Genomic DNA, 57671 nt, shown 5'->3' with positions numbered 1-57671 from the left:
GCATCATCCTGCGCATCGGCACCTGGGAGCTGCTGTACAACGACGACGTCCCGGACGGAGTCGCCGTCAGTGAGGCCGTGGCACTTGCCAAGACCCTCTCGACGGATGAGTCCCCGCAGTTCATCAACGGCCTCCTGGGCCGGTTGCAGCAGCTGAAGCCATCGCTGCTCGCATAGCAACCCAGCAACTACGGAAGGCCCCGCATCAGCGGGGCCTTCCGTTCGTTAACCCGCACAAACCGGGCATCCTCCCGGCCCGCGCCTATCCGCCGGCCACCGCGGCGCGCAGTTCAAGGATGTGCTGCAACTGCCGCCTTTCCTCAGCCTGGTGGAGCGGCACATCGCGTCCGCTCAGGATCCGCTGTCGGGTGTTGGCAAGCTGGGTGGCTGTCTTCAGGAACTGCTTCATCTGTTGTTTCCTGCCCGAGTCCGCAGCCCATGCCAGGGCCGTGCGGCGGCCGCCGCGGGTGGCCAGGAGCTGGACCTCCGCCGGCGTGAACCACCCCGCGGCCGAGTATTCCAGCAGCCGCTGGCGGGTCAGGCGCTTTTCGGCGACCCGCAGGAAGATGATGCCGCCCACGGCCAGAATGAAGATCGGCACCTGCACCACGATGTAGTCCAGCAGGAAGCCCTGGCCCATGCTGTTCCAGCGGTTGTGCAGGAACATGGCCGGCAGCAGGCCGACGAAGAAGGCCGCGATCGAGGCGCCCGTGTGCCAGCGCCTGGCCGCGAAGCCCATGATCAGTCCGGTGGTTCCGGTGAAGAGTGCATGCGCGAAGGGGGACATGACGCCGCGGAGGAAGAAGACCTGGGCGAAGTCGCTGGCCGGTGATGCGGATTCCGCGATGGCCCTGCCGAAGTACAGGATGTTTTCCGTGAAGGCGAAGCCGCCGGCGATGGTGAAGGCGAACACCACCCCATCCACTGGCCCGTCGAATTGCCGGCGGGCTGCAAGGAGCAGGATGAGCAGGCCGAGTGATTTGGCGAACTCCTCGACGACCGGCGCCTGCACCGTGGCCATATAGGTTTGCAGGTCAGGTTCGTCAGTGAACTGGAAGGCGATCACGAAGAACGGCTGGATGAGCAGGGTCACGGCAACGGCTACGGCCGCGCCCCAGGTGAAGGCGAAAAACAGCAGCCTCCTGGGTTCCGGCTCCCACCTGTCAATGATGTGCACCGCCGCCAGGACCACTGACAACGGGATGAGGGAAGCCAGGAAACCGATCACGAAACCGGCGGCGCCGGTGTTGGACAGCAGGAACGGCACCACCAGGAACAGGCTAAGGAACGCGAGCACACCGCCGGCGATGGTCAGCCCCACCAGCCCGTTGCGGGCCCTGGCCGAGTGCAGCACCTGTCCCTGGGCCTGCGGTGGGAACACGCCGGCCAGCGGCTGGCCCTGGTGCCCCGGCGCCGCACGGTAGTGCGCGGGATGCACATGGCCCATCCAGGTGGGGTTGGTTTGCTGCGGCAGGGGAGCGGACGGCCCCTGGTACGGGTCCTCCGGCAGGCCGGGCGAAGGTTGCTGCGGATACATCGGCATACCCGAAAGCCTAAGCTGGAGCCCGTGCACCACAAAGGAACCGGACGCCGGCCGGCCGGCGTGTGACCAGCACCGCGTTGGCCGGACACCTGCACCTGCGGGACCCTGTGGTAATTTTGAACCGCAAATGTTCCTTTTTTAATTCCGTCCTGTGAGGCGGGGAAAGGGGAGACGAGCGTTGACTTCTGTCACCAGCGCACCGGTTCCAGCCAGGGTTGTCCTCAGCCAGGCGGATATTGACCGGGCCCTCACTCGTATCGCCCATGAGATCCTCGAAGCCAACAAGGGATCCCGGGACCTTGTCCTGCTGGGCATTCCCCGCCGAGGCTATCCGCTGGCTGTCCGGCTCGCGGAAAAAATTGCCGCCGCGGACAACACTGTTGATGCCGCCGCCATTGTTGGCCAGCTCGACGTCACCATGTTCCGCGACGACCTTTCCCACCAGGGGACGCGTCCGCCCTACCCCACCCGGCTGCCCCGTACCGGCATCGACAACAAAGTGGTGGTGCTGATCGACGACGTCCTGTACTCCGGCCGCACCATCCGGGCCGCACTCGACGCCCTCGTGGACCTCGGCCGGCCCCGCATCGTCCGGCTTGCCGTCCTGATTGACCGGGGACACCGCGAGCTGCCCATCCGCGCCGACCACGTCGGCAAGAACCTGCCCACCTCATCCGCCGAAAAGGTCCGGGTCCGGCTCGAGGAGACGGACACCCCCGACGGCGGCACCCCGGTCAACGAAGTCGTGATCGAAGGCGGCGCATGAAACACCTCCTGTCCACCGGCGACCTCAGCCGTTCGAACGCCATCCGTATCCTGGACACCGCGGAGGAAATGTCCGCGGTGGGGGAGCGGGAAGTCAAGAAACTGCCCGCGCTGCGGGGCCGCACCGTGGTGAACCTCTTCTTCGAGGACTCCACCCGCACCCGCATCTCTTTCGAAGCCGCCGCCAAGCGCCTGTCAGCCGACGTGATCAACTTCGCCGCCAAGGGCTCGTCGGTATCCAAGGGCGAGTCCCTGAAGGACACGGCCCAGACTCTGTCCGCCATGGGTGCAGACGCCGTCGTCATCCGCCACTGGGCGTCCGGCGCACCGCACCGCCTGGCAGCAACGGACTGGATTGACGCAGGTGTCATCAACGCCGGCGACGGGACGCACGAACACCCCACCCAGGCCCTCCTCGACGCCTTCACCATGCGCCGGCATTGGGCCCGGCTGTCCGGCACGGGGTCGGAAGGAACCGACCTCAAAGGCCTGCGGGTGGCCATCGTGGGGGATGTCCTGCATTCCCGCGTGGCGAGGTCCAACGTCTGGCTGCTCCGTACCCTCGGCGCGGAAGTCACCCTGGTGGCACCGCCCACCCTGCTGCCGGTCGGCGTCGACAAATGGCCGTGCAGCGTCAGCTACGACCTGGACCAGACCCTGGCGAACGGTGTGGACGCCATCATGATGCTGCGGGTCCAGGGCGAACGCATGAACGCCTCGTTCTTCCCCAGCACCCGCGAATATTCCCGCCGCTGGGGTTTCGACGACAACCGGCTCCGGGCCCTGGACGACCTCGGCATGACGGACACGATCATCATGCACCCGGGGCCCATGAACCGGGGCCTGGAAATCAGTGCGGCCGCCGCAGACTCACCCCGTTCCACCGTCCTGGCCCAGGTCCGCAACGGTGTGTCGGTTCGGATGGCCGCCCTGTACCTGCTGCTCTCCGGGGACACCCGCGAACCAGCCGCCCACCGGGCACCGGCCTACGCCGCCGCCCCATCCACCAAGGAGAGCAACTGATGGCAGGCAACACCGGAACGTACCTCATCAAAGGCGCCGCCATCCTCGGCGGCGACCGGGCGGACCTGCTGATCCGCGATGGGATCATCGCCGAGATCGGCCAGGGACTGTCCACCGACGGCGCCACCGTCATTGACGCCGCCGGCCTGGTGGCCCTGCCCGGCATGGTGGACGTCCACACCCACCTGCGCGAACCCGGCCGCGAGGACGCCGAGACGGTGGAAACGGGCACCCGGGCAGCCGCCTTGGGCGGCTACACGGCAGTGCACGCCATGGCCAACAGCACTCCCGTGGCAGACACCGCAGGCGTCGTGGAACAGGTCTACACCCTGGGCCGCGCCGCCGGCTGGGTGGACGTGCGCCCCGTCGGTGCCGTCACCGTCGGCCTGGCTGGGGAGCGGCTCGCGGAACTCGGCGCCATGGCCGATTCCCGCGCCCGGGTGCGGATGTTCTCCGACGACGGCATCTGCGTCCACGACCCCGTGCTGATGCGCCGCGCGCTGGAATACGTCAAAGCGTTCGACGGCGTGGTGGCCCAGCATGCGCAGGAGCCCCGCCTTACCGCCGGGGCACAGATGAACGAAGGCGACGTCTCCGCCGTCCTCGGACTCACGGGATGGCCGGCGGTGGCGGAGGAAAGCATCATCGCCCGCGACGTCCTCCTGGCCCAGCACGTCGGCTCCCGCCTGCACGTGTGCCACGTGTCCACGGCCGGTTCGGTGGAAATCATCCGCTGGGCCAAGGAACGCGGCATCGACGTCACGGCCGAAGTCACGCCGCACCACCTGCTGCTGACCGACGACCTCGTGCGCAGCTACGACCCCGTCTTCAAGGTCAACCCGCCCCTGCGCACCGACGCCGATGTCCAGGCATTGCGCGCAGGCCTGGCAGACGGCACGATCGACGTTGTGGGTACCGACCACGCACCCCACCCCAGCGAGCACAAGGAATGCGAGTGGGCGCAGGCTGCCATGGGCATGACCGGGCTGGAAACGGCCCTGTCCGTGGTCCAGCACGCCATGATCGAGACCGGCCTGATGACCTGGGCTGACTTCGCCAGGGTCACCTCCACCGCAGCCGCGAAGATCGGCCGCCTGGCTGACCAGGGCCGCCCCATCGAGGCAGGAGAACCCGCCAACCTGATCCTGGTGGACCCGGAGGCGCGGTGGACGGTTGATCCCTTCACCATGGCCACGATGGGCCGCAACTCGCCGTTCAAGGGCCGCGAACTGCCCGGCAAGGTGGTGGCCACCTTCTTCAAGGGACACCCCACCGTCCTGGACGGCGCCCTCAACAGCCCGCACCCGGATGCCGCCGCAACACCGGCAGGCGTTGCCTGATGGACAAGATCCTTCCCGGACTTGCCATGCTGGCGGTGGCCGGCGTTGTGTTTGTCCTCATCGCCGTGGGGTGGCGCAACCGCCTGAGGCGCCAGTCCGACGTCGAACAGCTTCCCCAGGTGCCCGCCGCTCCCGGCGAGCCGACAGCCGCCGCCGAGGGGCAGTACGTGGCCACCACGACGGCCGGTGACTGGCTGGACCGGATCGCGGTGCACGGTCTGGGCATCCGCACCAACTCGACCCTCGCGGTCTACCCCCACGGCGTACTCTATGAACGCTCCGGCGCTCCTGCCCTGTACATCCCGGCGGCGTCCCTCACCGGCGTCCGGCAGGACAGCGGCATGGCAGGGAAGTTCGTGGAAAAGGACGGCCTGCTGGTGATCGCGTGGACGCACGGCAAGCATGAACTGGACACCGGCTTCCGGACCCGCCGCGCCGCGGACAAGGACGTGCTGTACCAGGCCCTTCAGGAATTGATTTCGTCAGCCCCAGCGGCTGGTGCCACCAGTGGAAAGTAAGACAGTGAAAGCGAATACATTGACAGCAACCACCTCCGCTCCTGTGTCAGCCCCGGCTGCGCTGGTTCTCGAAGACGGGCGCATTTTCCGCGGCACCAGCTACGGCGCCACCGGCACCGCCCTGGGCGAGGCCGTCTTCGCCACCGGCATGACCGGCTACCAGGAAACCATCACCGACCCGTCCTACGCCCGGCAGCTGGTGGTCCAGACCGCCCCGCACATCGGCAACACCGGCGTGAACAATGACGACGCTGAGTCCCGGCGCATCTGGGTGGCCGGCTACATCGTCCGCGACGCTGCCCGCCGGCCGTCCAACTGGCGCTCGGAGCGGTCACTGGACGAAGAACTGGTGGCCCAGGGCATCGTGGGCATCCAGGGTGTGGATACCCGTGCCATCACCCGGCACCTGCGCGAACATAAGACCATGCGCGCCGGGATCTTTTCCGGTGAAGCCGCCCAGGCCACGGACAAGGAACTGGTGGACGCCGTCCTGGCCAGCGCCCCCATGGAAGGCTCCCGCCTGGCCGAAGAAGTCAGCGTGGATGAAGCCTATGTGGTGGAACCCAAGGACCACGGCTGGGAGGGCGAGCCGCGCTTCAGCATCGCGGCGATCGACCTCGGCATCAAGGCCATGACCCCGGTCCGCTTCGCCGAACGCGGCGTCCGCGTCCACGTGCTCCCGGCAACCGCCACCCTGGCGGACGTCAAGGCCGTCAACCCGGACGGTTTCTTCATGTCCAACGGCCCCGGCGACCCCGCCACGGCTGATGCGCAGGTCAAGCTCCTCCGGTCGGTCCTGGACGAAAAGCTGCCCTACTTCGGGATCTGCTTCGGAAACCAGATCCTGGGCCGGGCACTGGGCTTCGGCACCTACAAGCTGCGCTACGGCCACCGCGGGATCAACCAGCCGGTCATGGACCGCCGCACCGGCAAAGTGGAAATCACGTCCCAGAACCACGGCTTCGCCGTCGACGCCCCCCTCGACGGACCCACCCAGGCGCCGGAGGGACGCTACGGCCGCGTCGAAGTCAGCCACATCAGCCTGAACGACGACGTCGTGGAAGGCCTGGCCTGCCTGGACATTCCGGCCTTCTCCGTCCAGTACCACCCGGAGGCTGCCGCCGGACCCCACGATGCCGCGTACCTGTTCGACCGGTTCATCGACCTCATGGCCGGCACACGGGACGGCAGGGACGCCAACCTGTCCAAGGAACCGGTTGACTCCGCCCACTCCGCCGGCGCTGACCACAAAAACGACAACAAGACTGAGGACAAGAAGTAATGCCGAAACGTACAGATCTCAAGAGCGTCCTCGTCATTGGTTCCGGCCCGATCGTCATCGGCCAGGCCGCCGAGTTCGACTACTCCGGCACCCAGGCACTGCGGGTCCTCAAGGAGGAAGGCCTTCGCGTCATCCTCGTGAACTCCAACCCGGCCACCATCATGACCGACCCCGAGTTCGCGGACGCCACCTACGTCGAGCCCATCACCCCCGAGGTCGTGGAAAAGATCATCGCCAAGGAACGCCCCGACGCCGTCCTGCCCACCCTGGGCGGCCAGACCGCGCTGAACACCGCCATCGCGCTGGACAAGAACGGCGTGCTCGAGAAGTACAACGTCGAGCTGATCGGTGCCAACATTGCCGCGATCGAGCTCGGCGAGGACCGGGAGAAGTTCAAGGGCGTCGTGGAGCGCTGTGGCGCAGAGTCGGCCCGCAGCCACATCATCCACACCATGGACGAGGCACTCAACGCCGCCGGCGACCTCGGGTACCCGATGGTGGTCCGGCCCTCCTTCACCATGGGCGGCCTTGGCTCCGGCCTGGCCTACAACGAGGACGACCTGCGCCGCATCGTCGGCCAGGGCCTGCAGTACAGCCCCACCAGCGAGGTGCTGCTCGAAGAGAGCATCCTCGGCTGGAAGGAATACGAGCTTGAGATGATGCGGGACAAGAACGACAACGTCGTTGTGGTCTGCTCCATCGAAAACTTCGATCCCGTGGGCGTGCACACCGGTGACTCCATCACCGTGGCACCGGCGCTGACCCTGACGGACCGCGAGTACCAGAAGCTGCGGGACGTCGCCATCGCCGTCATCCGTGAAGTCGGCGTCGACACCGGCGGCTGTAACATCCAGTTCGCCATCGACCCCAAGACCGGCCGCGTGGTGGTCATCGAGATGAACCCCCGCGTTTCCCGTTCCTCCGCGCTGGCGTCCAAGGCCACCGGTTTCGCCATCGCCAAGATCGCCACCAAGCTCTCGCTCGGCTACACCCTGGATGAGATCCCCAACGACATCACCCAGAAGACCCCTGCGTCCTTTGAACCCACGCTGGACTACGTGGTGGTCAAGGTCCCGCGGTTCGCGTTCGAGAAGTTCCCGGCGGCGGACAACACCCTCACCACCACCATGAAGTCGGTGGGCGAGGCGATGGCCATGGGCCGGAACTTCACCGAGGCACTTCAGAAGGCCCTGCGATCCCTGGAGCAGAAGGGGTCGCAGCTGGACTTCAGCAGCGTCCCCGAATGGGAAGTCGCCGACCTGATCGAGAAGGCCAAGCGCCCCACCACCGAACGCCTCCACCAGGTCCAGCGCGCCCTCCTGGGCGGTGCCACCGTGGAACAGCTCTTCGAAGCCACCAAGATCGATCCCTGGTTCCTGGACCAGCTCCAGCTGCTCAACGAGATCTCGCACGAGATCCGGCAGGCCGGGGCCCTGACCGCCGACATGCTCAAGCGCGCCAAGCGCCACGGCTTCTCGGACGAGCAGATCGGCTCCCTCACGCACAACTCCGAAGCAGTGGTCCGCGGCGTCCGCCAGGCCCTGGGCATCCGCCCGGTGTACAAGACCGTTGACACCTGCGCCGCCGAGTTCGCCGCCTACACGCCGTACCACTACTCGGCCTACGACGAGGAGGACGAGGTTGCGCTGCACTCCAAGCCGTCCATCCTCATCCTCGGCTCGGGCCCGAACCGCATCGGCCAGGGCATTGAGTTCGACTATTCCTGCGTGCACGCCTCCATGGCCCTGCGCAAGGCCGGCTACGAGACCGTCATGGTCAACTGCAACCCGGAAACCGTCTCCACCGACTATGACGTCTCCACCCGCCTGTACTTCGAGCCGCTGACGCTCGAGGACGTGCTGGAGGTCATCGCGGCCGAGGAACGCACCGGCGGCGTCATGGGCGTCTTCGTCCAGCTCGGCGGCCAGACTCCGCTGAAGCTGGCCCAGCAGCTGGCCGACGCCGGCGTGCCCATCCTGGGCACCTCCCCGGAAGCCATCGACCTCGCCGAGCACCGCGGCGCGTTCTCCCGCGTCCTGGACAAGGCCGGGCTGGTGTCGCCGAAGAACGGCACTGCCGTCTCCTTCGAGGACGCCAAGAAGATCGCCGACGAGATCGGCTACCCCGTCCTGGTCCGCCCGTCCTACGTCCTGGGCGGCCGCGGCATGGAGATCGTGTACGACGAGCCCAACCTTTCCCGCTACATCGCCAACGCCACCGAGATCACCCCGGACCACCCGGTACTGATCGACCGGTTCCTGGAGGACGCCGTCGAAATCGACGTCGACGCCCTCTACGACGGCACCGACATGTACCTGGGCGGCATCATGGAGCACATCGAGGAAGCCGGCATCCACTCCGGCGACTCCGCCTGCGTCCTGCCGCCCATCACGCTGGGCAGCAACGTCATCGAACGCGTCCGCACCGCCACCCGCGCCATCGCCGAGGGCGTGGGCGTGCGCGGCCTGATCAACATCCAGTTCGCGCTGGCCTCGGACGTCCTGTACGTCCTGGAAGCCAACCCCCGCGCGTCCCGCACCGTGCCGTTCGTCTCCAAAGCCACCGGAGTCCAGATGGCCAAGGCCGCCGCCCTCATCGGCACCGGCGTGACCATCGGGCAACTCCGCAGCGCCTACAAGATGCTGCCGGAAACCGGCGACGGCTCCACCCTGCCGCTGGATGCCCCCGTGGCCGTCAAGGAAGCGGTGCTGCCGTTCAGCCGGTTCCGCACCCTCGAGGGCAAGGTGGTGGACTCCCTGCTCGGACCCGAGATGCGTTCCACCGGCGAGGTCATGGGCATCGACAAGCACTTCGACACCGCCTTCGCCAAGAGCCAGGCAGGCGCCAACAACGCCCTCCCCACCGAGGGCAAGGTGTTCGTCTCCGTGGCCAACCGGGACAAGCGTTCGGTGATCATGGGCGTCAAGCGGCTGTCGGACCTGGGCTTCGAGATCGTGTCCACCGGCGGCACCGCGGACGTCCTGCGCCGCAACGGCATCCAGGCCACCCCGGTCCGGAAGGTCGCCGAAGGCAGCAGCGCCGAGGGTGAAGGCACCATCGCCGACCTCATCGTCGCCGGCGAAATTGACATGGTCTTCAACACGCCGTCCGGCGGCGAGGCGCGCAGCGACGGCTACGAACTGCGCGCAGCGGCAACCTCCATCGGCATCCCCTGCATCACGACGGTGGCCGAGTTCAACGCCGCCGTGCAGGCCATCGAAGCCATGCGCACCTACGAATGGTCCGTCACCAGCCTGCAGGAACACGCCGCAGCCCTCGCCGAATCGCAGAAAGCGGCCCTGCAGCATGCCTGAGCAGGAACCCGGCAACCAACCGGCGGCACGCGCCGGCCGGGAGTCCTTCGGCTCCCGGCTCGGCGCGGCCATGGCCGCCCGCGGTCCCCTCTGCGTCGGCATCGACCCGCACCCCGCACTGCTGGGGAGCTGGGGACTTGACGACGACGCCGCCGGGCTCCGGCGCTTTTCGCTGACCGTCCTGGAGGCCGTGGCGCCGCTCGCTGCCGCGGTCAAGCCCCAGGTGGCACTTTACGAACGCCACGGATCGGCCGGGATGGCTGTCCTGGAGGAGGTCCTGGCCACGGCACGGGACGAGTCGGTGCTCAGCATCGCCGACGCCAAGCGCGGCGACATCGGTTCCACCATGGCCGCCTACGCCGACGCCTGGCTGCGGGACGACTCCCCGCTCGCAGCGGACTCCGTCACGCTCAGCCCCTACCTCGGGTTTGAGTCGCTGCGCCCGGCGCTTGACCTCGCAGCGGAAACAGGCCGCGGCGTGTTCGTGCTGGCCCTGACCTCCAACCCGGAGGGCGCCTCCGTACAGCATGTCGGCGGGAAGGATTCCGTGGCCCGCAGGATCACCCTTGCGGCCGCCGCGGAGAACTCGCGGTACGCCGGAGCCCTGGGTTCGGTAGGCCTGGTGGTTGGTGCCACCGTGGGCGGTGCCCTGGCGGACCTCGACCTGGACCTTTCGGCCGTCCGCGGCCCCATCCTGGCCCCGGGCCTCGGAGCCCAGGGCGCCACGCCTGCGGACCTCCGGGCCACGTTCGGTGCGGCATATCCGCTGGTCCTTGGCACGTCCAGCCGCGACATCCTCTCGGCGGGCCCGGCAACCGGCGGACTCCGGGACGCCGCCCTGCGGACCCTGGACGGACTGCGCGGACAATAGCGGCAATTGTGCCAATGCATTGATTCGGGCTGCACCAGAGGGTAGTTTCAGGACAGGTCCAAGGGCGGCCGCCCTTGGATGAATTCCGCCGACTTCGGGGGTGTCCGTGATGGTCCTGCGACCCTTATCCGCATCCGAAAGGGCCGACGCCCTGGGCAAGGCGGCAGCAGCCAGGGCCACGCGGGCCGCCGCCAAGGAAAGCCTTCGGAACGGCGACAGATCCGCGGCGGACATCATCAGCTCCGCGCTTGAGGACGACGCCCTGGCCCGCATGAAGGTTTCGGAACTGCTCGAAGCCCTTCCCGGCATCGGGAAAGTACGGGCTGCGGCCATCATGCAGCAACTGGGCATCGCCGCGTCCCGCCGGGTCCGCGGCCTCGGCGTTCACCAGCGCCGGGCGCTGGTAAATTTTATAGACGAGCATTGAGGCAAGCTGATCCTGCCTTCCCCCCGACCGCTGCAAAAGGAATACGTGAGCAAGAAACCTGGACTGACAGTCCTCGCAGGTCCGACGGCTGTTGGCAAAGGCACCGTGTCCACCTACATCCGGGACAACTACCCCGAGGTTTGGCTGTCCGTTTCAGCCACCACCCGGGCGCCCCGGCCCGGAGAGGTGGACGGTGTCCACTACTTCTTCAAAACCAAGGAGGAGTTCGAACAGCTCATCGCCGATGGTGAACTCCTGGAATGGGCCGTCGTCCACGGTCAGAACACTTACGGAACCCTGAAGAGCACCGTGAACCAGGCCATTTCGGAGGGCCGCTCCGTGCTGCTGGAAATCGACCTGCAGGGTGCGCGCCAGGTCAAGGCCGCCGTTCCGGACGCCCAGTTCGTCTTCCTGGCCCCGCCCACCTGGGACGAAATGGTCCGGCGCCTGGTGGGCCGCGGCACCGAAACGCCCGAGGAACAGCAGCGGCGCCTGGAAACCGCTAAACTGGAACTTGCTGCTGAACCGGAGTTCGACCACACCGTCATCAATGACGACGTCCGCCGGGCAGCGGACGAGCTTGTTTCACTCATGGGGCTGACACCGCATCCACACCTGCCGGAACCGTCAGCCCGCTAGGAATTTGGAGAATTCGTGTCCACGAACCTTGAAGGCATCATCAACCCGCCGATCGACGACCTGCTGAAGGTTGCTGATTCCAAGTACGGCCTGGTGATCTTCGGTGCCAAGCGCGCTCGTCAGATCAACGCTTACTACGCCCAGCTGCACGAGGGCCTGTTCGAATACGTCGGACCCCTCGTTGACACCAAGCTGAACGAGAAGTCGCTGTCCATCGCCCTGCGCGAGATCAACGAAGGCAAGCTGGTTTCCACGCCGATCGAAGCCGCAGAGTAATCCTGCCGCTGGAACTGACTTGCTGTTGACGGAGGTCACGTGCGCATAGTCCTCGGAGTCGGGGGAGGGATTGCCGCCTACAAGGTGGCATCACTCCTCCGGCTTTTTACTGAAGCCGGCCATGACGTCACGGTGATCCCCACCGAGGCGTCCACCCGCTTTATCGGCACCGCCACGTGGGAGGCGCTGTCCGGCAATCCCGTCAGCAACAGCGTTTTCGACGACGTGCACCTGGTCAACCACGTCCGCCTGGGCCACGAGGCAGACCTGGTGGTGGTTGCACCCGCCACGGCCGACCTCCTGGCCAAAGCCGCCACCGGGCAGGCGGGGGACCTGCTCACCAACACCCTGCTGATGGCGCATGGCCCGGTACTGTTCGCTCCTGCGATGCACACCGAGATGTGGCAGCATGCCGCCACGCGGGCCAACGTGGAAACCCTCCGCAGCCGGGGCGCCGCAGTCCTGGAACCAGCATCGGGGCGGCTGACGGGCGCGGACTCCGGTCCGGGCAGGCTTCCCGAACCCCAGGTGATCTTCGACGCAGCCATGGCCCTGGTCCACGGGCAGTCCGACTACCAGCTGCCGCTGGCCGGGCGTACGGTGACCATCAGCGCAGGCGGAACGCGCGAACCACTGGACCCGGTCCGCTTCCTCGGCAACCGGTCCTCCGGCAAGCAGGGCGTGGCGCTGGCCGTCGCTGCCCGGAATGCAGGCGCCACGGTGCGCTTGCTGGCCGCCCACATGGATGTTCCGCCGCCGGCCGGCGTCGAGGTTGTCCGTGTGGAAACTGCCCTCCAGCTCCGGGAAGCGGCGCTGGACGCGGCCGCCCGGTCCGACGTCGTCATCATGTCGGCTGCCGTGGCCGATTTCCGCCCGGCAGAGGTTTCGGACACCAAGATCAAGAAGCGGGATGACGCCGCGGATCCGGTCATCACCCTGGTTCGAAACCCCGATATCCTGCACGAACTCGTTGAGCAGCGCAACGCAGGGGCTGCCCCCGCCGGGCAGCTCATTGTGGGCTTCGCAGCTGAGACGGGCGACAGCCAGGGCGACGTCCGCTCCTACGCCGAAGCGAAGCTGCAGCGGAAAGGCTGCGACCTGCTGGTGGTGAACCACGTGGGGACGGACAAGGTCTTCGGACAGGATGCCAATTCGGTGGTCATCCTCTCGCGCTCCGGCTCCGAACCACAGGAGGCCGCGGGAACCAAGACCGAGGTTTCGGAAGCCATCATCAGCCGCATCAGCTTTGAACTGAACCACGTTTCCTTCAACTGAGACTGGGCCAGCCAGCTGACCGTTCCGCCCCCGCCTGGCGTGTTTCCGGCCACCTTTGCTTAGCACGGGGACATCTCCGGACGGGGGACCAACACCAACCAGTAAGGTAGTTGAGTGACTTTACCGCTGCACCTTCCCCAGACCCATGGGGCCACGCCCTCCGCACTCCGGCTTTTCACGTCCGAGTCGGTCACCGAAGGCCATCCGGACAAGATCTGCGACCAGATCAGTGACGCCATCCTGGACGCACTGCTTGCCGCGGACCCCGAATCCCGCGTGGCGGTGGAGACCATGGCCACCACCGGCCTGGTGCACGTGGCCGGCGAAGTCACCACCGACGCCTACGTCGAAATCCCGCAGATCGTCCGCGAGACCATCCTGGGCATCGGATACGACTCCTCAGCCAACGGCTTCGACGGCGCCCGTTGCGGTGTGTCCGTGTCGATCGGCCAGCAGTCAAACGACATCGCTGGCGGCGTCTTCAATTCCCTCGAGGCGCGCGAAGGCCGCCAGGAGGATGACTACGACCTCCAGGGCGCGGGCGACCAGGGGCTCATGTTCGGTTACGCCAGCGATGAAACGCCGTCGTTCATGCCGACCCCCATCTGGCTGGCCCACCGGCTCTCCGAACGGCTCACGGAAGTACGCAAGACCGGCCAGCTGCCCTACCTGCGGCCCGACGGCAAGACCCAGGTGACTGTCGGCTACGACAAGGACGTCCCCGTCTCGGTCGAGACCGTGGTGATTTCCAGCCAGCACGCAGAAGGAGCGAGCCTGGATCAACTGCGCGCCGACCTCGCCAAGGTCGTGATTGAGCCTGTCCTGGCGGGGGCCAACCTGGATATCTCGCGCGCCGCGCACATCCTCAACCCCGCCGGCGAGTTCGTTATTGGCGGACCCGTCGGTGACGCCGGCCTCACCGGCCGCAAGATCATCGTCGACACCTACGGCGGGATGGCCCGCCACGGCGGTGGCGCATTCTCCGGCAAGGATCCGTCCAAGGTGGACCGCTCGGCCGCCTACGCCATGCGGTGGGTCGCCAAGAACGTGGTGGCTGCAGGCCTGGCAAAGCGTGCCGAGATCCAGATCGCCTATGCCATCGGCCAGGCCCGGCCGGTGGGGACCTATGTCGAGACGTTCGGCACCGAGACCGTCGATCCCGCCCGGATCAGCCAGGCGATCGCGGAAATCTTCGACCTCCGGCCCCGCGCCATCATCGACGCCCTGGACCTGAAGCGGCCCATCTATGCCAAGACCGCCGCCCACGGGCACTTCGGCCGTGACGAGCCGGACTTCACCTGGGAGCGCCTGGACCGGGTGGACGAGCTGAAGGCCTTCTTCAACGCCTGACCCGTTACGTACAAAGCACGGGGCACCAATGTCAGTGCCCCGTGCTTTGCTGTTCCTGTCCACCCGGCAGCCGAACGGAGGAAACCGCCATGGCCGCTGACAGTTCCGCCCAGCCGTCACTGCTGCAGGGTTTTCCTGCGCGGTCAGTGTCCGGCGGCGTTGCGTTGGCGGAGCACTTTCCGGTGGCCCGCGTCCTCATTGAATCCCCGCTGCCGCACCTGGACCGCCCGTTCGACTATGCGGTCCCGGCTGAGCTCGACGCTGCCGCGCAGCCGGGCGTCAGGGTAAAGGTCAAATTCAACGGCCAGGACCTCAATGGATTCCTCCTGGAGCGGGTGGCAGAGTCCGACGCCGGACACACCCTGGTGCCGCTGGCCAAGGTCGTGTCCAACGTTCCTGTCCTTACCTCCGCCGTCCGCGACCTTGCCTCCGCCGTCGCCGTCCGGTACGCCGGCACCGTCAGCGATGTCCTCCGCCTTGCGGTGCCGCCCCGCGTGGCCAGGCTGGAAAAGGACTATCCCGCCTCACTGGACAGCGCACCCGGGAGCCAAAGGGACGGCGTACAGGACGAACCCGGGGCGGAGGGTGGACCGGACGCTTCGGTTGCTCCCGTGCCGGCAGCCTCCGCTTATCCCGCCTGGGCCACATACCGCACCGGCGGGGCGTTCCTCCGGCACCTGGCGGCGGGCGGAGCCCCACGGGCCGTCGTCAACCCACTGCAGGGATACGGTCCCGGCGGATGGCCGCAGCTGCTTGCCCAGGCTGCGGCCGCCGCCTACGCCGCCGGCCGCGGCGCCCTGCTGGTGGTACCGGATTACCGGGACCTGGACCGCCTCCAGGACGCACTGAAAACCCTCGTACCGGAGGACGCCATCGCCCGGCTCACCGCCGACGACGGGCCCACACCCCGGTACCGGAATTTCCTGCGCCTGCTGGCCGGCAAAGCCAAAATTGCCATCGGTACGCGCTCGGCCGCCTTCGCTCCGGTGCAGGACCTGGGCCTGGTCGTCTGCTGGGACGACGGCGACGACCTCCACATCGAGCAACGGGCGCCTTATGCGCACGCGCGCGAGGTCCTGCTCCTGCGGGCCGGGCAGGAAGGCACGGCCTGCCTCCTCGCGGGGCACGCCCGCAGCACCGAAGTCCAGCGGCTGGTCGAGGCCGGCTGGGCTGTCCCCATCGACGCCGAGCGCGCCGTCCTCCGCCGGACCGTCCCCCGGGTGGTCAACACTGCCGACAGCTTCGAGCAGGAACGCGATCCGCTGGCCACCATCGCCCGGCTGCCACATGCCGCCTGGCAGGCCGCCAAGGAAGGGCTGGAGCGCGGCCCTGTCCTGGTCCAGGTGGCGCGGGCCGGCTACGCGCCCTCGCTGGTGTGCGAAACGTGCCGTGAACCCGCCCGCTGCGGGCATTGCCAGGGCCCCCTCGCACTGGCAGGGACGTCCGCGCTGCCCCAGTGCCGCTGGTGTTCCACCCCTGCCCCGGACTGGAAGTGCTCCTCCTGCGGAGGCCGGCGGCTTCGAAAAGGGGCTACCGGGGTCCTGCGGACAGCTGAGGAATTGGGCCGGGCGTTTCCGGGCACAACAGTCATCACCTCATCGGGGGACCAGGTCAAAGCCACCGTGGGAGCGGCCAAAGCCCTGGTGGTGGCAACTGTGGGTGCCGAACCTGTGGCGGCCGGCGGATACGCGGCCGCCCTGCTGTTGGACGGGGACTCCCTGCTGCGCCGGGAGACCCTGCGCGCAGGCGAGGACACCGTGCGCCGCTGGTTCAATGCCGCATCCCTTGTCCGTCCCGCCACGGACAGCGGGCTGGTGGTGGTGACAGCGACTGATACCGCTGCCACCGGGGCGCTGCTCCGCTGGGATCCGGCCGGCTACGCCCGGCGTGAGCTGCAGCTCCGGACGGAACTCCAGCTTCCCCCGGCAGTGCGGATTGCGTCCGTCACCGGGCCCCGCACCGCCGTCGAGCACTTCACCGGGGCAGTCGAGGCTGATCTCGCCGGGTCAGGCATCACTTTGCGAACGGCGGGCCCGGCACCGCTGCTGCTCAGCACAGCCCCGTCCGGCCGGCGCCCGGCGGAGGACGTCCGGACGCTGCTGTTCTTTCCGTACGGCCAGGCCGCCGCCGTCGTCCGGGTCCTCCGGGCCACGCGCGCCGCCGTTGCCGCCAAGCGGACCACGGACCCGGTCCAGTTGCGCCTCGACGGCGTGGACGTCCTCTAACGCCGGACGTTGGCGAAGGCATTTCCTAGCGGCGCCTTTTCGCCACCACCTCATGCGCGGCGTCCACCAGCTGGCGCGCCGACTCGTCCCAGCTGAACTCCCCGGCCCGGGAGATCGAGCGCCGGGAGATGTCCTGCCAGTGGTCGTCGTCCCCCAACTGTCCTACGGCGTCCGCAAACTGCTCCGGCGACTCCGGGTCCACGTAAATGGCGGCATCGGCGCCGACCTCCCGGAAGATTGGGATATCGCTGGCAACCACCGGGGTGCCGAGAGCCATGGCCTCCACCAGGGGCAGGCCATATCCCTCCGCCCGGGACAGGCTGACCAGGGCTGTTGCCTTCCGCAGCAGCCCGTCATACTCGTCATCGGTGACGCCGTTGTGGAACACCACGTCGGCGCCGGCAGGGACAATGCGTTCCAGTTCGGCCCGCCGCTGCGGCGTGATCCGGCTGAGCAGATGAAGGGTGTAGCCGGGCAGCCCGGCCATGCCCTTCACCATGGTTTCCACGTTTTTGTACGGCATGAACGAACCCATGTAAATGATGGTCTTCTCCGCTCCGTCAGCCGGATTGCGGGGTTCCTGCGCCGGCTGGGGAGCGTTGGCGATGATGCGGACAGGGCGGCGGGTCAACCGGTATTTGGTAATCAACGCCTCGGTGGTCCTGCTGATCGTGGCTACGGTGTCGGCCCGGTTGAGCAGCAGCCGCTGGGGCCAGAACGCTTTGTGGTAAAGGCGCCAGAGGAGCCGGACGGGGGCCGGCAGGAAGCCCGGGGGAGCGGGGTGCTCGTAGTAGATGAGGTCATGCAGGGTCAGGATCAACCCGTACTTCCGCCCCCACGTACCCATGGTCTGCATCGGGCAGACCACCACGTCCGCCCCGATGGCATTTACCTTCCGCGCCACGAACAGTTCCAGCGGCGAGAGCGGGCTGCCGATGAGTGTGTACGGCACGTCCGGCAGCAGCGCGAGTTGGCGGACATCGGAGACCAGCATGGAGACGTCCGCGATCTTCGCCGTGGCGGCGATCAGGCTGGCCCCGTAGCGGCTGATGCCGTCGTGGTGGTCGGTGCGGGTGAAACGCGCATCAATGACAATCTTCACGCGGGATGGTCCTTCAGGAAGCTGCGGATGTACTGGGCTGCCGGCTCCGGCGTTTCGTAGTGGATCAGGTGTCCGACGCCGGGAATCACCTTGAGTTCACCGTCCGGGAGCCGTTCCAGGAGGCGGTGCTGGCTGGGAAGGGTGGCGATCTCATCCTTCTCGCCGGCGATCAGCAGCACGGGGAGGTCCAGCTGCCCCGCCACTTCCGCCACATGGTGGCTGACAGAGGCCGTGAACGACTCAAGCAGGCTGTCCCGGTCAGCAAAGGAACTGAAGTAGGCGTGGTGCTGGCCATGGATGAAGGCCCGCAGCCCGCGGTCCCTGGTCTTCGCCATGGTTTCGCTCATGATCCGCACGATCAGCGGATTGCGCAGCAGCGCCAGACCGGGCCGGCGGGGGAGCCGGGCCGCCAGCCGGTAGTACAGCACGGCGAGGCGCGTCATCACACCTTTCGGGCCCTCCAGCGCCGGCGCTGCGATGGGGTTGATCAGGATCAAGGGGTTCACCGCGCCGGGATGGCCGGCCACGAAGTGGGCCGCCACGATGGATCCAAAGGAATGTCCCAGCAGCACGGTGTCCGGCCCCAGGCCCTGCGCGGCCATGAAAGCGGCGATGAATTGGCCGTAGCGCTCCACCGAATGTGTGCCGGTGGGGAAGGCGTCCGAGCCGCCAAACCCGGGCAGGTCCGGCATGATGATGCGCATGTCCGGGAGCTGGTCGGCCACCCGCAGGAGCCCGTGGTGGTCGCCGCGGAAGCCGTGGACCACCAGGATGGTCCGGGTCTCCGCCGTGGCTTCCGCTGGCTCGTAGGTCCAAAAGGCAACGGTGCCGCCGTCGAACGTCAGGGTGGAAGCAGACGTGCGGGCGGAAAGCCCAGCGCTCAGGTAGGCGGGCGCAGGGGAAGACCCGGCTTTCACTGTGAACATCCCCGGGCCTAGTTGACGTTGTCCGGGTGCGACCCGGTCCGCTGGCCGCGGTCCAGGGCATTGATGGCGGCCATGTCGCGGTCGGACAGCGTGAATCCGAAGACATCGAGGTTCTCCCGGATCCGGGCCTCCGAGCTGGCTTTGGGGATGGCGATGTTTCCCAGCTGCATGTGCCAGCGGAGGATCACCTGCGCGGGGGTCCGGCGGTGCTCCGAAGCGCACGCCTGGATCACAGGATCGGCAAGTACCTGGCCGCGGCCCAGCGGGCTCCACGCCTCGGTGTGGATGCCCAGCTCTGCGTGTTTGGCGCGCAGTTCCTCCTGCTGCAGCCAGGGGTGGAGTTCAATCTGGTTGACGGCCGGGACCACTTCGGCGGTTTGCAGCAGGCGGTCAAGGTGCGCCGGCTGGAAGTTGCTGACGCCAATGGCACGGACCCTTCCTTCGCGGTAGAGGGTCTCCAGCGCGCGGTAGGTGTCCGGGAACAGCCCGCGGCGCGGGCAGGGCCAATGGATCAGGTACATGTCCACATAGTCCAGGCCCAGGTTGACCATGGAATCATCAAAGGCGCGCAGCGCCGCGTCGTACCCGTGGTGGTCGTTCCACACCTTCGTGGTGATGAACACGTCTTCCCTGGTGAGGGCGGGAGACAGCTCCCCGGATCCACCGCTGCCGGTCCCGTCGCCCAGCTGGGAGCTGATGCCGCGGGCCACGCCAACTTCATTCCCGTACATTGCCGCCGTATCGAAGTGGCGGTACCCGGCGGCGAGCGCAGTGGCCACGAGCCCCTCCGCGTCTGTGGCCGGCACCTTGTACAGCCCAAAGCCGAGCTGGTCTATCAGCACGCCGTTGTTCAGGCTGAGCCGGGGTGAGGTTCTCATGGCAACGACTCTACCCACTTCAGCTGGTCAGTCCCTCGTAATCGACAAGGCGGCGTGCGGTGGCTTCGTCCAGGATGAGGTCTGTGGCCAGCCGGGCTGCCAGGGCTCCGCGGAGGCCGTTGATCTTGGAAACGCCCGAAACCACGCAGATCCTGCGGCGGACCTGGCGCAGCTGGGCAAGTGACGGGCCGGTGGACCTTTCGTTCAGGACGATCCCGTCCGAGGATCCGTCGGCACGGAAGAATACCGTGGCGACGTCGCCCACCACGTCCGAGTTGGCCAGCGCGTTCAGGTCTTCCTCATCCAGGTATCCGCCCGCGTAGACGTGGCTGGGATAGTCGGCGTGGACGGAGCCGACGCCGAAGATGGCGATGCTCATCTTGGCCTGCAGCTCCAGGACACGCTGCACGCTGCGCTCGTTCCACATGGCTGTCTTGGTGGCGGCATGGTCGAAGAAGGCCGGGACCGGGAACTGCTCCACCCTTGCCCCGTAGGCACTGCCGAACCGGCGCATGATGTCACTGGCGTAGGTGATGCCGGTGGTGTGCATGTTCCCGGCTCCGTTCAGCTGGACGATGACGCTGTCGTGCGTGATCTTCCTGGTGAGGTGCCTGCTGACCGCGCTGAGCGTCGATCCCCATGCGACGCCGATGATGGCGTTGGAGTCCACCAGCGGCCCGATGGTCCGTGCCGCCTGCATGGCCACCCGGTCCAGGGTCTCCGCCTCGTTAAGCGTCCCAAGGATGGGGACAACGTGGACATCCAGGTTGTATCGGCGGCGGATCATCCCCTCCAGCTCGGGCCCGGTGTCCAGCGGATTCCGGATCTGGATCTGCACCAGGCCGGACTCCCTGGCGGAGGACAAAAGGCGCGAAACCGTGGACCGGGAGGTGCGCAATTCCCGGGCTATCGCATCCATGGTGAGGTCCTGCAGATAGTACATTTGTGCAGCTCGGAGGGCATCTGTGTCCCGTGAAAGTGCCATCTCACTTCCCTTCTGCACGTTTGTGCATAGTGCTTGACTCCATTTTCCATTTCTCCAAACAATAGAGCAGAACGGCGGCGCCACACAGCGTGTGTCCGCATCAAACAAAGCCCCAAGGGAGTCGTTTTGGGACCCAAGGATTCAACTGTTAACCCGTCTGCCCCTGTGCCCGGGCCGAGTGCCGAACGCGCCTCGGTCCACAGCCTGCGGCGCCGTCCGCACGCCAAGGTGCTGGTGGTTGGCGGTGGCATTAACGGAGTAGGCACCTTCCGTGACCTGGCACTGCAGGGCGTCGATGTCGCGCTTGTGGAACGCGGGGATTACTGCCAGGGCGCCAGCGGTGCTTCGTCGCACATGATCCACGGCGGCATCCGGTATCTGGAGAACGGCGAATTCCGCCTGGTCCGTGAGTCAGTGGTGGAGCGGAACCGCCTGCTGAAGATCGCCCCGCACTATGTGAAGCCGCTGCAGACCACCATCCCGATTTTCAGCACTTTCTCCGGCATCCTGTCCGCGCCCCTGCGGTTCCTCACCCACAAGCAGCAGGGCAAGCCCAAGGAACGCGGTGCCTTCCTGATCAAGGCCGGCCTGAGCCTCTACGATTCGTTTTCCAGGGACGGCGGGACTGTGCCGCGGCACCAGTTCCGCACCCACAAGGCTGCGCTCCAGGAACTGCCCGACCTGCGGCCGGACGTGAAGTACACCGCCACCTACTTCGACGCCTCCGTCCACAACCCGGAGCGCCTCACCCTTGACGTGCTCCAGGACGGCGAAAAGGCCGGCCGCGCCGGCAACGCGACGGGCACCAGCGCACAGGGTGACACCGCCCGGGCCAGCAACTACCTGTCGCTGCAGTCCATGTCGCCGGCCCCCAACCCGGGAACCGGCCGTGGAAGCACCGTCCGTCTCCGGGACGAGCTCACCGGCGCGGAATTCGACTTCACCGCGGACATCATCGTCAACACCACCGGCGCGTGGGTGGACCTCACCAACGAGGCGATGGGCGCGGCCTCCTCCTTCATGGGCGGGACCAAGGGCTCCCACATCGTGCTCGACCACCCGGGCCTCCTCGCTGCCTGCCGCGGCCGGGAAATCTTCTTTGAACACACCGATGGCCGGATTGTCCTCATCTACCCCATGGGCGACCGGGTTCTGGTGGGCACCACGGACGTGGACGCGGACATGGCGGAGGACGCCGTCTGCACCGACGAAGAAATCCAGTATTTCTTCGACCTGATCGGGCACGTCTTCCCATCCATCGATGTGTCACCTGACGACATCGTCTACACGTTCTCCGGTGTACGCCCGCTGCCCAGCCATGACGCCACGCAGCCGGGCTTCGTCTCCCGCGACTACCGGATCGAACGCCGCACGTCCGGCACGAACGGAAGCGGCGCCGTCGTCCTCAGCCTGGTGGGCGGCAAATGGACCACGTTCCGCGCCCTGGCTGAGCACCTGACCAACGACGTCCTCGCCGAACTCGGCGTCCAGCGCAAGGTTTCCACGGCGCAGCTTCCCATCGGCGGCGGCGCAGGCTTCCCGGCCGATGAAGCGGGTGTCCAGAAATGGATCAAGGCACACATGGCTGCCGGCCGCGACGCGGACCGCACCGCGGGGCTGCTGACCCGTTACGGGACCCGCGCCGAAGACGTCATCGCCTTCCTTGATGCCGAACCCGACCAGGCCCTGCGCTCCACCCGCGAACTCAGCGTCCGTGAACTGGAATTCATGGCGGCCAACGAGCAGGTGGGCCACCTGGTCGACGTCTTTATCAGGCGTACTTCCCTGGCCTTCCGGGGACTCGTCACCGGAGAGCTCCTCAACGAAGTGGCCGAGGTCCTCTCCGTCCCGCTCAAGTGGGACGCAGCGGCCCGCGCCGCGGAGATCAGGCACGCCCAGGACGTGCTGCAGCGTTTCCACCGCGTGGAAACGCACAGCCTGGTTTCCTAAGGAGCCAGGCCGCCGGCCGGGGCGCGCAGGCGTCCCGGCCCCAAACGGTCCTTCACCCGCGGAGGACCGACAACTAAAAAGAAGGAGTCAAAGATGTCTCTAGGAATAGTCTTCCTCTCCGAAGTCTTTGGCACGGGCATGCTGACCCTGTTGGGTTGCGGCGTCGTTGCCAACGTGGCTTTGCGGGGGACAAAAGGCAACAACGGCGGTTTCCTGATGGTCACCTGGGGGTGGGGAATCGCCGTCTTCGCGGGTGTCTTCGTCGCCGCCAAGTCGGGCGCACACCTGAACCCCGCGGTCACGCTCGGCCTGCTGCTCAACGGCAAGGCCGAATACGCCCCCGGCGTCGCCGTGGACTTTGCCTCAACGCTGACCTACTTCGGCGGCGAGATCGTGGGTGCCTTCCTCGGCGCCGTCGTGTGCTGGCTGGCGTACAAGCAGCACTTCGATGACGAGCCCGAGCCCGCCGGCAAGCTCGGCGTCTTTTCCACGGGTCCCGCCATCCGGTCCACCCCCTGGAACCTGATCACCGAAATCATCGGCACCTTCGTGCTGGTGCTGGTGATCCTCACCTTCGGTGGAACCCCCTCCGGCCTTGGCCCGCTCGCCGTCGCACTGCTCGTGGTGGGCATCGGCGTTTCCCTCGGCGGCCCCACCGGCTACGCCATCAACCCGGCCCGTGACCTCGGGCCCCGCATCGCCCACGCAGTACTCCCCATCAAGGGCAAGGGGTCCAGCGACTGGGCCTACTCCTGGATTCCCGTCGCAGGGCCGCTGATCGGCGGCGCGCTCGGCGGGCTCGTTGCCCGCGTTGTCCCCATCATCGTCACGGCTGCAGCCTGACCCCAACCATCCCCATCACTCCAAGACAAGGACGTCACCATGAACCAGTACGTAATCGCCATCGACCAGGGCACCACCAGCACCCGCGCCATCATCTTCGACCACAGCGGCGCCATCGTCTCCTCGGGCCAAATGGAACACGAACAGATCTTCCCGCAGGCCGGCTGGGTGGAACACGACGCCACCGAGATCTGGAACAACACCCGTGAGGTCATCGGCTCCGCCCTCTCCAAGGCGAACCTTACCCGCCACGACATCGCCGCCGTCGGCATCACCAACCAGCGTGAAACCGCGGTGGTGTGGGACAAGACCACGGGCAAGCCGGTCTACAACGCCATTGTGTGGCAGGACACCCGTACCCAGGACATTGTGGATGAACTGGGCAGGGACGGCGGCGCCGACCGCTTCAAACAGAAGGTGGGCCTGCCGCTGGCCACCTATTTCTCCGGCACCAAGATCAAGTGGATCCTGGACAACGTCGACGGCGCCCGCGAGAAGGCTGAGGCCGGGGACCTGGTCTTCGGCAACACCGACGCGTGGGTGCTGTGGAACCTGACCGGAGGCGTGGACGGCGGCGTCCATGTCACCGACGTCACCAACGCCTCGCGCACCCTGTTCATGGATCTCGAAACACTTCAGTGGGACGACGAAATCCTCGGTATCTTTGGTGTGCCCCGCAGCATGATGCCCGAGATCAAGTCCTCCTCCGAGGTGTACGGCGAAGTCCACGGCTCCCAGCTGCTCCGCGAGACGCCCGTGGCGGGCATCCTCGGTGACCAGCAGGCCGCCACCTTCGGGCAGGCCGCCTTCGAAACCGGCGAAGCCAAGAACACCTACGGCACCGGCTGCTTCCTGATCTTCAACACCGGCGAGGACATTGTCCATTCGAAGAACGGGCTGCTCACCACCGTTGGCTACAAGCTGGGCGACGCCAAGCCGCACTACGCCCTGGAAGGGTCCATCGCCGTCACGGGATCCCTTATCCAGTGGCTGCGCGACAACCTGGGCATGATCAGCAGCGCCCCCGAGGTGGAAACCCTCGCCGCGTCCGTCAAGGACAACGGTGGCGTCTACATCGTCCCGGCGTTCTCCGGACTCTTCGCACCCTACTGGCGATCCGACGCCCGCGGCGCAATCGTGGGCCTCACCCGGTTCGTCAACAAGAACCACATCGCCCGGGCAGCGCTGGAGGCCACCGCCTTCCAGACCCGCGAGGTGCTGGACGCCGTCAACGCGGACTCGGGCGTGCCGCTGAGCGAGCTGAAGGTCGACGGCGGCATGGTCGCCAATGACGCCCTCATGCAGTTCCAGGCGGACATCCTGGGCGTCCCGGTCATCCGCCCCAAGGTCATCGAGACCACGGCCCTGGGTGCTGCGTACGCGGCAGGCCTGGCGGTCGGGTTCTGGAAGGACCTCGGCGAGCTCTCGGCCAACTGGTCCGAGGACAAGCGCTGGGAGCCCCAGATGGACAAGGCCGAACAGGACCGCCAGATGAGGCTCTGGAAGAAGGCGGTCACGAAATCCATGGACTGGGTCGACGAGGACGTTCGCTAGATCCACCTTAGGTTGAGGAAGGCGGCCCCTGAGAGGGGCCGGTGACTCCCGCCCGCCCGCTTCGCGGTGCCCACCACACCATGGCGGGAGCCACCGGCCCCTCTTTGCACGTGCACACTCCCTCAGCCGCTCATTTGCGACTTACGCTGAGGGGGTGTGCATGTGCGCTAGAGTAGAACCATGCGTGCGATCCTTCTGCTTAGTTAGCCGCCGGCTCCGAATATCGGACAGCTGAGCGGCAGCCCCTCCATGGAGAGGGGCTTTTGTGTATCCGGGGCATGGCGCCGGGCCGGCAGCAGGAGGATCAGGCCGTTATGGCAGCACAGATGCCGTAACAGAACAGAAGAGGGCAGCAGTGGGCGTTCAGCCGGAGACAGACACCGGAACAGCAGCAACAGTATCGGCGGAGCCTGAAGAGGGCACCTACAGTTTCACCGCCATGGAGGCCAAATGGCCACAGGTGTGGGAAGACCTGAAGGTCTTCACCCCGGTGGATGACGGGTCCCGGGAACGCCGCTACGTGCTGGACATGTTCCCGTACCCGTCGGGCGATCTGCACATGGGCCACGCCGAGGCGTTCGCCATGGGAGACGTTGTGGCCCGCTACCTGCGCCTGAAGGGCTATGACGTCCTGCACCCCATCGGCTGGGACTCCTTTGGCCTGCCGGCCGAAAATGCGGCCATCAAGCGCAACGCCCACCCCAGCGAGTGGACCTACGCCAACATCGAAACCCAGGCAGCATCCTTCAAGCGGTACGCCATTTCCGCTGACTGGTCGCGCCGGCTGCACACCTCCGATCCGGAGTACTACCGCTGGACCCAGTGGCTGTTCAAGCGCTTCTACGAGCGCGGCCTGGCCTACCGTAAGGACTCGCCGGTCAACTGGTGCCCCAAGGACCAGACGGTGCTGGCCAACGAACAGGTGGTCAACGGCGCCTGTGAACGCTGCGGCACCACCGTCACCAAGAAGTCGCTGAACCAGTGGTACTTCAAGATCACCGACTACGCCGACCGGCTGCTGGACGACATGGATGAGCTCCGCGGCCACTGGCCCGAGCGCGTGCTGGCCATGCAGAAGAACTGGATCGGCCGGTCCGAGGGCGCCCACGTCAACTTCGTCATCGAGGCTGACGGCGGCAAGCCCGCCAAGGATGTCACGGTCTTCACCACCCGCCCGGACACCCTGTACGGGGCCACCTTCTTCGTGGTGGCCGCCGACGCGCCGCTCGCCGTCGAACTCGTCACGGACGAGCACGCCGCTGCCCTGGACGAATACCGCGAACGGGTCAAGGCGCTGTCCGAGATTGAACGCCAGTCCACCGAGCGCGAAAAGACCGGTGTCTTCACCGGCCGCTACGCCATCAACCCGCTGAACGGGGAGAAGCTGCCCGTCTGGGCCGCCGACTACGTCCTGGCCGACTACGGCACGGGCGCCATCATGGCAGTGCCCGCCCACGACCAGCGCGACCTCGACTTTGCCCGCGCCTTCGACCTGCCCGTCCGGGCCGTCCTGGACACCGGCGAAGAGGATCCCGCCGTGTCCGGCACGGCGACGGCGGGGGAGGGCACCTTGATCAACTCCGGTGAGCTGGATGGCCTGCCCAAGGCCGAGGCCATTCCCGCCGCCATCGCCATTTTGGAGCGGCAGGGCACCGGCGAGAAGTTCGTCAATTTCCGGCTCCGCGACTGGCTGCTGAGCCGGCAGCGGTTCTGGGGCACTCCCATCCCGATCATCCACTGCCCGTCCTGCGGGGAAGTGCCCGTTCCGGACGAGCAGCTGCCGGTGACGCTGCCGTCGGACCTCCGCGGCGAGGACCTGGCTCCCAAGGGCACATCGCCGCTGGCCGCCGCCGAAGCCTGGGTCAACGTCGAGTGCCCCTCCTGCCATGGGCCGGCGAAGCGCGACACCGACACCATGGACACCTTCGTGGACTCGTCCTGGTACTTCCTGCGCTTCGTGTCGCCGCACTTCACCGAGGGTCCCTTCGATCCGGAGAAGATCAACGACTGGATGCCCGTTGGGCAGTACGTCGGCGGCGTGGAGCATGCCATCCTCCACCTGCTGTACGCCCGCTTCTTCACCAAGGTCATCCACGACCTCGGCATGATCGACGCGGACGAACCCTTCAGTGCCCTCCTCAACCAGGGGCAGGTGCTCAACGGCGGCAAGGCCATGAGCAAGTCCCTGGGCAACGGCGTGGACCTCGGCGAACAGCTCGACAAGTTCGGCGTGGACGCCGTCCGCCTGACCATGGTGTTCGCTTCCCCGCCCGAGGACGACGTGGACTGGGCCGACGTGTCGCCGTCGGGATCTGCCAAGTTCCTGGCCCGCGCCTGGCGCCTCGCCCAGGACGTCACCAGCGAACCCGGTGTGGACTCCGCGGCCGGTGACCGCGCCCTGCGCTCGGTGACGCACCGCACTATCGCCGACGCCGCCGAGCTCCTGGACGCCAACAAGTTCAACGTGGTGGTGGCCAAGCTGATGGAACTGGTCAACGCCACCCGCAAGGCCATCGATTCCGGGGCCGGCGCCGACGACCCGGCCGTCCGCGAGGCCGCCGAAGCCGTCGCCGTGATCCTCAGCCTGTTCGCCCCGTACACGGCCGAGGACATGTGGAACCTGCTGGGCCACCCGGCATCCGTCGCCAACGCAGGGTGGCCGGCACACGATCCTGCCCTCCTGGTCCAGGACACGGTCACCGCCGTTGTCCAGGTACAGGGCAAGGTCCGCGACCGGCTTGAGGTGTCCCCGGACGTCTCCGAGGATCATCTGCGCGAGCTGGCCCTGGCGTCGGAAAATGTCCGCCGCGCCCTCGACGGCCGGGGCATCCGGACTGTCATCGTCCGTGCGCCTAAGCTGGTCAACATCGTTCCGGCATAATCGCTGCACCCGCAGTACCCACCGGCCGCCGGAGATTTTCCGGCGGCCGGTGGCGCCTGGGCCGGACACCCATCCAGGAGGCACCCTTGCCCGAGAGTAACGCCGCCGCCTGGCCGTGGGTCCGTGCGCGGCTGTCGGGCCTCCGCCCCACGCCCCGGCCGGGCACCCGCCGTGCGGGGGCTCCGGTGGTGCGCACCGCCGTCGTGACCGATTCGGCAGCGGCCCTCCCGGCGGAGTACCTTCGCGGGCTTCCCCGGGACGGGCTCCTGACCGTGACACCCATGCCTGTCATGGTGGGGCCGGAAATTTACGGCGAGGGCGAAGACGATATCCTGGAGACCATCGCCGTGGCCCTGGCCGCCGGGACGCCGGTCAAGACGTCCAGGCCGTCACCGGGGCAGTTCGAGCAGGCGTACCGTGCTGCCGAGCTGCGCGGATTCGACGGTATCGTTTCGGTCCATATCTCCGGTGAGCTGTCCGGGACGGCCGACGCTGCGAGACTGGCAGCGGCCAAGGTGGGCATTCCCGTCGACGTCGTAGATACCCGCACGGTCGGCATGGCCCAGGGAATGGCAGTGCAGGCGGCGGTGCAGGCAGCGGCAGCCGGTGCGGGCCGGGAAGCGGTGGCAGCTGCAGCCGTCGAACAGGCCGAACACACCAAGGTCTTCTTCTACGTCCCCAGCCTCGAACAGCTGCGGCGGGGCGGAAGAATCGGCGCTGCCGCCTCGCTGCTGGGCACCATGCTGGCCATCAAACCTATCCTGGCGGTCGACGGCGGCAGGATCGTTCCGCTGGAAAAGGTACGTTCGGCGGCCAGGGCCGTCGCGCGCCTCGAGGAAATCGTGGTGGCCCACGCGGCACCGCAGCCGGACGGGTCCGTGACCCTCGCCGTCCACCATTTCGGAAATCCGGAGGAAGCGGAGAGCCTGGCTGCCCGGCTGGAAGCTGCGCTGCCGGAATGCCCGCCCGCCCAGATCAGCTCCCTGCCGGCCGTCCTGGCAGCCCACGCCGGTCTCGGCGTCCTCGCCGTCATTGTGGGCAGGAGCCCCGCCCTCCCCAGCGGTACACAGCTTCCCACCTAAGCCGCAGGGCATCCCGGGAACATCGATTGGCCCGCAGCCTGCACCACCGCCGGTCTGTACGTTGGGGACCGGCCAGTGGGAGGCTGGTTCCATGCGGAAACTCACCTACAGCATGAACCTGTCTGCGGACGGCTACATCGCCGCCGCCGGCGACGACATCGGCTGGAGCGCCCCAAGCGATGAACTGTTTCAGTGGTGGCTGGAACAGGAGCAGTCGAACAGTTTGTCGCTGTACGGGCGCAAGCTGTGGGAGACGATGAGCTCCTACTGGCCGACCGCCGACCAGCAGCCCAATGCGGCCCCGGCCCAGATCGAGTTCGCACGGAACTGGCGGGACACCCCGAAGGTCGTGTTCTCATCGACGATCGACAAGGTCGACTGGAATACGCGGCTTGTCACCGGCGACGCGACGGACGAGATAAGCCGGCTCAAGACCGAAGACGGCGGTCCGATGAGCATCGGCGGGGCAACGCTCGCCTGGGCCGCCATGCGGGCAGGCCTGATCGATGAATATGCGCTCGTCATCCATCCGGTCCTGACGGGCGGAGGCACGCCGTTCTTCACAGCCCTGACTACATGGGTGAACCTGGACTTGGTGGAGACGCGCACGTTCCAGGGCGGCGTGGTCCTCACCCGGTACCGGGTGAGGCGCTGAGGAGTTCCTCGGGCATGGGGTGCGATGGGTCCCAGTGGGACTATGGCAGCTCATTACCCGGACCCGTAACGGGAGCCCCGGCGAACCACCTTGGACAAACCGAGGACTGGTGTTGTCCGCCGTCGGTAGGCAGCTTTCCACATAGGGCCTGTGGCGTCTGCCGCCTTGCCCGCATGGTTTCTAGGGTGGAGCTATGTCACGCCGGGACGCCGCAGCAACACGCCAGCAGGCGCGCCACGTGCGGGCAAGGCTCCAGGCCGCCGTAGGTGAGGCAGCACCGGCTGATCCGGAGAACCGTCTTGGCCTGGACGGGTTTGAGTACCGGGGGCCGGTAGAAGCGAACGGGCCTCCGGCCGACGGCGATTCCGAAGGCACTCCCGGTGCCGGGCCCGTACTGCGCTGGCGGGTGGGGGTGCGGGTTGCCTTGCTGCTCGCTGCCGTAGCCGCGGCCGCCTGCGCCTGGTTCTGGTGGCAGGCAGCCAACGCGGCTCCGGAGGTCCTGCCCCTGTCGGGCGTCAGCTCCGGGACAGCCGACGGTAAAGAGGGTGGCGGCAAGCCGTCGGACGAGGCCGAAGAACATCCGGCAGCTGCAAGCCCACATCCCGGAGAGTCCGCCCCTGCGGACCTGGTAGTGGTCCATGTGGCCGGGGCCGTGGCCAAACCCGGCGTCGTCCGACTGCAGCAGGGAAGCCGTGTCGAGGATGCCATTGCCGCGGCGGGCGGCGCAACGCCGGAGGCGGACCCCAACCGCCTGAACCTTGCACTCGTGGTGGACGACGGGCAGAAAATCCACGTGCCCCTGCAGGGCGAACCACTTGCCGCCGCACCGGACGCTGCTGAATCCGCTGCCAGCGGCGGGGACGGCTCCGGGTCCCACCCGGCAGGCTCCGGTCCGCCCGGCGGCAAGGTGAACCTGAGCACCGCTGATGTTGCCATGCTGGACACGCTTCCGAAGGTCGGGCCGGTACTTGCCCAGCGGATTGTCGACTGGCGCAAGGAACACGGCCCTTTCAGGAGCGTCGAAGAACTGGACGCGGTAGATGGCGTCGGGCCGAAAATGCTTGAGGCCCTGCTGCCTCTGGTGACGGTGTAGGGGGCCTCAACATGGACACCGTCATCAGGAGACCCCGGATAACGGACAGGGGAGGGGCACAGGCAATGGCAGCAAAGGGCGCACGTCCCAGTCCGTGGAAACGGTTCGTGGAATCCGCAGTGCAGGGCGGCGGCCCAGGCCAGCAGTCAGGGCCGCCAGCACCAACACCTTCCGGGCCGCGGATGCCGGCGCGGCGGCGCCGGGTAACGCCGGAACTGGAAGTCCTCCGAAAGTCCTTGGCGAGTTGCGCGGCCGGTGTCCGCAACCGGGTGGCCAACAACGGCAAGGGCCAGACGGATAGGTACTCCAGTGCCGAAGGTTCGCGGCGCCGGCTGGATCTTCGGCTTGCCCTCCCCGCGGCCCTGGTGTGGGGTGCTGCCGTGGCCGGGCTGTGGCTGCCACCCACTGAACTTGCGGTCCTGTGCTGCCTGCTTGCCGGGCTGGGCGCCTTGTGTCTGATGCGGGCCGCTAAAAATTCTCCGCGACAAAAGCCCGGCCCCGACGTCAGCCGCCATTCCAGCGCACCCAACCCGTCAAGGAGCCGGACCATGACTGCCGCTCTGGGCTTATCCCTGCTGTTGGCGGCAGCCACCGGAGCGCACTCCGCGACGGCATCAAGCCAACGCTTTAATGGCCCCCTTGCGGAGGCGGTCGCCGGCGGCAAGACAGCCGTCGCCATCGTCGAGGTGGCAGGTAACCCGAGAGCGGTTGGCGGTGCCGGAGCAACGGCGGAACGCTGGTCCGTCCCGGTGTGGACCCGTGAAGTGTCCACCGGCGGGGTCCTGCTCAGGACCCGGGCCCGGCTCACCATCATGGGCGGCCAGGGGTGGGGAGCCGTGCTGCCGGGGCAGACACTGCGCGCCACCGGCAAACTGCGGACTCCGGACCCTGGAGAGCCGGAGGCAGCGAATCTGGCAGCCTCCACGGTTCCCGGCACGGCCACGGGCGGTTCTCTCCTGGAAGAAGCGGCACGGGAACTCCGCGGCCGGTTCGTAGCTGCTGCAGCATTCCTGCCTCCGGACGCCCGCGGACTCCTGCCCGGAATGGTCACCGGCGACACGAGCGCGCTGGACGAGGGACTGAACAATGCCATGAAGGCCGTGGGCATGACCCACCTGACAGCGGTCAGCGGGGCAAACTGCAGCCTCGTTCTGGGCGCCTTGCTGCTGCTCTGCCGCCGCTTCCGGCTGCCAAGGCTGCCTGCTGCCGCAGCCGCCCTTGCCGGCCTGGCCCTGTTCGTGGTTCTGGTGGGACCCGATGCCAGTGTCCTGAGGGCAGCACTCATGGGCGCCATCGGCGTCGCGTCGCTGGCCGGCGGACGCACTGGACGTGGCCTGAGCTTCCTGTGCCTGGCCGTCATCGGTCTGCTGCTGTTCGAACCGGCCCTTGGCGCGAGCTTCGGTTTCCTGCTGTCCGTCCTGGCCACGTTGGGGATCATCCTCCTGGGCCGTCGGATTATCGGCTGGATTCCGGGGGCGGTGCCCCGATGGGCCGCTGCCGCAGTCGCCGTGCCCCTGTCCGCGCAGTTGCTGTGCGGGCCCGTCATCGTCCTCCTGCAGCCCCAGTTTGCGACGTACTCGCTGCTGGCCAATGTTGCCGCATCGCCCCTTGTTGCCCCGGTGACCCTGCTGGGGACTGCTGCCGTGCCTTTGGTGGTCGTGCTGCCCTGGGCGGCCACCATATTGATCGTGGTGGCCGGAACCTGTGCCGCCGGCGTTGCCGCAACGGCCAGGTTCGCTGCCGTGCTGCCGGGTTCCGCCCTTCCCTGGCCCGAAGGAGTCCCTGGTCTGCTGTCGATGCTCCTGCTGTCCGCCCTGGCCTTCGCTGCTCTGTGGGCGCTGGCCCACCCCCTGCAGTTGGTCTGCAAAGTCCGCTCAATCCACGCCGGCACGGTGGCCCTGATTGAGGTGCTGGAAACGGTGATGCGCCGTATCCGCAGTCACCGCAGCTTGGAGCCGGGGCCCGGACGTGGCAGGCTGGGATACTGCAATAAAACCTCCGGAAGGAACCGTCGATGGCCGCTGCGCAAAAGCGAGCAACCCGCTCCCCGGCATCGAACACCGCCTCCTGGCGGGACGCAGCGCCGGCATCGATAGTCCTGGTGGGCGGGCCGGAAGAGTATCTGGGCATCAGGGCCATGGACCGCATCCGGTCGCAGGTCAGGGCAGCCGAGCCGGACGTCGAGCTGAGCCGCATCAACGCCGCAACGTACGAACCGGGGACCCTGACGATGCAGGTTAGCCCTTCCTTGTTCGGTGAGAGCAAACTTATCGAAGTGGAAGCCGTGGAAGGAATGAACGACGCCTTCCTCGCAGACGCCCTGGCGTATCTGCAGCACCCCGAACAGGACGCCGTCGTGGTCCTGCGGCACGCCGGCGGAAACCGCGGTAAGAAACTGCTCGACGCCGTCAAGAAAGCCGGCTGGCCTGTGGTCGACTGTCAGCCACTGAAGAAGGAAGCGGACAAGATCTCGTTCGTTGCGGCGGAATTCAAGGCAGCCGGACGCCGGATCAACCAGGACGCCGTCCAGGCCCTGGTCAATGCCGTGGGAGCAGACCTGTCCGAACTGGCCGCCGCATGCTCCCAGCTCATTGCCGACGCGGGAAGCACTGTCACGGCCGAGACGGTGGACAAGTACTACGGCGGGCGGATTGAGGCCACCGCATTCAAAGTTGCCGATGCCGCCATGGCAGGAAACGCCCCGCTGGCGCTCTCGACGCTCCGCCACGCACTCGCCACCGGAGCCGACCCGGTACCGCTGGTGGCAGCCCTCGCCGCGAAGCTCAGGACGGTGGCGCGCGTGGCAGGTGCCTCGGGTTCGTCTGCACAGATCGCAGCGGAGCTCGGCATGCAGCCCTGGCTGGTGGAGCAGGCCCAGCGGGACGTCCGGCGCTGGACCCCGGAGGGCCTGGTGCGGTCCATCCAGGCCACGGCGGAGGCCGATGCCCAAGTCAAGGGCCTCTCCAGGGACCCCGTCTATGCCGTCGAGCATGCCGTGACCGTTATCGCCATGTCAGTCCAGGGCAGATAAGCACGAAACACAGGTCGCCCGATTCCCGGCGGCAGGATTGCCCCTCTCGGCTGCGCAGGGCCCGTGGCTTACGACGGCGGTGCTGCCGCCCGCCCGCTGGAAGGGCCGGCTTCGGGCGGCCAGGGTAAGAAGCTTAAAGGCGTGTGGCCGGCACCTTGCGGTACCGGCCACACCATCAGTTCGTGGGAACTGGAAACCTTAGAGTGCGTTGACCTTCTTGGAGATCGCCGACTTGCGGTTCGCTGCGTTATTCTTGTGCAGAACACCCTTGCTGACAGCCTTGTCCAGCTTACGGCTGGCAGTAACGAGCGCAGTAGTAGCAGCTTCCTTGTCAGCGGACTCAACGGCGGTGTTGACGGCGCGGATGGCCGTCTTCAGCTCGGACTTGACTGCGTTGTTGCGCAGGCGTGCCTTCTCGTTGGTCAGGATGCGCTTCTTCTGGGACTTGATATTCGCCACGTGTGAACTCTCTTTGTAATGCGGAAATGGTCTAGAGGGCTTTCAGGCTGGCCTTGACTGAGCGGCGTGGGGATACCTATGGCGGCCAGCCATCAGTGACCGTCGACCTGCACGGACACACAGCAATAAAGAATAGCAGGTCAGCGGCGGCACTGGCCATTTGGGAGTGTCAGGTCCGGCCGTGTCGCCTGCGCAGTCCGGACGCCACTCTCCCGAAGCGTGCCTCATCCAGCACCGCTCCCTCGCGCCGGATGCTGTCCGGCCGGAGCTGCATGATGCGGTCAAGCCGCACTTCACTGGGCCGGCCCTGCTTGTCCCAGGCTCCGGATCCGAGGTCCACGTAGTCCCCGGAGCTGCTGCCGGCGGGGACTCTGTCCCGGCTGGTCATCATCAGTCCGAGGAGGTATGGGCCGTTATGCCCCACCAGCAGGACGGGACGGTCTTTCCCCTGATTGTGGTCCTCCTCGAAGGGAACCCACGCCCACACCACTTCGCCCGGATCCGGATCGCCGTCAGGCTGGGGTGCGTAGCGGACGGCGGCCCGTCCGCGGTAGTCGCCAGGGTACGCCGCGGACCCGGAGGGAATGCCTGCGGTGGCCTCGGGACGGGCGGCGCCGGGGCGTCGGTGGCCGGCGGCGCCCACCGGGGACGCGGGGCGGCGGTTCTGGAGCAGGCGCAGGCCCCGGCGGACGGCGTTTCCCAGCGAGCGGAGATCAAAGGGCATCCCGAAAGCCTATCGGCGCGGCTGGGCCGCAGAAAACCGCCTGCGGGCGGGCCGCGATGCGGTTGCGGAGTCCCGGACGTGGGACACTGGAGGTTGAAGATGTGCGGCTGGACCGCGGGCGGCTTTTTGCGTGCCTGGCGGATGGCTGCAGAAAAGCCAACAGTAAGGACCCTGCGTGTCTCCCATGGCCCGCACCGCACCGGTGCCCGCCGCGACAGATCCGGCAATTATTCGGAACTTTTGCATCATCGCGCATATCGACCACGGCAAGTCCACCCTGGCTGACCGTATGCTGCAGTCCACCGGGGTGGTCCAGGCGCGCGACATGAAGGCCCAGTACCTGGACCGGATGGATATCGAGCGCGAGCGCGGCATCACCATCAAGTCCCAGGCGGTCCGCATGCCGTGGGAGGTGGACGGCGTCAGTTATGCGCTGAATATGATCGACACTCCCGGGCACGTGGACTTCACCTACGAGGTGTCCCGGTCCCTGGCGGCGTGCGAAGGCGCAATCCTGCTGGTGGACGCGGCACAAGGCATTGAAGCCCAGACGCTCGCGAACCTGTACCTGGCCATGGAAAACAACCTCGCGATCATCCCGGTCCTGAACAAGATCGACCTGCCGGCGGCGCAGCCCGAAAAGTATGCAGCCGAACTGGCCAGCCTGATCGGCGGCGATCCCGAGGACGTCCTGCGGGTATCCGGCAAAACCGGCGTCGGCGTCGAGGCCCTCCTGGACAAGATTGTCCGCGACCTGCCGGCCCCGAAGGGTGACCCCGACGCACCGGCCCGCGCCATGATTTTCGACTCGGTCTATGACACCTACCGCGGCGTGGTGACCTACGTGCGCGTGGTGGACGGCATGCTCCACCCGCGCGAACGCATCCAGATGATGTCCACCAGGGCCTCGCACGAGCTCCTGGAGATCGGGGTCAGTTCCCCGGAACCCACCCCTTCCAAGGGCCTGGGCGTGGGCGAGGTGGGCTACCTGATCACCGGTGTGAAGGACGTCCGGCAGTCCAAGGTTGGCGACACCGTCACCAACCTGGCCAAGCCGGCCGCGGAGTCGCTTCCCGGCTACGCCGATGCCAAGCCGATGGTGTTCTCAGGCCTGTACCCGCTGGACGGCGCCGACTACCCGGTACTCCGCGACGCGCTCGAAAAGCTCATGCTCAACGATGCCGCCCTGGTGTACGAACCGGAGACCTCGGCCGCGCTGGGCTTCGGCTTCCGCGTGGGCTTCCTGGGCCTGCTGCACCTTGAGATCACCCGCGAACGCCTGGAACGCGAATACAACCTCGACCTGATTTCCACGGCTCCGAACGTGGAATACGAGGTGACCCTGGAGGACAAGAAGGTGGTCCGGGTGACCAACCCCAGCGAGTACCCCACCGGCAAGATTGCCGAGGTACGCGAACCCATGGTCTCCGCCACCATCCTGGCCCCCAACGAGTTCGTCGGCGCCATCATGGAACTGTGCCAGTCCCGCCGCGGCGTGATGGGCGGCATGGACTACCTCTCGGAGGACCGGGTGGAAATCCGCTACCGCCTGCCGCTGGCGGAAATCGTGTTCGATTTCTTCGACATCCTGAAGTCGAAGACCCGGGGCTACGGCTCCCTGGACTGGAAGGCCGACGGCGAGCAGGTTGCCGACCTTGTGAAGGTCGACATCATGCTCCAGGGCGAGCAGGTGGACGCGTTCAGCGCCATCACGCACCGGGACAAGGCCTACGCCTATGGTGTGATGATGACCGGCAAGCTGCGAGAACTCATTCCGCGGCAGCAGTTCGAAGTGCCCATCCAGGCGGCCATCGGTTCCCGGATTATCGCCCGGGAAAGCATCCGCGCCATCCGCAAGGACGTGCTGGCCAAGTGCTACGGCGGTGACATCTCCCGTAAGCGCAAGCTGCTGGAGAAGCAAAAAGAAGGCAAGAAGCGCATGAAGATGGTGGGCACCGTAGAGGTGCCGCAGGAAGCGTTCATCGCAGCCCTCACCACCGACGAATCAAAGGACAAGGCCAAGAAGAAGTGACCACCGCACAGCGGGGGACCCGCTGATGCCCAGCGTGCTTCCCCTCGGCGACCCGGCGCCGTCGGACGGTCTGTTGCCTGACCAGGCAGCGGACGGTGCGGCGGCCCGGGCCTTTGGCCTGTACGTCCACATTCCGTTCTGCGCTGTCCGGTGCGGTTACTGTGACTTCAACACCTACACCGCCACCGAACTCGGCGGCGGGGCGTCGCAGGACGCCTATGCCGGAACCGCGGTATCGGAGGTGTCGCTGGCGGCGGCGGTGCTCTCGAGGTCAGGGCTGCCGGAGCGGAAGCTCAGCACCGTCTTCTTCGGGGGCGGCACGCCCACGCTGCTGCCCGCGGACGACCTCGCCATGATCCTCCGGGCGGCGATCGACCAGTGGGGAATTGAGGATGGTGCCGAGGTGACCACCGAGGCGAACCCTGATTCGGTCACGCCCGAGTCCCTGGCGGTCCTCAAGGAGGCGGGCTTCACCAGGGTCTCCTTCGGCATGCAGTCCGCCGTTCCGCATGTGCTCAAGGTCCTGGACCGCACCCATACTCCCAGCCGGGTGCCGCAGGTGGTGCAGTGGGCCCGCGAAGCGGGGCTCGCCGTGAGCCTGGACCTGATCTACGGAACTCCGGGGGAGTCGCTGGCCGATTGGCGCCACTCCCTGGACACCGCGCTCTCGTATGGGCCCGACCACATCAGCGCCTACGCGCTGATCGTTGAGGAGGGCACCAAGCTGGCCGCGCAGATGCGCCGCGGCGAGGTCCCGGGAATTGACGACGACGACCACGCTGACAAATACGAGCTTGCCGACCAGCTGATCACCGAAGCCGGGCTTGGCTGGTACGAGGTCAGCAACTGGGCGCGCACGCCTGAGCAGGTGTGCCGGCACAACCTTGCCTACTGGCGGGGCGATGACTGGTGGGGCATCGGGCCCGGCGCCCACTCACACGTTGGCGGTGTCCGCTGGTGGAACGTCAAGCATCCGGCAGCGTATGCCAACCGGCTGTCCCAGGGGCTGTCGCCTGCGGCGGGCAGGGAAACGTTGGATGCGCAGACCCGGACCATGGAACGGGTGATGCTTGAAGCGCGGTTGCAGTCGGGGCTGGACCTGTCGACGCTTACTGCCGGAGGCAGGCACCAGGTGGCCGGCCTGATCGCCGACGGCCTCGTGGAACCCGCTGACGCCTTCCGGGGACGGCTGGTCCTGACGCTAAGGGGCAGGCTCCTGGCCGACGCAGTGGTCCGCCGGATCCTCCCGGACTGACGCGGAGGGTCCTTCCGGGAATCCGGACGCCAGCGGCGGGCCCGGAACGCCGCTTACTTAATCCAGCGAAGGTTGAGCTGGTACCGGTGCGGCTGGCCCCGGTTGACGTGGATTCCCGCTGCCACGGAGAAGCAGGTGAGCGCCACCCAGATCAGCGTGGCAATGACGGCGAAGATATTTCCCACGTAGGGGATGAACACCAGGATGTTGGCCAGCACGGCGGCGATGGTGGGCGGCAGGCTGAAGTTCAGTGCTTCCTTCGATTCCTGGGCGGTGAACGGTCCGCGGTCCCGGAAGATCAGGTAGATCAGCAGCGACGGGACGCATCCCAGGATTCCACCGAAATGTGCGAGCGTGGCCCACTGGCGGTCTTCGCTGGCCGTCAGCGGCAGCGCATTGGCGGGGACGCCATGGTACTCGGAACGGCCCTGGCCGTCCCTGTGATCACGTGCGTTGTCTGCCACAGTCTGTTCCTTCGGAGGTGCAAGTGGTGCTGGCTTCATGTTCTGGCGCGGTGGGGGTGTGCCGTGTATGTCTGCAAGGCACCCGCAATACCAAGAATACTGGCTGTTGGGGACCTGCCCGGCCGTCAGGGCACGGTGAGGAAGTCGATGACCTCCTCCACCCGTCCCAGGAGGGACGCTTCCAGGTCGGCGTACGTGCGGACGGCCCCCAGCAGTTTCTGCCATCCGAGCCCAATGTCTTCCTTGGTGGCGTGCGGCCAGCCGAACGCTTTCAGGATCCCGGTCTTCCAGTCCTGCCCGCGGGGAACGGCAGGCCATTTGTCGATGCCCAGGACGGCGGGCCGGATGGCCTGCCAGACGTCCACGTAGGGGTGGCCGACAATCAGGACGTTGCCCGCGGCCCCCGGGGAAGCCATGACGGCGTCCGCGATGCGCGATTCCTTGGAATCGGGGACCAGGTGATCCACCAGCACACCCAGCCGCCGGCCCGGGCCGGGCTTGAACGCGGCGACGGCGCCGGCCAGGTCGTCGATACCGTGCAGGGGCTCGACGACGATGCCCTCCACGCGCAGGTCGTCTCCCCAGACCTTCTCCACCAGTTCGGCGTCGTGCTTGCCTTCCACCCAGATCCGGCTGGCCTTCGCCACCTGGGCGCGCTGGCCTTCCACCCGCACGGACCCGGATGCGGTCCGCCCGGCTGCTCCGGTGGCTGCAGCCTTGGGTGCCGGCGGCATCAGCCGGATGGGCTGGCCTTCGAGCAGGAAACCGAATCCCAGCCGGAAAGTCCGCGACTTGCCCCGCCGGTCCTCCAGCGCCACCACGTGCATCCCGCCGGATTTCTCCACCCGCGTCACGGCCCCCACCCAGCCGGACTGGACTTCCTCAAGCACCATGCCGCGCTGGACGGGAACCTCGGGAAGTTCCGTCCGGGCTGGAGCGGAGATTCCCCGGGGTCCCCAGTTCTGGTAATCCATGAAGTCATCCGCCTAGCACTAGGTCCCTGGCCCCGGAATTTCGCCCGGAGCGGTACCAATGCTAACAACGGGGCAAGGCATAATAGACTGTTAGCACTTAGGCATGTCGAGTGCTAACCCCTGGCTGGCACCGGGCGGGGCGCGCGCCCCGGACCATGGATGGAGGTGGAGAGTGAGCGAGCCACGCAAACTGGAAGTACTGCGGGCCATCGTTGAGGACTACGTCCACTCCCGCGAACCCGTGGGGTCGAAGGCCCTGGTGGAGCGGCATCACCTTGGCGTTTCGAGCGCCACCATCCGCAACGACATGGCAGCGCTGGAGGATGAAGGGCTCATCACGGCCCCGCACACCAGCGCCGGCAGGATTCCCACCGACAAGGGCTACCGGCTTTTCGTCGACCAGATTTCGGCCGTCAAACCCCTGTCGGCCGCCGAGCGCCGGGCCATCCAGTCCCTGCTGGAAGGTGCAGATGACCTCGACGACGTCCTGGAACGCACCGTCCGGCTGCTGTCGCAACTGACCAACCAGGTGGCCGTGGTCCAGTACCCGCACCTGAGCCGGGCACTTGTCCGCCACATCGAATTCGTCCTGCTGGCCCCGCGCAAAGTACTGGTGGTCCTGATCGCCAACAGCGGCAAAGTGGAGCAGCGCGTCATCGACGTCGGACAGGACCTTGGTGACGACGTGCTGGCCGAGCTCCGCACCCGGTTCCTTGGTGCCCTGGGCGGAACCCGGCTGAGCCAGCTTGCGCAGGCGCTTCCCGCCGTCGTGGCCGCCACGCCCCACGCGCAGCGCCAGGCAGCACACGCGCTGGCCCTGGGGCTGGAGGCACTGGCGCAAAGCAGCCGGGAGGACCGGATGGTCATGGCCGGGACCGCCAACCTGGCCAGGTCCAACGTGGATTTCCCGCTCAGCATCGGCCCGGTGCTGGAGGCGCTCGAGGAGCAGGTGGTGATGCTGCGCCTGCTGAGTGAAATGGCGCAGGACCACCGCGGTGTGGCTGTGAGCATCGGGCGGGAAAACCCCTATGACGGACTCGCCGAGGCATCCGTGGTGGCCACCGGCTATGGTCCGGACAGCGCCGCGAAAGTAGGAATCCTCGGCCCGACCCGGATGGACTATCCCACCACCATGGCCGCCGTCAGGGCAGTAGCCCGCTACCTTTCCAGGATTTTGGGGCCCTGACTCTTTGCCGCCGGAGCTGTCCGGCCCGAAGACAAGAGCTTGGCCGCCGACTGAACGCAGTACAACAAGGAAGAGATACGAACTTTGAGCAGCCACTATGACGTCCTTGGAGTCTCACCCGAAGCTACCGGGGAGGAGATCAAGAAGGCCTACCGCAAGCTGGCCCGCACCCTCCACCCGGACGTAAACCCCGGTGACGACGCTGCGGAACGCTTCAAGGCGGTAACTCACGCCTACGAGGTCCTTTCCGACCCCCAGAAGCGCCGGGTCTATGACACCACCGGGAACGAGAACGGCACGGACAATGGCTTCGGCGGTGCAAGCTACGCAGGCCAGGGCTTTGCCTTCCAGGACATTTTTGACACCTTCTTCGGTGCCGGCGGCAGCGCCGGCCCCGCGTCCAGGGTCCGGCGCGGCCAGGACGCCCTTATCAGCGTCCGGATCGACCTGCGCGACGCCGTCTTCGGCGTCAATAAGAAGCTCGAAGTGGACACTGCCGTGGTCTGCCCCACGTGTGACGGATCCTGCTGCCGTCCGGGGACCCATCCCGAGCGCTGCGATATCTGTGGCGGCAGCGGCCAGGTGCAGCGGGCCGTCCGCTCCATCCTGGGCCAGGTCATGACCGCAGCCCCCTGCGGCACCTGCGAAGGCTTCGGCACGGTCATCAAGGACCCCTGCAACGAGTGCAGCGGCCAGGGCCGCATCCGCAGCCGCCGCTCGCTGACCATTAAGGTACCCGCGGGCGTTGCCACCGGAACCCGCATCCAGCTCTCCGGCCAGGGCGAGGCCGGACCGGCAGGGGGCCCCACCGGCGATCTGTACGTCGAAATCCGCGTCAACAACGATGCCACCTATGTGCGCGAAGGCGATGACCTGCATGCCACCCTGCACATCCCCATGACCGCGGCTGCGCTGGGTACGGATGTCAGCCTGGAGACCTTCGACGGCACGCAGGAGATCGACGTCAAGCCCGGTACCCAGTCAGGGGAAATCATCACCCTGCGCGGACTGGGTGTCACCCACCTGAGGGGCTACGGCCGGGGCGACCTGAAGGTCCACCTGCAGGTGGACACTCCGGCCAAGCTTGACTCCGCCCAGGAGGACCTGCTGCGCCAGCTGGCGAAGCTCCGCAGCGAACAGATCACCGAGGGCAAGCTCGCCGCCAGCGGCGGGATGTTCGCCAAGCTCCGGGACCGGTTCGGTAACCTGTAGCGGTGAGCAACCCCGTCTTCTTCACCTCCGCCGGTTCACTGTCAGGGATGACAGCGGGGAGCATGTTCCTCCTCGAGGGCCCAGAGGCCCGGCACGCGGTGACCGTCAAGCGGCTGTCTCCGGGCGAAGCGGTGGACATCGTGGACGGCGCCGGTACGCGGATGACCGGGAAAGTGGTCTCGGCCGCCGGTTCCGCCCTTGACGTCGAGTGCGCAGAGCTCAGCAGGGAAGAGAGGCCGGACATCCGGCTGGTACTGGTCCAGGCCTTGGCCAAGGGAGACCGTGACGAGCTGGCCATCGAGACCGCTACCGAACTGGGCATCGACGCCGTCATCCCGTGGCAGTCTGAGCGGTCCATCGTCCGCTGGAAGGGCGACCGGGCAGCGCGCGCACACGCAAAATGGGAGTCCACGGTAGCGGCGGCCGCCAAACAGGCGCGGCGCGCGTGGATCCCCGAGGTGCGCCCCGCCGTCGAAACAGCCGGACTCGCCGCGGCCGTGGAAGCAGCGGACTTGGCCGTCATCCTGCACGAGGACGCTGTCCGGCCGCTGCGCACCGTCCTCGAGGACTGGCAGGGAAAAACCGGTCCCGGTGCACGTGAAATCCTGCTCATCGTGGGACCGGAAGGCGGGATCAGTCCCCGCGAGGTCACCAGGCTCTGCGACAAAGGCGCCGTGACTGCCCTGTTGGGGCACCACGTCCTGCGCTCCTCCACAGCGGGGCCGGCCGCCGTCGTCCTTGCCAGCGACATCCTTGGCCGCTGGACTCCTACCGGACCTTGAAGGACCTGGTGTCCTCGTTCCGGTCCGGTTCGCCTCCGGCCCCTGCCTGCGCCACCCGCAGTTCATAGTCGCCGGCGGGCAGGTTGAGGGCCAGCGTGAAAACGCCGGCCTGCCCCTGTTCCGCGGCCGCCGTGGTTTCGCCCGTCAGGAACGGAGCCTTGGTGCTGTCTTCGGGGGACTGCAGGATCTGCCAGCGAAGCTTCGCGCCAGGAGATGTGCTGCGGCCGGTGATCTTGACGCTCCCGGCGGCCACTTCGGCGTTCTCCTGCGGATCGATGATCCAGACCGGTGCCACCAGGCCGGCAGCGCGGGTCATCAAGGCACCCAGCTGCACTTTGCCGAAAGCGACATAGTCCGTGTGGCCGTCCACCAGGATCCTGACCTTGACCTGCTGGCCGGTGTCGATCAGGCCGGAACTGGCGGCGGCAGCCGTGGCCGTATAGACCAACTGCTGGATTGCGCGCGCGGCCATGTCGGCGTCCAGGTTGCTGTTGAAGGCGTCGGAAGAGACATCCACGGTGATGATGTCCTTGCCCGAAATGGAGGTGGCAAGCTTGTCCGGGTTTTGCCAGGGCGTGAAGAAGTCGGGATCCAGCGGCTTCTCCGACATCATCGCGCGCAGCGCCCGCGTCACCGGATTCTCCTGCTCCGGGACGTCCCGGAACTCGCGGTACAGGAAGATGTTTCCGCCGCTGCGGCCGATCCAGTACACCGGAGCCTTGTTGGAAGACTGGGTGGTTTCCAGTGGCGCGCTGGTGGCCGGAGCATCCGGTACGGTCCCGCCCGTCGCCGGAACGGATGCGATGGTGCCGGTCGGGGCCGGTCCGCCCTCCGCAGTGCAGCCCGCAAGGACGGGGACGAACACGAGGATCCCCGCAAGGACGGCCGGGCGCAGGCGCCCCATCGATCGTCCTGCCCGTTCGGGCACAGAGGAAACCGGCATTGTCCTGCCCTTGTCCTTTCCTGGCATGGCGGGCCGTTCCCCTGGCGGCCTGGCTTCCCAGCAGATGCTGGTTTTCCAGCATTGCATAGGGGGACCACTCCACAACGGCACTTTTGGCTCCTGCGGTCCAACTGCAACGGGAACGATATGAGGCCGATATGAAGTTGATACCAAACCCGGTCTGACGCTGCCTGCTGCGGCAGCAGTTGCGCATCCTGCGCCGGGGAACCCTGCGGGGGCGCCGGCCCGGCAAGGCGCCGGCCACCCGGGCATGGACCCTGCCTGGGCAGGGGCTGGCGTAAGATATAGGGATCACTGGGCATGGAGCTCCGCGCAGCGGAATCCCGGCCCGGCAGAGAAAACAAGCGACGTCGATCTTCGAGGGGACCACAGGCCTGCGGGCCAGCACCATGACTGAATCAGCAAATGGTAAGCGCCGGCTTAATACGGGCGAAGGCAGTCCCGGGGAATTCCCGCACTCCCTGCCCGGAATCCGGACCGAGGTAGTCCTCTTTGAGAACTCAGACCAAATGGTTCAGTCGCTTGGCAGCCACGACGAGGCGCTGCGGTTCATCGAAGAGCAGTTCCCGGACGTCAACTTCCATGCACGCGGCAACGAACTGTCCATCAGCGGACCGACCAGCGACGTGCCCCGCATTATGCGGCTCCTCCAGGAAGTCCGTGGACTGGTGGCCCGCGGCACGGTCATCACACCCGCCGTTCTTCAGCAGCTGGCGGCGCTCCTGCGCACCCAGTCCCTCCAGAATCCCGTGGATGTACTTACCCACGACATCCTTTCCAGCCGCGGCAGGACCATCCGGCCCAAGACGCTGAACCAGAAGAACTACGTCGATGCCATTGACGTGAACACGGTGATCTTCGGCATCGGCCCCGCCGGCACCGGCAAGACGTACCTGGCCATGGCAAAAGCCGTCCAGGCGCTGCAGCAAAAAGAGGTCAGCCGGATCATCCTGACCCGGCCCGCCGTCGAAGCAGGGGAGCGGCTCGGGTTCCTGCCCGGAACGCTCAGCGACAAGATCGATCCCTATCTCCGGCCGCTCTATGACGCCCTGCACGACATGATGGACCCCGAATCCATCCCGCGCCTCATGGCAGCCGGAACCATCGAAGTGGCGCCCCTGGCGTACATGCGCGGCCGTACCCTGAACGATGCCTTCATCATCCTTGACGAAGCCCAGAACACCACACCGGAGCAGATGAAGATGTTCCTCACCCGGCTCGGATTCGGTTCAAAGATGGTGGTCACCGGAGACATCACCCAGGTGGACCTGCCCTTCGGCACCCGCTCGGGCCTGCGGATCGTCGAGGAAATCCTGCAGGGAATCGACGGCGTCAACTTCTCCGTCCTGGACGCCGCCGACGTCGTGCGGCACCGGCTGGTCGGGGACATCGTCAACGCCTACAGCATCTGGGATGAAGCCCAGCGGAACCGGGTCAAGCACTCCGCGGGCCGGGAAAAACGGGGGGAACACGCGTGAGCATCGAGGTCAACAACGAGTCCGGCGTCCAGGTGGACGAAGCCGCACTGGTGGCCCTGGCGCGGTACATCTTTGAGCAGCTCTACATCCATCCGCAGGCCGAGCTGTCCATCCTCCTGGTGGACGAACCGGCCATGGAGAAGCTCCACATCGAGCTGATGGACGAACCGGGGGCAACGGACGTGCTCTCGGTCCCGATGGACGAGCTGACACCCGGAACCCCCGACCGCCCGACGCCGCAGGGCATGCTGGGCGACATCGCGATCTGCCCGCAGGTTGCAAAGGTCCAGGCCAGGAATGCCGGCCACCCGCTTGAGGCCGAAATGCTGCTGCTGACCACGCACGGCATCCTGCACCTGCTGGGCTACGACCACGCCGAACCGGAGGAGAAGGCGGAGATGTTCGGGCTCCAGCGTGAACTCCTGTCCGGCTTCACCGGCAAAGAAGCACCCGCCGAGACAACCCAGTGACGCAACTGCTCCTGGTCGCGGTGGCACTGGTTTTCCTTGCCGTCGCCGCCCTGCTGACGGCAGCCGAGGCCGCATTCAGTTTCCTTCCCCGGCATGACGCCGAAGAGGCGCTGCACAGGAGCCGGGGGACGGCCATGCGCCGCATCCTTGCCGAGCCTGTGGCCCACACCCGGGCCCTGCGCTTCTGGCGGGTCTGGTTCGAAATGGCGTCTGCAGTGGCGGTAGCCGTACTCGTAGCGAGCCTGCTGGACAACGTCTGGCTCGCCGGGCTCGTGGCCACCGGAATCATGGCCCTGCTCGGATTCGTGATCGTGGGCGTCTCGCCGCGCCAGCTTGGCAGGCTGCATTCGACGGCGGTTGTCCGCTTCACCGCTCCGATGGTCCGGTTCCTCACCAGCGTCCTGGGGCCGATTCCGGGCTGGCTGGTGGCCCTGGGCAGTTCCGCGGCGCCGGGGGCTCCGGGCGGCGACGACGCGTTCTTCAGCGAACAGGAGTTCCGCGAACTCCTGGACCGGGCCAGCGAGTCCGACATGATCGAGGACACCGAAGCCGAGATGATCCAGTCGGTCTTCGACTTCGGCGACACGCTTGTCCGGGCTGTCATGGTTCCCAGGACGGACATCGTCAGCATCGACGCCGGCTCCAGCCTGCACCAGGCGATGTCCCTGTTCCTGCGGTCCGGCTACTCCCGGATTCCGGTGATCAAGGAAAACACGGACCACATCCTGGGCATCGTCTACCTCAAGGATGTTGCCGCCGTCATCCACCAGCTGGGCGCGCACCAGGAGCCGCCGCTGGTGGATTCCCTGGCACGCGAAGTCCGCTACGTGCCGGAGTCCAAACCAGTAAGCGACCTCCTGCGCGAACTGCAGAAGGAGTCCACGCACGTGGCCATCGTGATCGACGAATACGGCGGCACCGCCGGGCTCGTCACGCTTGAGGACCTCATTGAGGAAATTGTGGGCGAAATCGTGGACGAGTACGACACGGAAAGCGCGGAAGCCGTGGCGCTGGGGGACGGTTCGTACCGGGTCAGCGCCCGGATGGGCATCGACGACCTGGGCGAGCTGTTCGACCTGGAAATCGACGACGACGAGGTGGACACCGTGGGCGGCCTCCTGGCCAAGGCGCTCGGCCGCGTACCCATCGTCGGCAGCAGCGTCGAGGTGCAGGGCGTCTCCCTGCGCGCGGAGCGGCTGGAAGGCCGGCGCAACAGGGTCAGCCACATCATTGCGGCGCCCGTACCAAGAGTAGAGACTGACCTTGAAGGCCTCCTGGAAGAGGCCGAAGCAACCCAGCAGGGAGTTCCACGTGAGCAAGAAAAATAAGGCTGCCGAACCGGACGACTTTGGCGGTTTCCGCGCCGGGTTTTCCGTCCTGGTCGGCAGGCCCAACGCGGGCAAGTCCACCCTGACCAACGCGCTGGTGGGCAAGAAGGTGGCCATCACCTCCGCCAAGCCGCAGACCACGCGCCACACTATCCGGGGCATCGTCCACCGCGACGACGCCCAGCTGATCCTGGTGGATACACCGGGCCTGCACCGTCCGCGCACCCTGCTCGGCAAGCGCCTCAACGACCTCGTGGCCGACACCCTCGCCGAGGTGGACGCCATCGGCTTCTGCCTGCCGGCCAACGAAAAGATCGGACCCGGCGACAAATTCATCGCCGCGCAGCTCGCCGCCGTCGGCCGCAAGCCGGTCATCGCCATCGTCACCAAGGCCGACCTGGTGGACAAGCAGGCACTGACCGAACAGCTTCTTGCCGTGGCAGCCCTCGGCCGCGAGGTCCTGGGGGAGGACGGCTGGAAGGACATCGTGCCGGTCTCCGCCGCGGACGGTTTCCAGGTTGAAACCGTCGCCGACGTCCTGATCAGCCACATGCCGCCGTCGCCTCCGCTGTATCCGGACGGCGAACTGACCGACGAACCCGAAGCAGTCATGGTGGCCGAACTGATCCGCGAAGCGGCGCTGGAGGGAGTCCGGGACGAACTTCCGCACTCCCTCGCCGTCGTGGTGGAGGAAATCGTTCCCCGGGAGGACCGCCCTGATGACAATCCCCTCCTGGACGTCCGCGTCAACCTCTATGTCGAGCGTCCGTCACAGAAAGCGATCATCATCGGCAAGGGCGGAAGCCGCCTTCGTGAAGTCGGCACCAATGCCCGCAAAGGCATCGAGGCCCTCCTGGGCACGCGCATCTACCTGGACCTGCACGTGAAGGTCGCCAAAGACTGGCAGCGTGACCCGAAACAGCTGGTCAAACTGGGTTTCTGACCCGCAAAACGGCGTTCGCTGGAGCGTGCCCCGGCAAGTTCTGCAGACTGGACCACTAAAATGGACCGGATTTCGTATTTCAGAGGAAGGGTCACCACGTGGGTCGAGGCCGCGGAGAACGCGACAACGAGGCTGACCTGTCAGCCGGACCGGGACCGGTATCCCGTCACGCGGACAGCCATGACGTGGGCGCCGCACGGCATCTCGGGCCCCTGCGTGGCATGCCGCTGTGGTTGAAAGCCCTTACGGGAGTAGTGGCACTCGTCCTGGTGGCGGCTGCCGCGTTCGCCGGATTCTGGTTCTTCCGGCTCCAGACCAACATCACCAAGGCGCCGCTGAATGCGGGCGGCGAAAGCACTGAGTCGCCCGGGAATGACGCCACCGGCCGCCTGCAGATCCTGATTCTCGGCTCCGATACGCGTGACGGCAAGAACTCGGAGTACGGAACCTCGGACGACTCCACCGGCTACGGCAAGTCGGACGTCATGATGCTGATGGACATCTCCGAGGACAACAAGCGGGTCAACGTCATCAGCTTCCCCCGCGACCTGCTGGTGGACATCCCCGACTGCAAAGACCGGAAGACCAATAAGGACTATCCTGCCCGCACGGGGGTCATGATCAACGAGGCCATGAGCGAGGCCGGGATTGGCTGCGCCGTGGATACGGTCAATAAGCTGACCGGCATGCAGGTGGACCACTTCATGATGGCTGACTTCAACGCCGTGAAGGAACTGTCCAACGCCGTCGGCGGCGTGGAAGTCTGCATCAGCGACGCCGTCTATGACCCGGACTCACGGCTGCGGCTGCCCGCCGGGACATCCTCGGTGCAGGGCGAACAGGCCCTCGCGTTCCTTCGCACCCGCCACGCCTTTGCCGACGGCGGCGACCTGGGCCGCATCAAGGCACAGCAGGGCTTCCTGTCCTCACTGACGCGCAAGATCAAGGATGAGGGAACCTTGTCGGACCCGGCAAAGATGCTGAAGATCGCCGACGTCGTCACCCAGAACCTGACCGTCGACGACGGCCTGGCTTCCATCCCCACCCTTCTGACCATCGGAAACCGGCTCAAGGACATCGACATCGGCAAGGTGGCGTTCGTCGCGGTGCCCACCACCCCCGCGCCGGTCGACCCCAACCGGCTGGTGATCGCCGAACCCGCCGGCGCACAACTGTTTTCCGCGCTGCGGAAGAATGTCGACCTGACCGATCCCACAGCCCCCACCACTCCATCACCAGGCGAGTCGGCTTCGCCGTCCCCGGCCCCGACTGAGACCACTCCGCCGGTGCCGCCGTACAACAAAGCCATCCAGCCCGTGACCGTGGCCAACGGAAGCGGCGTCAACGGCCGCGCCCAGGAAATTGTCCAGGCGCTTGTGGCAGGCGGCTTTACGCAGACCGGCCAGTTCCTTGCCCAGCCGGTGGCTAAAACCGCGGTCTACTACGGCAACGGCTTCGAGGATGTGGCCGTGGACGTCGCCGCGCTGCTCGGGATCCCTGCGACCCTCATGATCCCTGCTCCCGGGGTCTCGGGCGTCCAGGTGTATGTTGGCAGCGATTTCACCACAGGTACGTCCTACGGTGCAGGAGAAGGCGCTGCCGCGGCGTTGCCCCAGGACATCGTCAACCAGACGGCCGGCGACAAAGTATGCCAGCAGGCCAACCCGGAGCTCATCGTCCGGTAACTGCACGCTCCTGTTCACGCTTCCCGGGCGACTACAGGCGCAGCTGACAAAAGAGGCCCCGCCGGCAACGGCGGGGCCTCTTTTTGTCCGGCTACCAGATGCTGACCCGCTCACCGGCCGGCATCCACATTCCGTCTTCAGCCGTCACGTCGAATGCATCGTGGAAGGCATCGAGGTTCTTGGCGATGGCGTTGGTCCGGAACTCGTTGGGCGAGTGGGGATCCGTGGCGAGCCGCCGGATGGCCTCCTCCTGCCGGATTACCTGGCGCCACCCGGCGGCCCAGGAGGCGAAGAAGCGCTGCTGGCCGGTCATGCCGTCCAGCACCTCCGGTTCCTTGTCCCCGAGGCTGATGAGGTAGGCCTTGTACGCAATCGTCAGGCCCGCGAGGTCGCCAATGTTCTCACCGAGCGTGAGGCGCCCGTTGACGTGGTGGCCCGGAGCAGCGGTGGGGGAGAGCGCGTCGAACTGCGCCACAAGGCGCGCCGTCAGGGCTTCGAACGCCTGGCGGTCCTCGTCTGTCCACCAGTTGCGCAGGGCTCCGCCGCCGTCGAACTGCGAGCCCTGGTCATCAAAACCATGGCCGATCTCGTGGCCGATCACCGCACCAATGCCGCCGTAGTTGACGGCGTCATCAGCATCTGCCGTGAAGAACGGCGGCTGCAGGATGGCCGCGGGGAACACGATTTCGTTCATCATCGGGTGGTAGTACGCATTCACCGTCTGCGGGGTCATCAGCCACTTGTTCCGGTCAACGGGTTTGCCCACCTCGTCCAGGTGCCTGTCGACGTCGGCGTTGTGGGCGCGTTCCACGTTGCCAAGCAGGTCGCCGGGGACGATGTGCACGGCCGAGTAGTCGATCCATTCATCCGGGTAGCCAATCTTGGCCCGGAAGGCCTCGAGCTTGCGGAGCGCCTCGGCCTTGGTGTCCTGGCCCATCCAGCTGACGTCGTTGATGCTCCGGCGGTAGGCCTCAATGAGGTTTGCCACCAGGGTCTGCATCCGCGCCTTGTGGGACTCAGGGAAGTGCCGCGCCACATAGATCTGGCCCACGGCCTCACCGAGGGCGGACTCGACCACGGCGACGCCGCGCTTCCAGCGGTCCTTGTTGCGTGGAGTGCCGCTGATGGTGGTGCCGTAGAAGGCGAAGTTGGCGTCCACAAACCGGGACGACAGGTAGGGAGCGGCGGCACTCACCACCCGCATGGCCAGCCACTCCTGCCAGGTGGCCAGCGGCACTTCGTCCAGCAGGCCGGCAGCACCGGCAAAGAAGTCAGGGGTGCTCACCACGATCTCCGCACGCTTCCCGGGCTCGATGCCAGCGGCATCAAACCAGGTCTCCAACAGCGGGAAGAGCCCCGCAGCTTCGTCGGCTGTCTTGAGGTTGTACGTCTTTTGCGGGTCCCGCAGCGTCACGTTGTCCCAGTGGTGGGACGCGAGCCGTGTCTCCAGCCCCACAACCCGGCCCGCGGCAGCTTCCGGATCACCAACTTCCGCCAACTCGAACATCTTCTGCACATGAGCTCTGTAGGCCGACACGATGGGGGCGAACTTTTCCTCCCGGTAATAGGACTCGTCAGGCAGGCCAAGGCCGCCCTGTCCCGTGTACAGCAGGACCCGGTCGGGGTTGCCGGCATCCGGCGCCGGGTAGATGTAGAAGAGTCCGCCCACGTCGGCCCGGAACAGCCGGCCGGCCAGGGCCATCAGGTCCGGGACCGAGGCAGTGGAAAACACCTCGGCAAGCCGTCCCCGGATGGGGTCCATGCCTTTGGCTTCTACAGCTGCTTCGTCCATGAAGCTGTTATAGAGCTCGCCGATCTTGCGCTCGATCCCGCTGGCGTCGGAACCCCTGGCTGCCGCCTCTTCGATAATGTCGCGCACAGCGATTTCGGACCCGTCACGCAGCGCCGTGAACGTGCCTTCCAGGGGCCGGTCATCGGGAATCTCGGTGGCTTTGAGCCAGGCGCCGTTGATGTGCTGGTAGAGGTCATCCTGCGGCCGGACTGTGTGATCAATGGTGGACAGATCGATCCCCGAAATGGGCACTGCAACTCCTTTGCTGTGACGCCGGGGCCCGGCCGTACACCGGAGGCGTCTGCATGCTGGACTTTACGGACGGTAGTGCCCTTTCATCTTACGCACCCGTGTTACCCTCAAAGTGTGCGTGCAGAGCTCCTTCTCCTTAGCTGCCGCGGCGAGGCCACAGACGCTATCTAGCGCACGGCCCACCCTCGCTGCGGAGTTTGTGTTGCCCGGCCACCCTTTCACTGAAGATCGATAGAAAAGGCCACGAACATCATGCGAAACGCACAGAAGCCCTCCGGAATGCCCGCCCACCGGTACACGCCCTTCCAGGACCAGATCAAGGTTGAGCTGCCCGACCGTACCTGGCCGGACAAGGTCATCACCAAAGCCCCCCGCTGGTGCGCCGTCGACCTGCGCGACGGGAACCAGGCGCTGATCGATCCCATGAGCCCGGCCCGCAAGATGAAGATGTTCGACCTGCTGGTCCGCATGGGCTACAAGGAGATCGAGGTCGGTTTCCCCTCCGCCTCCCAAACGGACTTCGATTTCGTCCGCCAGCTCATCGAGGGCAACCACATCCCGGACGACGTCACCATCCAGGTACTGACCCAGGCCCGGGAACACCTGATTGAACGTACGTATGAATCCCTGGTGGGTGCCAAGCAGGCCATCGTCCACCTGTACAACTCCACGTCGGTGCTGCAGCGCCGCGTCGTCTTCAACCAGGACGAGGACGGCATCCTGGACATTGCGCTGCAGGGGGCCCGGCTGTGCAAGAAGTACGAGGAAACCCTGGCGGACACCCATGTGACCTACGAATACTCGCCGGAGTCCTTCACTGGAACCGAGCTGGAATACGCCGTCCGGGTCTGCAACGCCGTCGCCGACGTTTTCGAAGCCTCCGCAGACCGCCAGGTCATCATCAACCTCCCCGCCACGGTGGAAATGGCGACGCCCAATGTTTACGCCGACTCCATCGAGTGGATGAGCCGCCACCTGCACCCCCGCGAGGGCATCATCCTGTCCCTGCACCCGCACAACGACCGCGGGACCGGTGTTGCAGCCGCTGAACTGGGGTACATGGCCGGCGCAGACCGCATCGAGGGCTGCCTTTTCGGCAACGGCGAACGCACCGGCAACGTGGACCTCGTCACCCTGGGCCTGAACCTGTTCGTCCAGGGCATCGACCCCATGATCGACTTCTCCAACATTGACGACGTCCGCCGGACCGTGGAGTACTGCAACCAGCTGCCGGTCCCGGAACGCTCGCCGTACGGCGGGGACCTGGTATTTACCGCCTTCTCCGGCTCGCACCAGGACGCGATCAAGAAAGGCTTCGAGGCCCTGGAGCGGGATGCGGCGGCGGCTGGCAAAGCTGTGGACGACTTCACCTGGCAGGTCCCGTACCTGCCCGTGGACCCCAAGGACCTGGGCCGCAGCTACGAGGCCGTCATTCGCGTGAACTCCCAGTCCGGCAAGGGCGGCGTGGCGTACCTGCTCAAGAACGAGCACAGCCTGGATCTGCCCCGCCGCGCGCAGATCGAGTTCTCCGGCGTCATCCAGCGCCGCACCGACACCGTGGGCGGCGAAGTCAGCGGCGCCCAGCTCTGGCAGATCTTCCAGGACGAGTACCTGCCCTCCGGGCAGGCTGACGGGCAGTGGGGACGCTATTCCCTGGGGGCGGTCAAGACGGAGACGGATGCCGACGGCGGCATGACGCTTCACGCCTCACTCACCATTGATGGTGCCCAGGTCAACCGCACCGGAACCGGCAACGGCCCCATCGCCGCCCTGCTGAACATCCTGCACGAGGACGGCGTGGACGTCCGCGTGCTGGACTACAGCGAGCACGCGTTGTCCGAAGGCGGCAACGCCATGGCTGCGGCCTACGTCGAATGCGCGGTGGGGGAGCGGGTGCTGTGGGGTGTCGGGATCGACGCCAACACCAGCATGTCGTCCCTCAAAGCGGTCATCTCCGCGGTCAACCGCGCCATCCGGGACGCCCAGGCCTAACACCTCAGGGGGTTGCCGCCGGCCAACGCCGGCGGCATCCCCGTGCCTTGGCGGTCCGCCGCCCGGCGGGATGGGAAGATGGAGCGTGGCCCAAAATTCTTTTGCCTCCCGGGCGTACCGGGATGACGCTGTGGTGCTGCGTACCCACAAGCTGGGGGAAGCGGACAGGATTATCACCCTCCTCACGAAGCACCACGGACAGGTCAGGGCCGTCGCCAAGGGCGTGCGCCGCACCAGCAGCCGCTTCGGGGCCCGGCTTGAACCGTTCATGGTGGCTGACCTTCAGCTGGTGTCGGGCCGCACTCTGGATATCGTTACCCAGGCTGTTGCGAAGGGCGCCTACGGCGGAAGCATCGCTGCCGACTACGCCCGGTACACCGTCGCCGCCGCGATGACCGAGACAGCCGAGAAACTTACGGATGTCGACGGCGAGGCAGGGACCGCGCAGTACAACCTGCTGGTCGGGGCCCTCGCGGCACTGAGCCGGGACGAACACGCCGCAGGCCTGATCCTCGACTCCTACCTCCTTCGCGCGCTGGCCACGGGCGGCTGGGCGCCCAGCTTCACGGACTGCTCCCGCTGCGGGGCGCCTGGCCCCCACACCGCGTTCTCCGCCCCGCTGGGCGGAATGGTCTGTACCCAATGCCGGCCGCCCGGGTCACCTGCCCCCGCCCCGGAGACCGTCATCCTGCTGGCGGCGCTGCTCACCGGCGACTGGACGACGGCGGACGCTTCCCAGCAGCAGCACCGCAAGGAGGCTGCAGGGCTGGTGGCCGCCTACCTGCAGTGGCATCTCGAACGAGTACTGAAATCCCTCAAACATGTGGAGCGTAGCTGACAGTGGCCCTGGGAAAAAAGAACACCGCACCCCGCCGCCGCACCCACCCTGTGGTGGCACCGTACCCCCATCCGTCCGGGGCCGTGGCCCCGTCGATCCCGGCCGAGTTCATCCCCCGGCACGTCGCCATCGTCATGGACGGCAACGGCAGGTGGGCCAACCAGCGCGGCCTGCCGCGCATCGAGGGGCACAAGGCCGGTGAGCCCGCCCTCCTCGATGTCATGGCGGGTGCCATCGAGTTGGGCATCGAGTATGTCAGCGTCTACGCGTTCTCCACGGAGAACTGGCGCAGGTCGCCGGAGGAAGTCCGCTTCCTCATGGGATTTAACAAGGATGTGCTGCGAAGGCAACGGAACCAGCTGGACGACTGGGGTGTAAGGGTCCGCTGGGCGGGCCGGCGCCCACGCCTGTGGGGCTCCGTTATCCGCGAATTGGAGGAGGCCGAGGAATTCACGGCGGCAAACTCCACCTGTACTTTGACCATGTGTGTTAATTACGGCGGCCGGGCCGAGATCACCGATGCCGTTTCTGCCATTGCCGCTGACGTGGCGGCCGGCAGGCTGAAGCCGGGCGCGATCACCGAGCGGACCATCCAGAAATACCTCGACGAACCGGACCTGCCGGACGTGGACCTCTTCCTGCGCAGCTCGGGGGAGCAGCGGCTGTCCAATTTCCTGCTCTGGCAGTCCGCCTATGCCGAGTTCGTGTTCATGGACACGCTCTGGCCCGATGTGGACCGCCGGACGCTGTGGGCCGCCGTGGAGGAATATGCCAGGCGCGACCGGCGGTACGGCGGCGCGGTGGACGCGGCCGCGGTACCTCCCGCTGAACCTGCGGCGGGCCAGCGTCAGCCGTAGGCCCGCAACCAGCGCAGCAAACGCGCGTAGGCATCGTCCCTGACCGGGGCGGGAGAGAGGAAGACGTCGTGCAGTGCGCCGTCGATCCGCTCCACTGTCACCGTCCGGCCCAGGGTGAGGGCGCGGGCGCTGATGGTGTTGACGTCCAGGACCGCGTCCGTGTGCCGCATCTCCTCGGACCACAACAGGCCGTTGGCGCTGCCCATCGATAACAGCACCAGGATGGGTGCCTCGATGCCCAGGCCCCTGGCCACCCGGGCATGCCCGGCGAGCACGGCCCTGAGCCAGCCGGCGCGGACGGGGAAGGCCATGCGCGGCCGGTAGCGTTCATCCAGCGGCCACTCGCCGTCGGCAGCGCTGCTGATGGTGCGCCAGTAGTGACCACGCTGCGGCAGCCGCAGAACTGCCTGCGGCCGGAGCCGCGCCACCGGACGCACCATGCCCGCCGCCGCGCGGCGAACCAACGCACTCCCATGCATCTCCAGCCATGGGCTGTTAAGGACCAGCAGGGACACCTCCTCCGGGTGCCTGCTGGCCCACAAGGCTGCCACCAGGCCGCCCGTGGAGTGGCCCATCAACGCCACCGGTCCGGGAGCGCCCCCGGAACGGATGATCCGGCATGCTTCTTCGATTTCCGCGTCATACGCGGCCAGGTCCGCCACGTAGCCGCCCGGCGACTCCGGACGCAGGCTCCGGCCATGGTTGTGCATGTCCAGCGCATAAAAGTCATAGCCTGCCGAAGACCAGAAGCGCGCCAGGTCCTCGTTGAAGAAGTAATCGCTCCAGCCATGCAGGAAAAGCACCGCCCGGCGGCCATCGGCGCCACTGCCCGGGGACGGCCGCAGCCGCACCAGCGTTGCCGTCCGCTCCACCCCGTCAGGCCCCTTGGCCAGAAAGGAGTGCGACTCGAAGTCCGCTCCCAGGATGTCCTGCTGCCAGTGCATGCCCTCATGGTAAACCGGCATGGCGGCACTTCTTCCGCGTCTGCCGGCGTCCCCGTTTTGGTGTGGCGCCCCAGGTAACGGGAAACTGGAGGCATGCGCGTTTATCCCATTTTCTTCAGGCTGGCCTTTTCATGGATGGACGCCGAGCGCGCCCACAAGATCGGATTCAAGGGCATCCGGCTCGCGCACGCATCCGGCGCCGGGAAGCTCCTGCGGAAGCTGACCGCCCCGGCGCCGTCGCTTCAGACCACCGCCTTCGGTGTCACCTTCCCCTCGCCTTTTGGACTGGCTGCCGGTTTCGACAAGGAGGGCCACGGCATCGAGGCCCTCACCGAACTTGGGTTCGGACACGTGGAAGTAGGCACCATCACCGGGCACGCCCAGCCGGGCAACGACAGGCCGCGGCTCTTCCGACTTGTCCAGGACCGGGCAGTCATCAACCGGATGGGCTTCAACAACGACGGCGCAGCGGCCGTCGCGCCGCGGCTGAAGGCAGCCCGGGCTGCACTTCAGCGGCAGTACCCGGCAGTACGGCCTGTCATCGGGGTCAACATCGGCAAGACCAAGGCAGTGGAGTTGGCCGACGCCGTCGACGACTACCTGGTCAGCGCCCGCAGCCTGGCACCCGCTGCAGACTACCTGGTGGTAAACGTCAGTTCACCCAACACGCCGGGCCTGCGCCTGCTCCAGGATGTGGAGACGCTGCGCCCACTCCTGACCGCCGTAGGCCAGGAAGCGGACCGGGCCGCCGGGCGGCACGTACCCCTGCTCGTAAAGATTGCCCCCGACCTCAGCGACGAGGACATCGACGACGTGGCCCGTCTTGCCCTGGACCTGAAACTGGACGGCATCATCGCCACCAACACCACGATCGCCCGGTCCGGACTCTCCTCGCCTTCCCACGAAGTGGAGCAATGCGGGGCCGGCGGACTCTCCGGAGCTCCCCTGAAACGGCGCTCCCTCGAAGTGCTGAAACGCCTTAAGCATGCGACGGGTGATGCCCTCGCGCTGGTTGCGGTCGGCGGGGTCGAAACAGCGGAGGACGTCCAGGAACGGCTCGACGCCGGCGCCACCCTGGTGCAGGGCTACACGGCCTTCCTCTACGAGGGTCCGTTCTGGGCAGCACGGATCAACAGGCAACTGGCCAAGAACCGCCGTTCCTGACTGCTTCCCGCAGGCGGGCAGCAGCGTCCCCTTAAAGACAGAAACCCCG

At 66.8% G+C, this 57671-nt stretch carries 49 protein-coding genes (1 of these 49 running past the window's edge); 37 read left to right on the top strand and 12 right to left on the bottom strand.

The window, feature by feature from the left end; translation table 11 throughout:
- Positions 1-176, top strand: the 3' end of a protein-coding gene (nusB, locus tag RM50_RS15240; protein WP_043454408.1) for a transcription antitermination factor NusB. Its footprint begins 235 nt before the window's first position; 176 of the gene's 411 nt are visible here — the last part of the coding sequence; its start codon lies beyond the left edge, outside the window; it ends in the stop codon at positions 174-176.
- An 85-nt stretch (positions 177-261) separates the two neighbouring features.
- On the opposite strand, the gene RM50_RS15235 is transcribed toward nusB, so the two are convergent.
- Positions 262-1542, bottom strand: a complete 1281-nt coding sequence (locus RM50_RS15235; protein WP_043454405.1) for a PrsW family intramembrane metalloprotease — start codon at positions 1540-1542, stop codon at positions 262-264.
- Positions 1543-1720: 178 nt separating this feature from the next.
- On the opposite strand from RM50_RS15235, the gene pyrR reads away from it, so the two are divergent.
- From pyrR to RM50_RS15170, 13 genes are all read left to right on the top strand, one after another.
- Positions 1721-2308, top strand: coding sequence for a bifunctional pyr operon transcriptional regulator/uracil phosphoribosyltransferase PyrR (pyrR, locus tag RM50_RS15230; RefSeq protein WP_043454402.1), 588 nt, complete (start codon positions 1721-1723; stop codon positions 2306-2308).
- Entirely contained in the window at positions 2305-3330 is a 1026-nt protein-coding gene (locus tag RM50_RS15225; RefSeq protein WP_043454400.1) for an aspartate carbamoyltransferase catalytic subunit, read from the top strand. Before pyrR ends, RM50_RS15225 begins: the two co-directional genes overlap by 4 nt.
- The gene (locus RM50_RS15220) at positions 3330-4670 is read left to right on the top strand and encodes a dihydroorotase (protein ID WP_043454396.1); all 1341 of its coding nucleotides are present in this window, start codon (positions 3330-3332) and stop codon (positions 4668-4670) included. The genes RM50_RS15225 and RM50_RS15220 overlap by 1 nt, the downstream gene beginning before the upstream one ends.
- Positions 4670-5188 carry a hypothetical protein gene (locus RM50_RS15215; protein ID WP_043454394.1) on the top strand — a complete coding sequence of 173 codons (519 nt, stop codon included), beginning with the start codon at positions 4670-4672 and terminating at the stop codon, positions 5186-5188. The genes RM50_RS15220 and RM50_RS15215 overlap by 1 nt, the downstream gene beginning before the upstream one ends.
- Positions 5169-6470, top strand: coding sequence for a glutamine-hydrolyzing carbamoyl-phosphate synthase small subunit (gene carA, locus RM50_RS15210; protein ID WP_043454391.1), 1302 nt, complete (start codon positions 5169-5171; stop codon positions 6468-6470). The genes RM50_RS15215 and carA overlap by 20 nt, the downstream gene beginning before the upstream one ends.
- Positions 6470-9784 carry a carbamoyl-phosphate synthase large subunit gene (carB, locus tag RM50_RS15205; RefSeq protein ID WP_043454389.1) on the top strand — a complete coding sequence of 1105 codons (3315 nt, stop codon included), beginning with the start codon at positions 6470-6472 and terminating at the stop codon, positions 9782-9784. Before carA ends, carB begins: the two co-directional genes overlap by 1 nt.
- Positions 9777-10655, top strand: coding sequence for an orotidine-5'-phosphate decarboxylase (gene pyrF, locus RM50_RS15200; protein ID WP_043454387.1), 879 nt, complete (start codon positions 9777-9779; stop codon positions 10653-10655). Before carB ends, pyrF begins: the two co-directional genes overlap by 8 nt.
- 109 nt (positions 10656-10764) lie before the next feature.
- A complete protein-coding gene (gene mihF, locus RM50_RS15195; protein ID WP_205622282.1) occupies positions 10765-11082 on the top strand; it encodes an integration host factor, actinobacterial type in 318 nt (105 codons plus the stop codon).
- A 45-nt stretch (positions 11083-11127) separates the two neighbouring features.
- Complete coding sequence (gmk, locus tag RM50_RS15190; protein WP_043454382.1) at positions 11128-11721, top strand: guanylate kinase; 594 nt, start codon at positions 11128-11130, stop codon at positions 11719-11721.
- A gap of 15 nt (positions 11722-11736) precedes the next feature.
- Positions 11737-11997 (top strand): DNA-directed RNA polymerase subunit omega, encoded by a 261-nt coding sequence (rpoZ, locus tag RM50_RS15185; RefSeq protein ID WP_026264487.1) that lies wholly within the window; start codon positions 11737-11739, stop codon positions 11995-11997.
- A gap of 39 nt (positions 11998-12036) precedes the next feature.
- Positions 12037-13272, top strand: a complete 1236-nt coding sequence (gene coaBC, locus RM50_RS15180) for a bifunctional phosphopantothenoylcysteine decarboxylase/phosphopantothenate--cysteine ligase CoaBC (RefSeq protein WP_043454379.1) — start codon at positions 12037-12039, stop codon at positions 13270-13272.
- Positions 13273-13386: 114 nt separating this feature from the next.
- Entirely contained in the window at positions 13387-14622 is a 1236-nt protein-coding gene (gene metK, locus RM50_RS15175) for a methionine adenosyltransferase (protein WP_043454376.1), read from the top strand.
- An 89-nt stretch (positions 14623-14711) separates the two neighbouring features.
- Positions 14712-16847 (top strand): hypothetical protein, encoded by a 2136-nt coding sequence (locus RM50_RS15170; RefSeq protein ID WP_043454373.1) that lies wholly within the window; start codon positions 14712-14714, stop codon positions 16845-16847.
- Positions 16848-16872: 25 nt separating this feature from the next.
- Here the strand turns inward: RM50_RS15170 and RM50_RS15165 are convergent, their stop codons facing one another.
- From RM50_RS15165 to RM50_RS15150, 4 genes are read right to left on the bottom strand one after another with little or no spacing between them, the layout of a single operon-like run.
- Positions 16873-17949: a glycosyltransferase family 4 protein gene (locus tag RM50_RS15165; protein WP_043454371.1), complete on the bottom strand. Its 1077-nt coding sequence runs from the start codon at positions 17947-17949 to the stop codon at positions 16873-16875.
- Positions 17946-18875 (bottom strand): alpha/beta fold hydrolase, encoded by a 930-nt coding sequence (locus RM50_RS15160; protein WP_043454368.1) that lies wholly within the window; start codon positions 18873-18875, stop codon positions 17946-17948. The genes RM50_RS15165 and RM50_RS15160 overlap by 4 nt, the downstream gene beginning before the upstream one ends.
- 8 nt (positions 18876-18883) lie before the next feature.
- Complete coding sequence (locus RM50_RS15155) at positions 18884-19753, bottom strand: aldo/keto reductase (RefSeq protein WP_043454364.1); 870 nt, start codon at positions 19751-19753, stop codon at positions 18884-18886.
- Between the two features lie 19 nt (positions 19754-19772).
- Complete coding sequence (locus RM50_RS15150; protein WP_043454361.1) at positions 19773-20738, bottom strand: sugar-binding transcriptional regulator; 966 nt, start codon at positions 20736-20738, stop codon at positions 19773-19775.
- Positions 20739-20864: 126 nt separating this feature from the next.
- On the opposite strand from RM50_RS15150, the gene RM50_RS15145 reads away from it, so the two are divergent.
- The 9 genes from RM50_RS15145 (at position 20865) to holA (ending at position 33827) form a co-directional block, all read left to right on the top strand.
- Positions 20865-22688, top strand: a complete 1824-nt coding sequence (locus RM50_RS15145) for a glycerol-3-phosphate dehydrogenase/oxidase (RefSeq protein WP_082007103.1) — start codon at positions 20865-20867, stop codon at positions 22686-22688.
- A gap of 93 nt (positions 22689-22781) precedes the next feature.
- Positions 22782-23531, top strand: coding sequence for an MIP/aquaporin family protein (locus tag RM50_RS15140; protein WP_043454355.1), 750 nt, complete (start codon positions 22782-22784; stop codon positions 23529-23531).
- A gap of 39 nt (positions 23532-23570) precedes the next feature.
- Positions 23571-25085 (top strand): glycerol kinase GlpK, encoded by a 1515-nt coding sequence (gene glpK, locus RM50_RS15135; protein ID WP_043454353.1) that lies wholly within the window; start codon positions 23571-23573, stop codon positions 25083-25085.
- Between the two features lie 355 nt (positions 25086-25440).
- Entirely contained in the window at positions 25441-27966 is a 2526-nt protein-coding gene (gene leuS, locus RM50_RS15130; RefSeq protein ID WP_043454351.1) for a leucine--tRNA ligase, read from the top strand.
- An 86-nt stretch (positions 27967-28052) separates the two neighbouring features.
- Entirely contained in the window at positions 28053-29048 is a 996-nt protein-coding gene (locus RM50_RS15125; RefSeq protein WP_052260278.1) for a DegV family protein, read from the top strand.
- Between the two features lie 91 nt (positions 29049-29139).
- Positions 29140-29703, top strand: coding sequence for a dihydrofolate reductase family protein (locus tag RM50_RS15120; RefSeq protein WP_043454348.1), 564 nt, complete (start codon positions 29140-29142; stop codon positions 29701-29703).
- Between the two features lie 193 nt (positions 29704-29896).
- Positions 29897-30796, top strand: a complete 900-nt coding sequence (locus RM50_RS15115; RefSeq protein WP_043454345.1) for a ComEA family DNA-binding protein — start codon at positions 29897-29899, stop codon at positions 30794-30796.
- Positions 30797-31344: 548 nt separating this feature from the next.
- A complete protein-coding gene (locus RM50_RS15110; RefSeq protein WP_240471969.1) occupies positions 31345-32892 on the top strand; it encodes a ComEC/Rec2 family competence protein in 1548 nt (515 codons plus the stop codon).
- Positions 32811-33827: a DNA polymerase III subunit delta gene (holA, locus tag RM50_RS15105; protein ID WP_043454342.1), complete on the top strand. Its 1017-nt coding sequence runs from the start codon at positions 32811-32813 to the stop codon at positions 33825-33827. Before RM50_RS15110 ends, holA begins: the two co-directional genes overlap by 82 nt.
- A 198-nt stretch (positions 33828-34025) precedes the next feature.
- Here holA and rpsT read toward each other — a convergent pair whose 3' ends face one another.
- Positions 34026-34286, bottom strand: coding sequence for a 30S ribosomal protein S20 (rpsT, locus tag RM50_RS15100; RefSeq protein ID WP_043454339.1), 261 nt, complete (start codon positions 34284-34286; stop codon positions 34026-34028).
- Positions 34287-34455: 169 nt separating this feature from the next.
- Entirely contained in the window at positions 34456-35010 is a 555-nt protein-coding gene (locus RM50_RS15095) for a type II toxin-antitoxin system PemK/MazF family toxin (protein ID WP_043454336.1), read from the bottom strand.
- Positions 35011-35185: 175 nt separating this feature from the next.
- Here RM50_RS15095 and lepA point away from each other — a divergent pair, with 175 nt between their 5' ends.
- A complete protein-coding gene (gene lepA / locus RM50_RS15090; RefSeq protein ID WP_043454334.1) occupies positions 35186-37042 on the top strand; it encodes a translation elongation factor 4 in 1857 nt (618 codons plus the stop codon).
- Positions 37043-37067: 25 nt separating this feature from the next.
- A complete protein-coding gene (hemW, locus tag RM50_RS15085; RefSeq protein WP_043454330.1) occupies positions 37068-38297 on the top strand; it encodes a radical SAM family heme chaperone HemW in 1230 nt (409 codons plus the stop codon).
- Between the two features lie 53 nt (positions 38298-38350).
- On the opposite strand, the gene RM50_RS15080 is transcribed toward hemW, so the two are convergent.
- Together RM50_RS15080 and RM50_RS15075 are read right to left on the bottom strand one after the other, a co-directional pair.
- Positions 38351-38761, bottom strand: a complete 411-nt coding sequence (locus tag RM50_RS15080; RefSeq protein WP_043454327.1) for a DUF4870 domain-containing protein — start codon at positions 38759-38761, stop codon at positions 38351-38353.
- Positions 38762-38886: 125 nt separating this feature from the next.
- Complete coding sequence (locus tag RM50_RS15075; RefSeq protein WP_043454323.1) at positions 38887-39735, bottom strand: DUF3097 family protein; 849 nt, start codon at positions 39733-39735, stop codon at positions 38887-38889.
- Between the two features lie 172 nt (positions 39736-39907).
- On the opposite strand from RM50_RS15075, the gene hrcA reads away from it, so the two are divergent.
- The 3 genes from hrcA (at position 39908) to RM50_RS15060 (ending at position 42915) form a co-directional block, all read left to right on the top strand.
- Positions 39908-40921 (top strand): heat-inducible transcriptional repressor HrcA, encoded by a 1014-nt coding sequence (gene hrcA, locus RM50_RS15070; protein WP_043454320.1) that lies wholly within the window; start codon positions 39908-39910, stop codon positions 40919-40921.
- 84 nt (positions 40922-41005) lie between these two features.
- On the top strand, positions 41006-42133 hold the full coding sequence (dnaJ, locus tag RM50_RS15065; RefSeq protein ID WP_043454317.1) for a molecular chaperone DnaJ: 1128 nt from the start codon (positions 41006-41008) through the stop codon (positions 42131-42133).
- Between the two features lie 2 nt (positions 42134-42135).
- The gene (locus tag RM50_RS15060) at positions 42136-42915 is read left to right on the top strand and encodes a 16S rRNA (uracil(1498)-N(3))-methyltransferase (RefSeq protein ID WP_043454315.1); all 780 of its coding nucleotides are present in this window, start codon (positions 42136-42138) and stop codon (positions 42913-42915) included.
- Here the strand turns inward: RM50_RS15060 and RM50_RS15055 are convergent.
- On the bottom strand, positions 42902-43819 hold the full coding sequence (locus RM50_RS15055; RefSeq protein WP_043454312.1) for a GerMN domain-containing protein: 918 nt from the start codon (positions 43817-43819) through the stop codon (positions 42902-42904). The two genes, RM50_RS15060 and RM50_RS15055, sit on opposite strands and share 14 nt — an antisense overlap.
- A 449-nt stretch (positions 43820-44268) precedes the next feature.
- Between RM50_RS15055 and RM50_RS15050 the strand changes: the two genes are divergently transcribed.
- From RM50_RS15050 to RM50_RS15030, 5 genes are all read left to right on the top strand, one after another.
- A complete protein-coding gene (locus RM50_RS15050) occupies positions 44269-45357 on the top strand; it encodes a PhoH family protein (RefSeq protein WP_043454308.1) in 1089 nt (362 codons plus the stop codon).
- The gene (ybeY, locus tag RM50_RS15045) at positions 45354-45827 is read left to right on the top strand and encodes an rRNA maturation RNase YbeY (RefSeq protein WP_043454305.1); all 474 of its coding nucleotides are present in this window, start codon (positions 45354-45356) and stop codon (positions 45825-45827) included. The genes RM50_RS15050 and ybeY overlap by 4 nt, the downstream gene beginning before the upstream one ends.
- Positions 45824-47155 (top strand): hemolysin family protein, encoded by a 1332-nt coding sequence (locus RM50_RS15040; RefSeq protein ID WP_043454303.1) that lies wholly within the window; start codon positions 45824-45826, stop codon positions 47153-47155. The genes ybeY and RM50_RS15040 overlap by 4 nt, the downstream gene beginning before the upstream one ends.
- Positions 47139-48098, top strand: coding sequence for a GTPase Era (gene era / locus RM50_RS15035; RefSeq protein WP_043454301.1), 960 nt, complete (start codon positions 47139-47141; stop codon positions 48096-48098). Before RM50_RS15040 ends, era begins: the two co-directional genes overlap by 17 nt.
- Before the next feature lie 98 nt (positions 48099-48196).
- The gene (locus RM50_RS15030) at positions 48197-49783 is read left to right on the top strand and encodes an LCP family protein (protein ID WP_082007102.1); all 1587 of its coding nucleotides are present in this window, start codon (positions 48197-48199) and stop codon (positions 49781-49783) included.
- Positions 49784-49874: 91 nt separating this feature from the next.
- On the opposite strand, the gene RM50_RS15025 is transcribed toward RM50_RS15030, so the two are convergent.
- Positions 49875-51827, bottom strand: coding sequence for a M13 family metallopeptidase (locus RM50_RS15025; RefSeq protein WP_043454299.1), 1953 nt, complete (start codon positions 51825-51827; stop codon positions 49875-49877).
- Positions 51828-52079: 252 nt separating this feature from the next.
- On the opposite strand from RM50_RS15025, the gene leuA reads away from it, so the two are divergent.
- From leuA to RM50_RS15010, 3 genes are all read left to right on the top strand, one after another.
- A complete protein-coding gene (leuA, locus tag RM50_RS15020) occupies positions 52080-53819 on the top strand; it encodes a 2-isopropylmalate synthase (RefSeq protein ID WP_043454297.1) in 1740 nt (579 codons plus the stop codon).
- Positions 53820-53904: 85 nt separating this feature from the next.
- Positions 53905-54657 (top strand): DNA repair protein RecO, encoded by a 753-nt coding sequence (gene recO, locus RM50_RS15015; protein WP_043454294.1) that lies wholly within the window; start codon positions 53905-53907, stop codon positions 54655-54657.
- 2 nt (positions 54658-54659) lie between these two features.
- Positions 54660-55514 (top strand): isoprenyl transferase, encoded by an 855-nt coding sequence (locus RM50_RS15010; RefSeq protein WP_043454292.1) that lies wholly within the window; start codon positions 54660-54662, stop codon positions 55512-55514.
- Here RM50_RS15010 and RM50_RS15005 read toward each other — a convergent pair.
- Entirely contained in the window at positions 55505-56458 is a 954-nt protein-coding gene (locus RM50_RS15005) for an alpha/beta hydrolase (RefSeq protein WP_043454554.1), read from the bottom strand. The two genes, RM50_RS15010 and RM50_RS15005, sit on opposite strands and share 10 nt — an antisense overlap.
- A 93-nt stretch (positions 56459-56551) precedes the next feature.
- On the opposite strand from RM50_RS15005, the gene RM50_RS15000 reads away from it, so the two are divergent.
- Positions 56552-57622, top strand: coding sequence for a quinone-dependent dihydroorotate dehydrogenase (locus tag RM50_RS15000; protein ID WP_043454290.1), 1071 nt, complete (start codon positions 56552-56554; stop codon positions 57620-57622).
- Positions 57623-57671 lie beyond the last annotated feature (49 nt).

This window comes from Pseudarthrobacter phenanthrenivorans (assembly GCF_000813845.1).
GTDB classification, from domain to species: Bacteria; Actinomycetota; Actinomycetes; order Actinomycetales; family Micrococcaceae; genus Arthrobacter; species Arthrobacter phenanthrenivorans_B.
This window is presented reverse-complemented; position numbering and strand designations above follow the sequence as displayed.

Coding starts and splice junctions, on each gene's coding strand:
- RM50_RS15235 (WP_043454405.1), bottom strand. CDS start 1,542: ATGCCGATGTATCCGCAGCAACCTTCGCCCGGCCTGCCGGAGGACCCG.
- RM50_RS15225 (WP_043454400.1), top strand. CDS start 2,305: ATGAAACACCTCCTGTCCACCGGCGACCTCAGCCGTTCGAACGCCATC.
- RM50_RS15220 (WP_043454396.1), top strand. CDS start 3,330: ATGGCAGGCAACACCGGAACGTACCTCATCAAAGGCGCCGCCATCCTC.
- RM50_RS15215 (WP_043454394.1), top strand. CDS start 4,670: ATGGACAAGATCCTTCCCGGACTTGCCATGCTGGCGGTGGCCGGCGTT.
- carB (WP_043454389.1), top strand. CDS start 6,470: ATGCCGAAACGTACAGATCTCAAGAGCGTCCTCGTCATTGGTTCCGGC.
- pyrF (WP_043454387.1), top strand. CDS start 9,777: ATGCCTGAGCAGGAACCCGGCAACCAACCGGCGGCACGCGCCGGCCGG.
- mihF (WP_205622282.1), top strand. CDS start 10,765: ATGGTCCTGCGACCCTTATCCGCATCCGAAAGGGCCGACGCCCTGGGC.
- RM50_RS15170 (WP_043454373.1), top strand. CDS start 14,712: ATGGCCGCTGACAGTTCCGCCCAGCCGTCACTGCTGCAGGGTTTTCCT.
- RM50_RS15160 (WP_043454368.1), bottom strand. CDS start 18,875: ATGTTCACAGTGAAAGCCGGGTCTTCCCCTGCGCCCGCCTACCTGAGC.
- RM50_RS15155 (WP_043454364.1), bottom strand. CDS start 19,753: ATGAGAACCTCACCCCGGCTCAGCCTGAACAACGGCGTGCTGATAGAC.
- RM50_RS15150 (WP_043454361.1), bottom strand. CDS start 20,738: ATGGCACTTTCACGGGACACAGATGCCCTCCGAGCTGCACAAATGTAC.
- RM50_RS15140 (WP_043454355.1), top strand. CDS start 22,782: ATGTCTCTAGGAATAGTCTTCCTCTCCGAAGTCTTTGGCACGGGCATG.
- glpK (WP_043454353.1), top strand. CDS start 23,571: ATGAACCAGTACGTAATCGCCATCGACCAGGGCACCACCAGCACCCGC.
- RM50_RS15120 (WP_043454348.1), top strand. CDS start 29,140: ATGCGGAAACTCACCTACAGCATGAACCTGTCTGCGGACGGCTACATC.
- RM50_RS15115 (WP_043454345.1), top strand. CDS start 29,897: ATGTCACGCCGGGACGCCGCAGCAACACGCCAGCAGGCGCGCCACGTG.
- RM50_RS15110 (WP_240471969.1), top strand. CDS start 31,345: ATGACTGCCGCTCTGGGCTTATCCCTGCTGTTGGCGGCAGCCACCGGA.
- holA (WP_043454342.1), top strand. CDS start 32,811: ATGGCCGCTGCGCAAAAGCGAGCAACCCGCTCCCCGGCATCGAACACC.
- RM50_RS15095 (WP_043454336.1), bottom strand. CDS start 35,010: ATGCCCTTTGATCTCCGCTCGCTGGGAAACGCCGTCCGCCGGGGCCTG.
- hemW (WP_043454330.1), top strand. CDS start 37,068: ATGCCCAGCGTGCTTCCCCTCGGCGACCCGGCGCCGTCGGACGGTCTG.
- RM50_RS15075 (WP_043454323.1), bottom strand. CDS start 39,735: ATGGATTACCAGAACTGGGGACCCCGGGGAATCTCCGCTCCAGCCCGG.
- RM50_RS15055 (WP_043454312.1), bottom strand. CDS start 43,819: ATGGGGCGCCTGCGCCCGGCCGTCCTTGCGGGGATCCTCGTGTTCGTC.
- RM50_RS15050 (WP_043454308.1), top strand. CDS start 44,269: ATGACTGAATCAGCAAATGGTAAGCGCCGGCTTAATACGGGCGAAGGC.
- leuA (WP_043454297.1), top strand. CDS start 52,080: ATGCGAAACGCACAGAAGCCCTCCGGAATGCCCGCCCACCGGTACACG.
- RM50_RS15005 (WP_043454554.1), bottom strand. CDS start 56,458: ATGCACTGGCAGCAGGACATCCTGGGAGCGGACTTCGAGTCGCACTCC.
- RM50_RS15000 (WP_043454290.1), top strand. CDS start 56,552: ATGCGCGTTTATCCCATTTTCTTCAGGCTGGCCTTTTCATGGATGGAC.